Annotated in this window: 54 protein-coding genes (1 of these 54 running past the window's edge); 37 read left to right on the plus strand and 17 right to left on the minus strand. The window is 45.8% G+C overall.

Annotation, left to right across the window (positions count from 1 at the left end; genetic code table 11):
• Positions 1-168: 168 nt before the first annotated feature.
• Positions 169-942, minus strand: coding sequence for a triose-phosphate isomerase (gene tpiA, locus AACV32_RS00860; RefSeq protein ID WP_026027419.1), 774 nt, complete (start codon positions 940-942; stop codon positions 169-171).
• A gap of 292 nt (positions 943-1234) precedes the next feature.
• Here tpiA and AACV32_RS00865 point away from each other — a divergent pair, with 292 nt between their 5' ends.
• Complete coding sequence (locus AACV32_RS00865) at positions 1235-1582, plus strand: 5-carboxymethyl-2-hydroxymuconate Delta-isomerase (RefSeq protein ID WP_013855856.1); 348 nt, start codon at positions 1235-1237, stop codon at positions 1580-1582.
• A 17-nt stretch (positions 1583-1599) separates the two neighbouring features.
• Positions 1600-2025 (plus strand): DUF805 domain-containing protein, encoded by a 426-nt coding sequence (locus tag AACV32_RS00870; protein WP_026027889.1) that lies wholly within the window; start codon positions 1600-1602, stop codon positions 2023-2025.
• Positions 2026-2101: 76 nt separating this feature from the next.
• Here the strand turns inward: AACV32_RS00870 and AACV32_RS00875 are convergent, their stop codons facing one another.
• Positions 2102-2440: a DUF3135 domain-containing protein gene (locus AACV32_RS00875; RefSeq protein WP_013855858.1), complete on the minus strand. Its 339-nt coding sequence runs from the start codon at positions 2438-2440 to the stop codon at positions 2102-2104.
• Between the two features lie 116 nt (positions 2441-2556).
• Positions 2557-3174 carry a helix-turn-helix transcriptional regulator gene (locus tag AACV32_RS00880; RefSeq protein WP_013855859.1) on the minus strand — a complete coding sequence of 206 codons (618 nt, stop codon included), beginning with the start codon at positions 3172-3174 and terminating at the stop codon, positions 2557-2559.
• 252 nt (positions 3175-3426) lie between these two features.
• Between AACV32_RS00880 and AACV32_RS00885 the strand changes: the two genes are divergently transcribed.
• From AACV32_RS00885 to AACV32_RS00895, 3 genes are all read left to right on the plus strand, one after another.
• The gene (locus tag AACV32_RS00885; protein ID WP_010317634.1) at positions 3427-3717 is read left to right on the plus strand and encodes a co-chaperone GroES; all 291 of its coding nucleotides are present in this window, start codon (positions 3427-3429) and stop codon (positions 3715-3717) included.
• Between the two features lie 69 nt (positions 3718-3786).
• Positions 3787-5421, plus strand: coding sequence for a chaperonin GroEL (groL, locus tag AACV32_RS00890; protein WP_170895573.1), 1635 nt, complete (start codon positions 3787-3789; stop codon positions 5419-5421).
• A gap of 190 nt (positions 5422-5611) precedes the next feature.
• Positions 5612-6169, plus strand: coding sequence for a VC2662 family protein (locus AACV32_RS00895; RefSeq protein WP_026027420.1), 558 nt, complete (start codon positions 5612-5614; stop codon positions 6167-6169).
• Positions 6170-6219: 50 nt separating this feature from the next.
• On the opposite strand, the gene AACV32_RS00900 is transcribed toward AACV32_RS00895, so the two are convergent.
• The gene (locus tag AACV32_RS00900) at positions 6220-6693 is read right to left on the minus strand and encodes an MgtC/SapB family protein (RefSeq protein ID WP_017046772.1); all 474 of its coding nucleotides are present in this window, start codon (positions 6691-6693) and stop codon (positions 6220-6222) included.
• Positions 6694-6765: 72 nt separating this feature from the next.
• Positions 6766-7788, minus strand: a complete 1023-nt coding sequence (epmB, locus tag AACV32_RS00905) for an EF-P beta-lysylation protein EpmB (protein ID WP_017047264.1) — start codon at positions 7786-7788, stop codon at positions 6766-6768.
• 33 nt (positions 7789-7821) lie between these two features.
• On the opposite strand from epmB, the gene efp reads away from it, so the two are divergent.
• A complete protein-coding gene (gene efp / locus AACV32_RS00910; protein ID WP_017043203.1) occupies positions 7822-8388 on the plus strand; it encodes an elongation factor P in 567 nt (188 codons plus the stop codon).
• Positions 8389-8512: 124 nt separating this feature from the next.
• Here the strand turns inward: efp and frdD are convergent, their stop codons facing one another.
• The 4 genes from frdD to frdA are packed head-to-tail and all read right to left on the minus strand — an operon-like array spanning position 8513 to position 11861.
• The gene (gene frdD, locus AACV32_RS00915; protein ID WP_010317640.1) at positions 8513-8890 is read right to left on the minus strand and encodes a fumarate reductase subunit FrdD; all 378 of its coding nucleotides are present in this window, start codon (positions 8888-8890) and stop codon (positions 8513-8515) included.
• A gap of 12 nt (positions 8891-8902) precedes the next feature.
• Positions 8903-9286, minus strand: coding sequence for a fumarate reductase subunit FrdC (frdC, locus tag AACV32_RS00920; protein ID WP_017043204.1), 384 nt, complete (start codon positions 9284-9286; stop codon positions 8903-8905).
• Between the two features lie 2 nt (positions 9287-9288).
• Positions 9289-10047: a succinate dehydrogenase/fumarate reductase iron-sulfur subunit gene (locus tag AACV32_RS00925; RefSeq protein ID WP_017046770.1), complete on the minus strand. Its 759-nt coding sequence runs from the start codon at positions 10045-10047 to the stop codon at positions 9289-9291.
• Positions 10047-11861 carry a fumarate reductase (quinol) flavoprotein subunit gene (gene frdA / locus AACV32_RS00930; protein ID WP_013855868.1) on the minus strand — a complete coding sequence of 605 codons (1815 nt, stop codon included), beginning with the start codon at positions 11859-11861 and terminating at the stop codon, positions 10047-10049. The genes AACV32_RS00925 and frdA overlap by 1 nt, the downstream gene beginning before the upstream one ends.
• A 244-nt stretch (positions 11862-12105) precedes the next feature.
• On the opposite strand from frdA, the gene epmA reads away from it, so the two are divergent.
• From epmA to cysE, 5 genes are all read left to right on the plus strand, one after another.
• A complete protein-coding gene (gene epmA / locus AACV32_RS00935; RefSeq protein ID WP_029190042.1) occupies positions 12106-13080 on the plus strand; it encodes an elongation factor P--(R)-beta-lysine ligase in 975 nt (324 codons plus the stop codon).
• Positions 13081-13236: 156 nt separating this feature from the next.
• Positions 13237-13671: a rhodanese-like domain-containing protein gene (locus AACV32_RS00940; RefSeq protein ID WP_010317649.1), complete on the plus strand. Its 435-nt coding sequence runs from the start codon at positions 13237-13239 to the stop codon at positions 13669-13671.
• Positions 13672-13838: 167 nt separating this feature from the next.
• The gene (gene secB / locus AACV32_RS00945; RefSeq protein WP_013855870.1) at positions 13839-14306 is read left to right on the plus strand and encodes a protein-export chaperone SecB; all 468 of its coding nucleotides are present in this window, start codon (positions 13839-13841) and stop codon (positions 14304-14306) included.
• 181 nt (positions 14307-14487) lie between these two features.
• Positions 14488-15546 carry an NAD(P)H-dependent glycerol-3-phosphate dehydrogenase gene (gene gpsA, locus AACV32_RS00950; protein WP_017043209.1) on the plus strand — a complete coding sequence of 353 codons (1059 nt, stop codon included), beginning with the start codon at positions 14488-14490 and terminating at the stop codon, positions 15544-15546.
• Positions 15547-15632: 86 nt separating this feature from the next.
• Positions 15633-16454, plus strand: coding sequence for a serine O-acetyltransferase (gene cysE / locus AACV32_RS00955; protein WP_010317654.1), 822 nt, complete (start codon positions 15633-15635; stop codon positions 16452-16454).
• A gap of 62 nt (positions 16455-16516) precedes the next feature.
• Here the strand turns inward: cysE and AACV32_RS00960 are convergent, their stop codons facing one another.
• From AACV32_RS00960 to argE, 3 genes are all read right to left on the minus strand, one after another.
• Complete coding sequence (locus AACV32_RS00960) at positions 16517-17056, minus strand: PadR family transcriptional regulator (RefSeq protein WP_038149150.1); 540 nt, start codon at positions 17054-17056, stop codon at positions 16517-16519.
• A 366-nt stretch (positions 17057-17422) separates the two neighbouring features.
• Complete coding sequence (gene ppc, locus AACV32_RS00965; protein ID WP_026027423.1) at positions 17423-20056, minus strand: phosphoenolpyruvate carboxylase; 2634 nt, start codon at positions 20054-20056, stop codon at positions 17423-17425.
• Positions 20057-20288: 232 nt separating this feature from the next.
• Positions 20289-21425 (minus strand): acetylornithine deacetylase, encoded by a 1137-nt coding sequence (gene argE / locus AACV32_RS00970; protein WP_017049214.1) that lies wholly within the window; start codon positions 21423-21425, stop codon positions 20289-20291.
• A 155-nt stretch (positions 21426-21580) separates the two neighbouring features.
• On the opposite strand from argE, the gene argC reads away from it, so the two are divergent.
• The 4 genes from argC (at position 21581) to argH (ending at position 26718) form a co-directional block, all read left to right on the plus strand.
• Positions 21581-22582: an N-acetyl-gamma-glutamyl-phosphate reductase gene (gene argC / locus AACV32_RS00975; protein WP_017049213.1), complete on the plus strand. Its 1002-nt coding sequence runs from the start codon at positions 21581-21583 to the stop codon at positions 22580-22582.
• 23 nt (positions 22583-22605) lie between these two features.
• Positions 22606-23397: an acetylglutamate kinase gene (gene argB / locus AACV32_RS00980; protein WP_017049212.1), complete on the plus strand. Its 792-nt coding sequence runs from the start codon at positions 22606-22608 to the stop codon at positions 23395-23397.
• Between the two features lie 93 nt (positions 23398-23490).
• A complete protein-coding gene (locus AACV32_RS00985; RefSeq protein ID WP_017043213.1) occupies positions 23491-24714 on the plus strand; it encodes an argininosuccinate synthase in 1224 nt (407 codons plus the stop codon).
• 129 nt (positions 24715-24843) lie between these two features.
• Positions 24844-26718 carry an argininosuccinate lyase gene (gene argH / locus AACV32_RS00990; RefSeq protein ID WP_013855879.1) on the plus strand — a complete coding sequence of 625 codons (1875 nt, stop codon included), beginning with the start codon at positions 24844-24846 and terminating at the stop codon, positions 26716-26718.
• 193 nt (positions 26719-26911) lie between these two features.
• Here argH and AACV32_RS00995 read toward each other — a convergent pair whose 3' ends face one another.
• From AACV32_RS00995 to AACV32_RS01005, 3 genes are all read right to left on the minus strand, one after another.
• The gene (locus tag AACV32_RS00995) at positions 26912-27166 is read right to left on the minus strand and encodes a DUF3624 domain-containing protein (protein WP_013855880.1); all 255 of its coding nucleotides are present in this window, start codon (positions 27164-27166) and stop codon (positions 26912-26914) included.
• Positions 27167-27295: 129 nt separating this feature from the next.
• On the minus strand, positions 27296-28765 hold the full coding sequence (locus tag AACV32_RS01000) for a dihydrolipoyl dehydrogenase (RefSeq protein WP_170895602.1): 1470 nt from the start codon (positions 28763-28765) through the stop codon (positions 27296-27298).
• Positions 28766-28878: 113 nt separating this feature from the next.
• Positions 28879-29607, minus strand: a complete 729-nt coding sequence (locus tag AACV32_RS01005) for a redoxin family protein (RefSeq protein ID WP_013855882.1) — start codon at positions 29605-29607, stop codon at positions 28879-28881.
• A gap of 146 nt (positions 29608-29753) precedes the next feature.
• Between AACV32_RS01005 and oxyR the strand changes: the two genes are divergently transcribed.
• A complete protein-coding gene (gene oxyR / locus AACV32_RS01010) occupies positions 29754-30644 on the plus strand; it encodes a DNA-binding transcriptional regulator OxyR (RefSeq protein ID WP_026027425.1) in 891 nt (296 codons plus the stop codon).
• A 36-nt stretch (positions 30645-30680) separates the two neighbouring features.
• Here the strand turns inward: oxyR and AACV32_RS01015 are convergent, their stop codons facing one another.
• Complete coding sequence (locus AACV32_RS01015; protein ID WP_017049209.1) at positions 30681-33179, minus strand: penicillin-binding protein 1A; 2499 nt, start codon at positions 33177-33179, stop codon at positions 30681-30683.
• A gap of 149 nt (positions 33180-33328) precedes the next feature.
• On the opposite strand from AACV32_RS01015, the gene pilM reads away from it, so the two are divergent.
• The 14 genes from pilM (at position 33329) to AACV32_RS01085 (ending at position 48615) form a co-directional block, all read left to right on the plus strand.
• Positions 33329-34339: a type IV pilus assembly protein PilM gene (gene pilM, locus AACV32_RS01020; protein WP_170895574.1), complete on the plus strand. Its 1011-nt coding sequence runs from the start codon at positions 33329-33331 to the stop codon at positions 34337-34339.
• On the plus strand, positions 34329-34931 hold the full coding sequence (locus tag AACV32_RS01025) for a PilN domain-containing protein (RefSeq protein ID WP_017047271.1): 603 nt from the start codon (positions 34329-34331) through the stop codon (positions 34929-34931). The genes pilM and AACV32_RS01025 overlap by 11 nt, the downstream gene beginning before the upstream one ends.
• Entirely contained in the window at positions 34924-35517 is a 594-nt protein-coding gene (locus AACV32_RS01030) for a type 4a pilus biogenesis protein PilO (RefSeq protein ID WP_013855887.1), read from the plus strand. Before AACV32_RS01025 ends, AACV32_RS01030 begins: the two co-directional genes overlap by 8 nt.
• On the plus strand, positions 35504-36025 hold the full coding sequence (locus AACV32_RS01035; protein ID WP_017047272.1) for a pilus assembly protein PilP: 522 nt from the start codon (positions 35504-35506) through the stop codon (positions 36023-36025). Before AACV32_RS01030 ends, AACV32_RS01035 begins: the two co-directional genes overlap by 14 nt.
• A gap of 23 nt (positions 36026-36048) precedes the next feature.
• Positions 36049-37764 (plus strand): type IV pilus secretin PilQ, encoded by a 1716-nt coding sequence (locus AACV32_RS01040; RefSeq protein ID WP_013855889.1) that lies wholly within the window; start codon positions 36049-36051, stop codon positions 37762-37764.
• Positions 37765-37950: 186 nt separating this feature from the next.
• Positions 37951-38472 (plus strand): shikimate kinase AroK, encoded by a 522-nt coding sequence (gene aroK / locus AACV32_RS01045; protein ID WP_010317691.1) that lies wholly within the window; start codon positions 37951-37953, stop codon positions 38470-38472.
• A 24-nt stretch (positions 38473-38496) separates the two neighbouring features.
• A complete protein-coding gene (aroB, locus tag AACV32_RS01050; protein WP_026027426.1) occupies positions 38497-39585 on the plus strand; it encodes a 3-dehydroquinate synthase in 1089 nt (362 codons plus the stop codon).
• Between the two features lie 48 nt (positions 39586-39633).
• A complete protein-coding gene (locus tag AACV32_RS01055) occupies positions 39634-41133 on the plus strand; it encodes an SPOR domain-containing protein (protein WP_017049208.1) in 1500 nt (499 codons plus the stop codon).
• A 69-nt stretch (positions 41134-41202) separates the two neighbouring features.
• Entirely contained in the window at positions 41203-42033 is an 831-nt protein-coding gene (locus tag AACV32_RS01060) for a Dam family site-specific DNA-(adenine-N6)-methyltransferase (RefSeq protein ID WP_013855892.1), read from the plus strand.
• Between the two features lie 112 nt (positions 42034-42145).
• Positions 42146-42820 (plus strand): ribulose-phosphate 3-epimerase, encoded by a 675-nt coding sequence (gene rpe / locus AACV32_RS01065; RefSeq protein ID WP_013855893.1) that lies wholly within the window; start codon positions 42146-42148, stop codon positions 42818-42820.
• Positions 42821-42915: 95 nt separating this feature from the next.
• On the plus strand, positions 42916-43602 hold the full coding sequence (locus tag AACV32_RS01070; RefSeq protein ID WP_026027427.1) for a phosphoglycolate phosphatase: 687 nt from the start codon (positions 42916-42918) through the stop codon (positions 43600-43602).
• A gap of 154 nt (positions 43603-43756) precedes the next feature.
• Positions 43757-44773, plus strand: coding sequence for a tryptophan--tRNA ligase (gene trpS, locus AACV32_RS01075; protein WP_170895575.1), 1017 nt, complete (start codon positions 43757-43759; stop codon positions 44771-44773).
• 155 nt (positions 44774-44928) lie between these two features.
• Entirely contained in the window at positions 44929-45693 is a 765-nt protein-coding gene (locus tag AACV32_RS01080; protein WP_088718007.1) for a substrate-binding periplasmic protein, read from the plus strand.
• Positions 45694-45999: 306 nt separating this feature from the next.
• Entirely contained in the window at positions 46000-48615 is a 2616-nt protein-coding gene (locus tag AACV32_RS01085) for an ExeM/NucH family extracellular endonuclease (RefSeq protein ID WP_170895576.1), read from the plus strand.
• Positions 48616-48660: 45 nt separating this feature from the next.
• Here the strand turns inward: AACV32_RS01085 and AACV32_RS01090 are convergent, their stop codons facing one another.
• Positions 48661-49551, minus strand: coding sequence for a LysR family transcriptional regulator (locus AACV32_RS01090; protein WP_017046755.1), 891 nt, complete (start codon positions 49549-49551; stop codon positions 48661-48663).
• A gap of 335 nt (positions 49552-49886) precedes the next feature.
• On the opposite strand from AACV32_RS01090, the gene AACV32_RS01095 reads away from it, so the two are divergent.
• The 7 genes from AACV32_RS01095 to astD all read left to right on the plus strand — a co-directional run.
• Positions 49887-50723 (plus strand): TauD/TfdA dioxygenase family protein, encoded by an 837-nt coding sequence (locus tag AACV32_RS01095; RefSeq protein WP_170895577.1) that lies wholly within the window; start codon positions 49887-49889, stop codon positions 50721-50723.
• Positions 50720-52156 carry an FAD-binding protein gene (locus tag AACV32_RS01100; protein ID WP_170895578.1) on the plus strand — a complete coding sequence of 479 codons (1437 nt, stop codon included), beginning with the start codon at positions 50720-50722 and terminating at the stop codon, positions 52154-52156. The genes AACV32_RS01095 and AACV32_RS01100 overlap by 4 nt, the downstream gene beginning before the upstream one ends.
• A 76-nt stretch (positions 52157-52232) precedes the next feature.
• Positions 52233-53975: an L-tyrosine/L-tryptophan isonitrile synthase family protein gene (locus AACV32_RS01105; RefSeq protein ID WP_170895579.1), complete on the plus strand. Its 1743-nt coding sequence runs from the start codon at positions 52233-52235 to the stop codon at positions 53973-53975.
• 310 nt (positions 53976-54285) lie between these two features.
• Positions 54286-54864 carry an aminodeoxychorismate/anthranilate synthase component II gene (locus tag AACV32_RS01110; RefSeq protein WP_010318736.1) on the plus strand — a complete coding sequence of 193 codons (579 nt, stop codon included), beginning with the start codon at positions 54286-54288 and terminating at the stop codon, positions 54862-54864.
• Between the two features lie 378 nt (positions 54865-55242).
• Positions 55243-56454 (plus strand): aspartate aminotransferase family protein, encoded by a 1212-nt coding sequence (locus AACV32_RS01115; RefSeq protein WP_026027324.1) that lies wholly within the window; start codon positions 55243-55245, stop codon positions 56452-56454.
• A gap of 66 nt (positions 56455-56520) precedes the next feature.
• Positions 56521-57540, plus strand: a complete 1020-nt coding sequence (astA, locus tag AACV32_RS01120) for an arginine N-succinyltransferase (protein WP_026028416.1) — start codon at positions 56521-56523, stop codon at positions 57538-57540.
• Positions 57541-57571: 31 nt separating this feature from the next.
• Positions 57572-57671 carry the 5' end (the start) of a succinylglutamate-semialdehyde dehydrogenase gene (astD, locus tag AACV32_RS01125; RefSeq protein ID WP_170895580.1) on the plus strand. It continues 1358 nt past the right edge of the window, so the window shows 100 of its 1458 coding nt (coding positions 1-100); its start codon is at positions 57572-57574; the stop codon falls past the right edge of the window.

Raw genomic sequence — 57671 nt, forward strand, 5'->3', positions numbered from 1 at the left:
ATCATTAATTATGTTTAGAGCTTGAGAAACATCCATAAAAAAATCCAAGTGCATTAAATACACTTGGATTTTGACAGCTCTGAAGGATCGTTCAACCGATCACTTTGGCCTTAACTGATCGGCATTACAGCAAATGCTGACCTTCTTAACGATAATTAGTGTGAATAATTACGCTTTTTTCGCTTCAGCTGCTGCTTTTGCGATAGCTGCAAAGCTTTTCGCATCAAGTGCTGCGCCGCCAACTAGAGCACCATCAATGTCTGGTTGTGCGAAGTAAGCTGCTGCGTTTTCAGGTTTTACAGAACCGCCGTATTGGATAACGACATTCTTCGCGACTGCTTCTGATTTTGCAGCAATGTGTGCGCGAATGGCGGCGTGAATACGTTGAGCATCATCTGCTGTTGCTGCTTTACCTGTGCCGATCGCCCAGATTGGTTCGTAAGCGATGATCGCACCTTCTAGCGCTTCAACACCTTGAGTGTTGATCACAGCGTCAAGTTGACGTGCACATACGGCTACTGTTTCGCCAGCTTCGTTTTGTGCTTCAGATTCACCGATACAAAGTACTGGTGTTAGGCCATTTTCTTTTAGGAATGCAAATTTTTGCGCCACAAATTCATCGGATTCGTTGTGGTATTCACGACGCTCAGAGTGACCAATGATGATGTGTGTTGCACCGAATTCTTTCAGCATTGCTGGAGACATATCGCCAGTGAATGCGCCACTGTTGTGTACGTCGCTGTTTTGGGCACCCAGAATGATCGCGCTACCCGCATCGGTCAGAGTGCGCTCTGCTAGGTCAATAAAAAGTGCTGGTGGAGCAACGGCTACGTCAACACCCGTTACGCCTTCAAGCTCTGCATTCAGACCATTTAGCAGCTCAACAACCATCTCTTTGCTGCCGTTTAGTTTCCAGTTACCCATAACTACAGGATGACGCATAGGAATATCTCCATTATCTATCAAAGTTAAAATGAATGAATGTCAAAAATAAACGTGATTGCGAAAGAATATAACAGATAAAATCGGTCAGATCATGATTCGAGTCATGACTTTATGGGATCTTAAGCAATGCGTGACACCCCTTATCAGTGATCAGATAGACAGAATAGCCGATAATGGCTCGGATTTTACGAGATTAATTGCTATTAGTGGCTGTTAAAAGAAAAGCTAGTGATACCAATAAGGCTCACCAGTGTTGAAATTTGATCATGAATGAAGAAAAGGAATTCGTATGCCCAACCTTGTTATGGAATACTCGAACTCTGTGGATGAACGTGTGAATGTTCAAGGGTTATTGGAAGATCTTCACCAAGTCGCACTTCGCTGCGGATTATTTGACGCTGACTCAGTGAAATCACGGGCGCTACGCTGCCACCATTGGTGCATTGGTGAAGAGGGCGACAGTGTTGATTTTATTCACCTCAGCTTTGATTTGCTGTCAGGGCGGACACCTGAACAAAAAAGAGAGTTGTCACGTCAATTAATGACGGTATTGCAACAGCAAGCTAGTCAAGTCAGGAGTCTGACCGTGAATGTGCGTGATATGGATAAAGATTGCTTCCAAAAGGTTGTAAATTAACCATTTTAGGTAACAAGATGTCGATTAAAGAACTGCTATTTTCATTTCAAGGACGCATCGGGCGCAAAGTATTTTGGATGTGGAATCTCTGTTATTACGCGTCCATTATGGGCTTCGCACTCGCTGCAAACCAAATATTTCCTGCCTATACGCACCTGATCTTGCCGCTGTTTTTGCTAGTGGTGTTACTGCCTGATTTGGCCATCACGGTAAAACGTTGGCATGACAGAGATAAGTCTGCTTGGTGGTTATTGCTTAATGTCCCCTTGGTGATAGGCCGTATGAGTATGCCTTTTGCCAGTGCTGAGATTGCCACTCAAGCCAGTATGACAGAGTCATTGGTATCGCTGGTCGCACTGGTTTGTGGCTCATGGATTTTAGTCGAATGTGGTTTTATGAAGGGAACGCAAAGCCGCAACCGCTACGGACCTGAACCTGAGTAAACTTGATAGAAAAAAATTGATGAAACAACAGGAGGCCAATGCCTCCTGTTGTTTTAAAAAGCTTCAAATAGCGAGGTTAACGCCAGTCGCTGTGGCGCGGCACAAATGGAATGATGGTCGCGCTCGGTTGAGTGCGTGCCGATTCGCCATCTAAGGCATTTCTAAATTTCATCATCTGTTCGCCGAGCTCACGCATCAGCATAACATTAGCATGGACAGGGTTTTTGCATTGGCTCACCACCAAGTCAATGTGACTTTGCTGAGCCCATAACCTGTCTTGCATGTTGTTGGAAGAGGAGAGGATCATCTCTTCACAGATATCTTTTTTCAGTTGCGTAAAGGCATCTGGATTATGTTTGGCAAGTTCAACCAACTCATCAAAAGAAGGTAAGGCCTGTTTTTGAGGGGGCTCCATATCTTTCTCCTTTACACTATTTCTCTGTTGATTATTTTATCAACACAATGAAAGCATAACCGATCAATAAGGTAGGAGTTGGAACGAAATCGCCATTTCTTACTAATGAGACGATCTTAGCGTGGTGTGATTTGATAACGGCAGCGACGCTCACCCATAATGATGTGTTCGCTCCGTTCAACTACATATTGCTCACCGATCAACGTTTGGAAAATATTAAGTTCAGATTGGCACAGATTAGGGCAGCGTGCCGCAGCTTTACAGATAGGGCAATGGTTCTCAATTAAAGTGTAACCGTTCGTTGATGGTATGAGCTCTGCCATATAGCCTTCTTGCTCACGAAGCGTCACTAGCTTGGCTAGTTTTTCTTCTAAACTGTGGCAATCAATTAATGCGTGTTGATACTGTGCTAATGTGTGAGCTTCACGCTCTGCCGCCACTTTGGCTAGTCCTTCTTTACCAAAAAGGTGCTCAACAGCATCAATCACTTGGATGATCAACTCGCCATGCCGATCAGCAAATTGGTCGTGGCCTTGTTGTGTCAAAGACCAGTGTCGAGTAGGGCGTCCGACTTTTACTTTGACATCATGAAACGCCACAATGCCATCATCTTCCAAACTTTGTAGGTGCTGGCGAGCCCCCATGGTGGTAATACCTAGGTCGTCGGCCAGTCGTTTAGCGGTTACCGCTCCATCGCGTTTGATGGTTTGAAGTATTCGGTCAATGGTTTTCATCGCATTCCTCTGTTTGCCTTATCTATTATGAAGAAGCAGCTTAATAAAGCAAATTATTGACTATACAGGATGAGCCGCTAGTAACTTTTGTCAGCACAGAACCAAGATTCGCTATCAATTCGTTAAATAGATCACAAAATTTTCGCTTTCCCCCCTTGGGATCCCTTGCTTGCTCCCCCACATATCACTCACGAGCTGAGTAATCAGCCTTTTCATAAACCTAACGGAAAATCTAATCAGGAGAGACGACCGATGAACATTCGTCCATTACACGACCGAGTTATCGTTGAACGCCAAGAAGTTGAATCTAAATCTGCTGGTGGCATTGTTCTAACAGGTTCCGCTGCAGAGAAGTCGACTCGTGGCGTCATCTTAGCAGTAGGCAAAGGCCGAATCCTTGAAAATGGTTCGGTACAACCGCTGGATGTCAAAGTAGGTGATACGGTTATTTTTGCAGAAAGCTACGGTACTAAAACGGAAAAGATCGACGGTAAAGAAGTGCTCATTATGTCTGAAAACGACATCATGGCGATTGTCGAGTAAGCATTGAGTAATTTTTGCTCTGATTCAAAAACGATTGATTAAAACAGAATTTAGAAAAGGAAATTAAAGATGGCTGCTAAAGACGTTAAATTTGGTAACGATGCACGTATTAAAATGCTAGAAGGCGTTAATATTCTAGCCGATGCAGTAAAAGTCACCCTTGGCCCTAAAGGCCGTAACGTTGTGATAGATAAATCGTTTGGTTCACCTATTATCACCAAAGATGGTGTCACTGTTGCGCGTGAAATTGAACTGGAAGACAAATTCCAGAACATGGGTGCACAAATGGTGAAAGAAGTTGCTTCTCAAGCTAACGATGCAGCGGGTGACGGAACGACAACCGCAACGGTATTAGCGCAAGCGATCATCACTGAAGGCTTGAAAGCTGTAGCAGCGGGTATGAACCCAATGGATCTTAAGCGTGGCATCGACAAAGCTGTCGTGGCGGCGGTTGAAGCGTTGAAAGAGCTTTCAGTACCTTGTTCAGACACTAAAGCGATTGCGCAAGTGGGTACTATTTCTGCGAACTCGGATTCAAGCGTGGGTAACATCATTGCTGAAGCGATGGAAAAAGTGGGCCGAGATGGCGTTATCACTGTTGAAGAAGGTCAAGCACTGCAAGATGAACTCGATGTAGTGGAAGGTATGCAGTTTGATCGTGGTTACCTATCTCCTTACTTCATTAATAACCAAGAAGCGGGCAGTGTTGATCTAGATAGCCCATTCATCCTATTGGTTGATAAGAAAATTTCTAACATTCGCGAACTGCTTCCTGCACTTGAAGCGGTAGCAAAAGCTTCTCGTCCACTACTGATTGTGGCGGAAGATGTTGAAGGTGAAGCATTGGCGACGCTGGTTGTGAACAACATGCGTGGCATTGTAAAAGTTGCTGCCGTGAAAGCACCTGGTTTTGGTGATCGCCGTAAAGCGATGCTACAAGACATTGCTACCCTAACGGGCGGTACTGTGATTTCTGAAGAGATCGGTCTTGAGCTTGAAAAAGTGACACTAGAATATTTGGGTCAAGCGAAGCGCATCTCTATCACTAAAGAAAACACCACCATCATTGATGGTGCAGGTGAAGAGCAAGCCATTAAAGGTCGCGTTGCACGAATTCGTCAACAAATTGAAGACGCAACTTCAGATTACGACAAAGAAAAACTACAAGAGCGCGTGGCCAAACTGGCAGGTGGCGTTGCAGTGATCAAAGTCGGTGCAACCACTGAAGTTGAAATGAAAGAGAAGAAAGATCGCGTAGAAGATGCACTGCATGCAACTCGCGCAGCCGTTGAAGAAGGCGTGGTTGCGGGTGGTGGTGTTGCACTGATCCGTGCGGCTGCTAAAGTTGCGGGCCTTGAAGGTGACAACGAAGAGCAAAACGTAGGTATTCGTGTTGCACTACGTGCGATGGAAGCACCAATTCGTCAAATCGTGAAAAACGCGGGCGAAGAGGATTCTGTTGTGGCTAACAATGTTCGCGCTGGTGAAGGTAACTATGGTTACAACGCTGCGACGGGTGAATATGGCGATATGATCGACATGGGTATTTTGGATCCAACCAAAGTGACTCGTAGTGCGCTACAGTTCGCAGCTTCAGTCGCGGGCCTTATGATCACCACAGAAGCTATGGTGACTGAGCTACCGAAGAAAGAAGCGGCAATGCCTGATATGGGCGGCATGGGCGGTATGGGAGGGATGATGTAATCATCCTCTCTCAATAAGAAACCGGAGCTTGCCTCCGGTTTTTTTTCGCATAATTAGCTCAATCCTGACGTTTGAGTGATCCGACTCTTCTAGACTTCGTCTCTTCACTGATCACAATTTGGTGATGATGTGAGTGAAATAGCGTGAACAAACCAAATATTAACGGTTTCATTGGTCAATGGAGATCTTTATGAAAAAAGTACTTTCAGCACTAGCCGTAGTGGCTGCGTTATCTTCTTCTGTTGCGATGGCTGGCACTCCAGTTATGTTTTCTTCCATTAATAACTTCAATGCGCCGGATGAAAATGCGGTATCAGGTGTTCGTGTTGCGGCTCTTTACGGTAAAGTGAATGAAGTTAAAGGCTTAGATCTCGCCGTTGTTGGATTATCTGAAACTGACTCTACGACGGGTGTAAATTTAGGTCTTTTAGGGGCATCGAAAGTCAATCAAGAGATGACTGGTGCTTCACTCGGTTTGTTAAACTGGAATACAGGGCAAACCGTGGGTGCTAACGTGGGTGTAGTGAATCTGACCAACAATGTACAAGGTGCTAACGTCAGTCTAGTGAACTACTCTGAAGGTAATACCATGGTTGATGTTGGTGCAGCAAACTTCTCTGATACATCGAAAGTGCAAGTGGGTTTGTTCAACAAAACCACAAAAATTGAAGGTGTTCAGGTTGGTCTAATTAACTGTGCGGATAACGGTTTCTTTAAGTGTTTTCCTATCATCAACTTTGCTAAATAGCCGATGAATTGAAATCGAAAGAGCAGCCTCAAGCTGCTCTTTTTTTCACCTTATGTACGACGACGAAAGCGTTGATGAACACCACGGCGCAAACTTTGAAAGCTATTTTCTACCTTATCCACGCCATACAACACACACAATGCTAATACCGTGACAATGATGGATTGCTGTAAGTAACCAAGACCGATCATCAATCCCAGTGATGCCAGTACCCAAATAACAGCGGCTGAGGTGACGCCATGGATTTTCCCATCTTGAGTCATCATCACGCCTGCGCCTAAAAAACCAACCCCAGTAATAATTTGTCCAAGCACGCGAGCTTGATCTAAGGTGTTAGGGGACAGTGATACTGCCATCGCTAGAAAGAGATAAGTCCCTGAGATGATTAATATTGATGTGCGAATGCCCACAGGTTTACCGCGGGTTTGGCGTTCAACGCCAATCAGTAACCCATTGATAGCACAGCACAATAATGCAGACCAACTGAATGGACTAAGATCAAGAAATTGTCCGAGAGATTGCATGATGGTTTTCCCAAAAGTATGAAGGTAAGAGTTCGTTGATTGACACCGAACCGCTCTTTTGAAGTTCTGTAATTACTCAAGATGCAGATCGAGTGGCGTTTTACTGGCTCTGCCACCGATTTCTCGAGTTAGCTTAGCAACAAGATAGCCCGAGACTCGCTCAATGACACCTGCCATTATTTCTTTTGCTTTTTGATCACTAACAAAAAAGTGCGCTGCGCCTTGCACTTTATCCAGCACATGCAAGTAATAAGGCAAAATTCCTGCATCAAATAACGTTTCGCTGAGCGCGACTTGCGCGTCAACGCTATCATTAACACCTTTTAACAATACACCTTGGTTGAGTAAGGTAACATTGATGGCGCGCAGACGACTCATCTGCTGTTTGAATTCTAGATTGATTTCATTGGCATGGTTAATGTGCGTCACCAAAATGACTTGTAAGCGAGTTTCACGCAGCAGATCACACAATGCATTGGTGATTCGAGCGGGGATCACCACGGGCAAGCGCGAGTGAATACGCAACCGTTTAATATGAGGCACGCTGCTGATTGCATCGATGAGCCAACGCAGTTCTTCATCTTTCGCCATTAACGGATCACCGCCCGATAAAATGACCTCATTGAGTTCGGGATGCGCGGCAATATAGTCGACGCTTTGCTGCCACACCTGCTTTGAGCCTTTATTCTCTTGGTAGGGGAAATGACGACGAAAGCAGTAACGGCAGTTAATTGCACAACCACCTTTGACTATCATTAGCACTCGGTTGCGGTATTTATGCAGCAATCCCGGAATGGCATTGTTTTGCTCATCAAGCGGATCATTTGAGTACCCATCATGCCATTCAAACTCTTCATTGAGTGGTAAAACTTGACGCAACAGGGGATCGTAAGGGTTTCCTTTTTCCATGCGATCAACAAAACTTTGTGGCACTCGTAGTGCGAAGAGTTTGCGTGCGGCAAACCCGTTTTGCCAAAGGGCAGGATCAATCTCTAACTGCTGGAGAAGCTCGGCAGGGTTTGAGATCGCATTCGTTAATTGTTGAAGCCAGTTTTGCTCAACAGAATCAAGTTTTCGGGTTATTATATGCGGCATTGAATTTAACTCGAAGAATGGTAAGAGGAAAAAATGGCTACTGTTAGCACGAATGAATTTAAAGGCGGTCTCAAAATTATGCTTGATAATGAGCCTTGTGTCATTCTCGAAAATGAATATGTGAAACCAGGTAAAGGCCAAGCCTTCAACCGTGTCAAAATCCGTAAACTTCTTTCTGGCAAAGTGTTGGAAAAAACATTTAAGTCAGGTGATTCAGTAGAAACGGCTGACGTAATGGATATCGATCTTGATTATCTCTATAACGACGGCGAATTCTACCACTTTATGAATAATGAAACATTCGAGCAAATTGCGGCGGATAATAAAGCGGTGGGTGAAAGCGCAAAATGGCTAGTGGAAAACAACACTTGCATGTTGACGCTTTGGAACGGCAACCCAATTGCGGTAACGCCACCAAACTTTGTTGAACTTGAAGTGGCTGAAACTGATCCAGGCTTGAAAGGCGATACGCAAGGTACGGGTGGTAAACCCGCTACGTTGGTCACAGGTGCTGTGGTACGTGTGCCACTGTTCATCTCTATCGGTGAAGTGATCAAAGTGGATACCCGCTCTGGCGAATACGTAGGTCGAGTCAAATAATCACCTCAAAGTAAGTAAGAAGGTCGCTCGGTAAGCGGCCTTTTTTATTGCTCCAAAGCTGAGTGAGTGCCGTAATAAAAAAGAGCTGCCGAGGCAGCTCTTTGATGTCATCACTTTTCCATCTTTAAATCATAAAGATAAAAACGACAGCGAGCGCGGAAATCAGCCCAGCAAACGCATAACAAGCGATTTTACCCACTAAACCGGTGTGGAATTTTAGGTCATGCATACCGTGGTGGACACGGTGCATGGCATGCCACATCGGTAAAGCTAATGTGCCGATGATGAACAGCGCGCCGATGATGCTAGTTGCAAAACTCGAAACGCGTTCATAACTCATTGCTTCAGCATCGATAATGCCTAATGGTGCTAAAATACCCAACACGAGAATGGTGATCGGGGTAATCATCGCAAACCATGTTCCACCGGCACCAAACAGCCCCCACCAGATAGGTTCATCAGAACGTTTTGGCGTGCGATTTACCTTATAATTGTTGTTCATGACTATAAGCTCCTACACCACGATGAGAACAATCAGTGAGATAAACGCAACCGCTGCCCACTGAGTTAAGACGATGATTTTCTTGTCGATTAGCTTACCTTTCAAGCGGATTGGCATCACTTGTGGCATCATGCTAAAGAAGGTTTGTGCATGCAGCAAACTCCCCGCTAACGCGACAATATTGATTGCGACCACAATTGGGTTTGCCATAAAGCTTAGCCAGCCTTCCCATGCTTCAGGGCCTTTAACCAAGCAGCCCAAGCCAAAGGTAAGGAATAAGGTAAAGAATATCAGTGGCAGTACCGTGGCTTCACGCAACATGTAGAAGCGGTAGAATGGGTGATCTTTCCACCAAGTACGTGTCATTTCACGAACGTAAGGTTTACGGTTACTCATCCTTATCCCTCCACTTTCTTTGGTGAACCGTCAGGTTTTAGCATGGCAATCACGAAGTCCATTGAAGATTCAACTTTGCCTTGGTTGACGGCTGCTGCTGGATCAACGTGTTTTGGACACACTTCAGAGCAGTAACCAACAAAGGTACAACCCCAAGCACCGTTATCACCATTGATGAGCTTCATACGCTCGGCTTTACCATGGTCACGGCTATCTAAGTTGTAGCGGTGAGCAAGGGTTAATGCTGCGGGGCCAATAAACTCAGGGTTCAAACCGAACTGAGGGCAGGCCGCGTAGCAAAGACCGCAGTTAATACAACCAGCAAATTGTTTGTATTTGGCCATTTGCTCTGGCGTTTGTAAGTTGGTGCCATCTTCAGGTTTGCGATCGTTGCCAATGATGTAGGGTTTAATGGCTTCAAGACGCTCGATAAACGAAGTCATATCCACGATCAAATCTTTTTCAATTGGGAAGTTGGCTAAAGGTTCAATCTTCACGCCATTGGGGTAATCGCGCAGGAAGCTTTTACAAGCCAATTTAGGTACGCCATTGACCATCACACCACACGAACCGCAGATCGCCATACGGCAAGACCAGCGATAAGAGAGATCCTTATCGAGGTTATCTTTGATGTAGCCAATCGCGTCGAGCACTGACATGGTGTCATCAAAGGGAACTTCAAACGCTTGCAGGCGTGGTTTAGCGTCTTTTTCTGGGTCGTAGCGCAAAATGTCTACTTTTTGAATGCGATTTGCTGACATTATTTTTGCTCCTCTGCGCTTTTCTCTTCTGCCGCTTTTTCCGCAGCGGCAGCCTGTTCTGCCGCTTCACCATAGAGACGAGCTTTCGGCTGAGATTTCGTGATCTTAACTGCGCTGTAGTCGATACTTGGAGCAGCATCAGGTTGATAGAAAGCTAAAGAGTGCTTGAGGTAGTTCACATCATCACGCTCAGTACAACCTTCGTCTAAACGCTGATGCGCACCGCGAGATTCTTTACGCAAGATAGCTGAGTGAACCATAGCTTCAGCCACTTCAAGGCCATAACCGACTTCGATAGCGTACAGAAGGTCGGTGTTGAACACTTTGCCTTTATCTTTAATGCTAATGTTCTTGTAGCGTGCTTTTAGCTCGGTGATTTTATCAATCGTCGCTTGCATTAAATCTTCTTGGCGGTAGATACCACAACCCGCTTCCATGGTGTGACCCATCTCAGTGCGAATGGTGGCCCAGTTTTCATCACCTTCTTGGTTCATTAACGCTGCAATACGCTCTTCTACGGCTTTGACTTGTTTGGCGATAGATTCATCGTTCCAACCTTTGAATTCCGCTGCGCGTTTCACTGCACTTTCACCCGCAACGCGGCCAAAAACCACAAATTCAGCTAACGAGTTAGAACCCAAACGGTTTGCACCATGCAAGCCAACCGAGGCACATTCGCCGACAGCAAACAGACCTTTGATGCGCGTTTCACATTGTCCATCCGTTTCGATACCACCCATGGTGTAGTGTACGGTTGGACGAATTGGGATCGGCTCTTTTGCTGGATCAACGTTGACGTAAGCTTTCGCCAATTCGCAGATAAACGGCAAACGCTCTTGTAAGTACTCTTCACCGAGGTGGCGAAGATCAAGCAGCACCACATCACCAAGCGGATGTTTGATGGTGTTGCCTTTCTGTTGTTCATGCCAGAAAGCTTGAGAAACTTTGTCGCGAGGACCGAGTTCCATGTATTTGTTTTTAGGCTGACCCACCGGAGTTTCTGGGCCCATACCGTAATCTTGCAGATAACGATAGCCATTTTTATTGACGATGATGCCACCTTCACCGCGGCAGCCTTCCGTCATCAAAATACCCGTGCCAGGTAGGCCAGTTGGGTGGTATTGCACGAACTCCATATCGCGTAGAGGGACGCCATGACGATAAGCCATCGCCATACCATCGCCGGTTACAATGCCGCCGTTGGTGTTGCAGTGGTACACACGGCCCGCGCCACCAGTGGCTAATACTACAGATTTTGCTTTGATGGTTACTAGCTCACCTTCGGACATATGAATCGCGATAAGCCCTTGAACTTCGCCATCTTCAACAAGTAGATCCACCACGAAATACTCATCAAATCGATTGATTTGTGGGTACTTCATTGAAGTTTGGAAGAGGGTGTGAAGCATGTGGAAGCCTGTTTTGTCAGCCGCAAACCAAGTACGTTCGACTTTCATGCCACCAAAACGGCGTACGTTTACTTCGCCATTTTCTTTACGGCTCCATGGGCAACCCCACTGTTCCATTTGCACCATCTCGCGGGTCGAGTTGGCCACAAAATATTCAACAACATCCTGTTCACATAGCCAATCTCCACCACCAACGGTATCGTTGAAGTGGTTGTCAAGGCTATCTTCTTCCTTGATAACTGCTGCTGAGCCTCCTTCCGCTGCAACCGTATGAGATCGCATAGGATAAACTTTAGAAATCAGAGCAACTTCTAAATCAGGGTTTGCTTCAGCGGCTGCAATTGCAGTGCGAAGACCAGCGCCGCCTGCGCCGATGACTGCGATATCTGTGGTGATAATTTGCACAGTTATCCTCCGGTGTGTGATGCGGAAAATCCGCTTGTTATAGTTAAAGGTTCGTAAGCCTTAAGTGGTACGGGTAGTGTAGAAGAGCTGTGTAAGGAAAAAATTGATTCTGTTAGGTTTTTGCTTCGGAAGTGCAAGCGCGAGCATACTTATTTTTCTTTGTGTGATAATAATCACGTTAGAATTTGGAATTGCGCTTTAAGTCAGTAAAATTCATATCATCCAAACTTATGTGTGCCAGAACATGAATAGAAAAAACTGGATGCCAACCGCATCAATATCACAACTCAAACAGCGTGCTCAGTTACTCAAGCAGATCCGCCATTTCTTTGAACTACGAGATGTATTGGAAGTCGATACACCAGCCATGAGTCATGCCACGGTAACCGACATTCATTTGCAAACCTTCCAAACCCAATTTGTTGGCCCAGGGTATGCTGATGGCCGTCAACTTTATTTAATGACAAGCCCAGAGTTTCATATGAAACGACTTTTGGCGGCGGGGAGTGGTTCGATTTATCAGATCAATAAAGCGTTTCGCAACGAGGAAAATGGCCGCTATCACAACCCAGAATTTACGATGTTAGAGTGGTATCGGGTTGGTTTTACTCACCATGATTTAATGGATGAGATGGATCAATTGCTGCAACTTATTTTGCAGTGTGGAGCGGCGCAGAAGATGAGCTACCAACAAGCATTTTTACAGGTACTTGGGGTTTGTCCGTTAGAAGGCTCAATGAACGAGTTAAAAGCGGCTGCGAGCCGATTAGGTCTAAGTGACATTGCTGAGCCAGAAGAGGATAGAGATACCTTACTGCAACTGCTATTTAGTGTCGGTGTTGAGGCGGAAATTGGTCAACAGGTACCCGTTTTTGTTTACGATTTTCCTGCATCACAAGCGGCACTAGCTAAGATTAACCCGCAAGATCATCGTGTTGCGGATCGCTTTGAGGTCTATTTCAAAGGGATTGAACTTGCGAATGGTTTTCATGAGCTGGACAACCCACAAGAGCAACTGGCTCGTTTTGAAGCGGATAACCAAAAGCGTAAAACGATGGGGCTGGTCGAACAGCCGATTGATTACCACTTGATAGCAGCGTTAGAGGCTGGCTTACCTGAATGTTCAGGAGTAGCGCTTGGTATTGATCGCTTGATTATGCTGGCGTTAGGCCAAGATCATATTGATAACGTGACGGCTTTTCCTTTTCCGATAGCTTAAGCTTTTAAGCTGATGTGGATTGCGCGCTTGTAGTGCGATGAGCGCGCTGAAAAACGGCAACAGTTTCTTATTATGCAATGTAAGCCCTCGCGTCTGGCTGACAACCTCGTTATACTCCTTGTCTGATTTTAAGCCCACATTGCAAGAGCACAGAATATGCAAGAGTACATCGAATTTTTCCAACACAATATGATTCTATCTTTGGCATGGGTAGGTATTCTCGTCGCCTTAATCATGAGCATCGTGAAATCAACCACGGCAGCCTATAAAGAGATCACCGCTTCACAAACGACGCTTTTAATGAATCGTGAAAACGGTGTTGTTGTCGATATCCGCACGAAAGATGAATTTAAAAAAGGCCATATTACCGATGCGGTTCACATTTTACCGTCAGATATTAAATCCGGTAACTTGGCTAGCCTTGAAAAGCACAAGTCTGACCCAATCATTGTGGTATGTAAAACGGGTCAAACCGCGCAAGAGAGTGCCAACCTGCTTGCCAAAGCTGGGTTTGAGAATGTGAATTTACTGAAAAATGGTCTTGTAGCTTGGAATGAAGCGAACTTGCCATTGGTTCGTGGCAATAAATAATTCACTGATCGCGGTTATCTTGAACTGAGTGTGCTGGCTGAAAAGCCAGCATTTGATGCTAAGAGTTGTGATGTTTTCCACGTAATCGTGAGCTCATCTAGTCATTCGAAATCAGCTCGGTTAGTCTAAAAGCAACACTGAATTTGTAAGTATTTAAGGATTTAATCATGGCTGAAGCCGCACAACAAACAGCACAACAAAATTTCGCAATTCAACGTATCTTTCTAAAAGATGTCTCTTTTGAAGCGCCAAACTCACCTGTTATGTTCCAAAAAGAGTGGAATCCAGATGTGAAGTTGGATCTTGACACTCAAAGTCGTGATCTGGGTGAAGGTGTGTATGAAGTCGTATTACGCCTAACAGTGACAGTGAAAAACGCGGAAGAAATCGCGTTCTTATGCGAAGTGCAACAAGGTGGTATTTTTACTGCTGAAAAAATGGAAGCGGGTCAACTTGCCCATTGTTTAGGTGCATTCTGCCCGAACATTCTGTTCCCATATGCACGTGAAACGATTTCTAGCTTAGTTGTTAAAGGGACATTCCCACAACTTAACCTTGCACCAGTGAACTTTGATGCATTGTTCATGAACTACCTACAACAACAAGCGACTCAAGGCGAGCAAGCAGAAGCTTAATCGTTAATGACGTGAGATCATTAACGTTGGCGTTCCACGTCAGACTTTGATGATAAAAAATGCACAAAGCATCCCAGATAATGATGGTGCGTTGTGCATTTTTTGTTTATTTCGAATGCCAATACCTCCGTTCCTTGTTACTCCGTATTGAAAGCTGTATCGGAAGGAATTTAGGTATAACATGACAACACGAATAGCAATGGACGAAACAATGACAGATCCTAACAGTATTTACGGTAAAGCGATCACCATGACAGTAGTTGGTGCGGGTTCTTACGGCACATCTCTGGCGATTTCTTTAGCACGTAACGGTGCTAATGTTGTCCTTTGGGGACACGATGCTAAGCATATGGCTCGTCTTGACGCTGATCGTGCTAACCAAGAATTTTTACCCGGTATTGATTTTCCCGATTCGCTGATTGTGGAAACCGATTTGAAAAAAGCGGTACAAGCGAGCCGCGATTTGTTGGTTGTAGTTCCGAGCCACGTATTTGGCCTTGTTATGAATAGTTTAAAGCCTCACTTACGTGATGATTCCCGTATTTGTTGGGCAACCAAAGGGCTTGAACCTGAAACGGGCCGGTTACTGATGGATGTGGCCTATGACACCATTGGCGAGCGCTATTCATTGGCAGTGTTATCTGGGCCGACTTTTGCTAAAGAGTTGGCGATGGGAATGCCTACCGCAATTTCTGTTGCTTCGCCTGACGCGCAGTTTGTCGAAGATCTGCAAGGCAAAATTCACTGCAGCAAAACTTTCCGCGTTTACGCCAATAGTGATTTTATTGGCATGCAGCTAGGTGGTGCGGTTAAAAACGTGATTGCGATTGGCGCTGGCATGTCCGATGGGATTGGCTTTGGTGCGAATGCGCGTACTGCATTGATTACGCGCGGTCTGGCCGAAATGTGCCGTTTGGGTGCAGCGTTAGGTGCTCAGCCTGAAACCTTTATGGGGATGGCCGGATTGGGTGACTTAGTACTCACTTGCACCGATAACCAATCACGTAACCGCCGCTTTGGTTTGGCGCTGGGACAAGGAAAAGATGTGGATACGGCGCAGCAAGAAATTGGCCAAGTGGTTGAAGGTTATCGCAACACCAAAGAGGTGTGGTTATTAGCGGCGCGCATGGAGGTTGAAATGCCAATAGTTGATCAAATCTATCAAGTGCTGTATCAAGGAAAAGATGCGCGTGTTGCAGCACAAGATTTGCTGGCTCGTGATAAAAAAGCAGAACGCTAATTCATTGCTCATGATTAGGCACAAAGCCTATTAGCAATCTACATTGACGCTCTAGAGATTGGATGAGGAAGGGTGATCAACCAACGATGAAACATTGCGAAAAACTCAAAGTGTGGCAAGCCATAGTCAAAGAGGCGCGCGAGCAGTCAGAACAAGAACCGATGCTGGCTAGTTTTTATCATGCCACTATTATTAAGCATGATAGTTTAAGCTCGGCCTTGAGCTACATTCTTGCCAATAAGCTGAATACGGCCTCAATGCCAGCGATGGCGGTGCGTGAAGTGGTCGAAGAGGCATTTGCCGCAGACCCCAGCATTATGGAAGCGGCGGCGTGTGACATCTGCGCGACTGTCAATCGTGACCCCGCGGTATCTATGTTTTCAATGCCTCTACTTTATCTCAAGGGCTACCATGCCTTACAAGGCTATCGCGTCGCGAACTGGTTATGGAAGCAAGGTCGAGTGGCGTTGGCTACCTATTTTCAAAACCAAATCTCGGTAGCTTGCCAAGTGGACATCCATCCTGCTGCACGTATTGGTCGCGGCATCATGCTTGACCATGCTACGGGCATTGTGATCGGTGAAACCGCGGTGGTGGAGAATGATGTCTCTATTTTACAAGATGTAACGCTAGGCGGAACGGGTAAAGAGTGCGGCGATCGCCACCCGAAAATTCGTGAAGGCGTGATGATTGGCGCGGGTGCCAAAATTCTCGGTAATATTGAAGTGGGCGAAGGGGCGAAAATTGGTTCTTGTTCGGTGGTATTGCAAGCGGTGCCTCCGCACACTACCGTCGCTGGAGTGCCAGCCAAAATTGTCGGTCGTCCGCAAACCGATAAGCCTTCGTTAGATATGGACCAACAATTTAATGGCCGTTCTCAAAGTTTCATTGCCGGTGATGGTATTTGATTTGGTCGCGGAAAACAAAAAGGGTGATGCTCACAGAGCATCACCCTTTTTTATGGTTGGCATTAAGCCATTGCATCGAGTTCAGCAAGCACTTCTTCAGCCCAATCAACCCACGCTTGGCGAACCAGTAGGTTGCGGCGTAGTGTTAGACGCTCAAGGCGCTGTAACTTATCGAGAGTAGCTGGTGTTGCATAGTACGCAGACTCAATCTCTTTGTAGTGAGCAACCAGTTTTTTCGATTCTTCAACTAATTCACCCAGTTGAATTCGGTAAGGTGTTGCTGGTTGTACCGAGCAAGCGATCAATTTAGCGCTAAATTCATCACGTACGGTTGGGTGAGCTGTAGGTTGGTCAAACCATTCACCTAAAGCGCTGCGACCTGCATCGGTGATGGAGTAAACTTTACGATCTGGCTTGCCATCTTGCGGTTCTAATACACAAGTGACTAGGCCTTGTTGACCCATTTTATTCAGTTCGCGGTAAACTTGTTGGTGGCTGGCTTTCCAAAAATAGCCAATGCTCGAAGAGAACTCTTTTGTGATGTCGTACCCTGTGGCATCGCGAGTGCTCAAAACAGTGAGGATAACGTGTGGTAATGACATGTCTTTAATCCAAATGGTTAATAAACTCAAAAACAACTTGCTCAAACTCGTGTTGTGCTTCTGATGGCATCAATCATGAATGAGTTTAAGCAACACCCACCGTTCTATTGACGGAGTGGGTTGTGTCACCTTAAAAAGCCGTTTATCACCTAGGATTATATGCGTGACGCATATCGACCTGCGATTTGTTATGTTTGTATGCTACCGCAGAGGAGCAGTAGTATATCTAAATAATAAGCATAAAGTAGAATACTTTGTTAGTTTAGCTTAAAAAACTGATAATATGCTCAATAATTTTTGTGATTTAAAATAAAAAGCCGCACAGAGGCGGCCTTTTAGCTAGTTTGTGAAACAAAATGCTGTTACTTAGCCTGTGTTACGCATTCCTGCTGCAATACCCGCGATAGTCACCATTAAGGCTTCTTCTAACTCTGCTGGTGCGGTTTCGGTTTTGCGAGTGCGGTACAACAGCTCTGCTTGCAGCATATTTAATGGCTCAACATAGATATTGCGCAAACGGATTGACTCTTGACCCCAAGGATCGCTTTGCATCAAGTTCTCATTGTTTTCTACATTTAACACCGCTTTGATGTCTTTCTGTAATTGAGAACGCAAACGCTCACCGAGCGGGCGTAACGATTCATCGACTAAGCGTTCATCGTAATAGCGTGAGATTTCAATGTTGCACTTGGAGTAAACCATCTCTAGCATGCCCAAACGCGTTGAGAAAAATGGCCATTCACGGCACATCTCTTCCAGCAGTGCTTGGTGTCCTTTATCGATAGAAAACTGAATTGCTTCTCCCGCACCTAGCCAGGCTGGTAGCACGAGGCGGTTTTGGCTCCAAGAGAAGATCCACGGGATTGCACGTAAGCTTTCGACTCCACCATTAGGGTTGCGTTTAGCCGGACGTGAACCGAGCGGCAATTTACCCAGCTCTAGCTCTGGCGTTGCTTGGCGGAAGTACGGGACAAAGTCCGGCTCGCCGCGAACAATATGGCGATACGCTTCGCAAGAGACCTCAGACAATACCTCCATTAAGTCGCGCCAATCTTGTTTTGGCTCTGGTGGTGGCAGCAGGTTTGCTTCTAAAATGGCGCTGGCGTACATCGTAAAACTATTGACCGCTACTTCTGGTAGACCAAGTTTAAAGCGGATCATTTCGCCTTGCTCCGTCACACGCAAGCCACCTTTTAAGCTTTTGGGTGGTTGTGAAAGCAGTGCCGCATGTGCTGGAGCGCCCCCGCGACCAATGGTGCCGCCACGTCCATGGAATAGTGTCAGTTCAATTCCGGCCTCTTCACTGACATTAACCAAAGCTTCCATTGCGCTGTATTGCGCCCAACCGGCGGACATTACACCTGCATCTTTAGCGGAATCAGAGTAACCAATCATCACCATCTGGTGGTTTTGAATAAAGCCACGATAGAGATCAATGCCCATTAGTTGGCGGATCACCGTTTCTGCGTTGTTTAAATCATCCAAAGTTTCGAACAGTGGACAAACGTCCATGCGGTAAGGGCAACCACATTCTTGCAACAATAGATGTACGGCAAGTACATCTGATGCGGTACGAGCCATCGAAATCACATAAGCACCAAAGGCTTCGCGAGGCTGAGAAGCAACGATTTTACAGGTGTCGATCACCTCTTGTACCGCTTCTGAAGGCTGCCAGTCACGAGGTAACAAAGGACGTTTTGAGCTCAACTCATTGGTGAGAAACGCAATTTTGTCTTGCTCGCTCCACTGGTCATAATCACCAATGCCTAAATAACGGGTGAGCTCGGAGATCACATCAGAGTGACGAGTGCTCTCTTGGCGAATGTCCAAACGTACAAGATGCACACCAAACGCTTTAATCCGGCGCAGAGTATCAAGCAGCGAGCCATCGGCAATGACGCCCATGCCGCATTGATGTAAAGATTGGTAGCAGGCATAAAGCGGTTCCCACAACTGTGCGATATTTTGCAGTGGTGCTTTGCGTGCCAGTTGTTGGCCATTGATCTTGGCATCCAACACTTCTAGTGTTTCGCTGAGTAGTTCACGCAGGCGTTTGAGAATAGCGCGATAAGGTTCGTGTTCATCTATGCCAGCCAAATCGCGTAGCGCGTCACTGCATTTGGTCATCGACAATTCGCTGACCAGCTCATTGATATCACCTAGGTAGAGATCGGCCGCTTTCCAGCGAGAAAGCAGCATTACTTCACGAGTGATTTTATGAGTCACAAAGGGGTTACCATCACGGTCGCCGCCCATCCACGAAGAGAAATGCACAGGGCGTGCATCAATTGGTAGTCCTTCACCTAAGTAGTTGGTGAGGTGCTCATCAAATTCACGAAGAAAATCAGGCACGGCTTGCCATAGAGAATTTTCCACCACCGCAAAGCCCCATTTTGCTTCATCCAGTGGCGTAGGGCGCTGCTTACGAATCACATCTGAATGCCAGCTTTGCGCGATCAACTGTTCTAAACGGCGTTCGGTTTTTTGGCGCTCTTTAAATGAAAGATCACTGAGTTCAAGCTTGGAGAGACACTCGTTAATTTTCACCAGCTTGTTGATCATCGTGCGGCGTGTAATTTCGGTTGGGTGAGCCGTTAGCACTAACTCGATATTGAGATCGCGTACCGCTTGAGCAGCATCCAATTTACTGATTTTATTTTGATTCAGTTTAGTAAACAGTAAATTAATCGCATCAGGCTCACACACATGTTCTTCACAGTGACGTGAAATGGTGTGGTACTGCTCGGCCATGTTGGTTAAGTTAAGAAATTGGTTGAATGCCCGCGCTACTGGGGTGAGCTGTTCGTTGGGAAGGTTTTTGATCTCTTCAACCAAGCTGTCTCGGTCGGCTTGATTGCCATTACGGGCTGATTTTGAAAGTTTTCGGATGGTTTCCACTTTCTCTAAGATAACGTCACCATGGGCGTCCTGAATGGTGTTGCCCAGCAAACGGCCAAGCATGCTCACGTTACTTTTGAGCGCAGCGTATTTTTCGTTCATTGTCATCCTGCCTTGTAAAAAAATTACATCCATTGTTCCTTGCTAAGTACACAATCTAGCGAAAAGATCCCTGTAGAGTCAAATAAAGCCGACTATTTTTACGATTATTGCTGAATGTTATTGAACGTGATCATTTGGTGAATAATTGGCGTAAATTACTGAAATTTTATTACAAAAATGCCCGACCGTAGAAACGCTGTCAGGCATTTATCGCTTGAGTAAGCTTGGTAGGCTAGAAGCAGTATTTATACATTGCTTTGGACAAAGTCGAGATGGTTGGATCAATAAATTCAAACGCTAGGAATTCATCCGGTTGATGCGCTTGATCGATCGAACCTGGGCCGAGTACCAGTGTTGGGCATAATTGTTGTAAGAACGGTGCTTCAGTACAGTAATTCACGGTTTGTGAAGCGGTATTGCAAATCTCTTCAATGTTGCCAATAAAGGGGTGATCATGCTGACATTCATAACCCGGAATCGCATCATGCAGCGCGGTAATCTCAATGCGGCCGGGCCATTTTGCACTGACTTCATTCAGTGCACTGCGCAGCAAGTTATCGAGCCCATCTAGACTCATGCCGGGCAGCGGGCGCACATCGTAATGCAATTCGCAGCAGCCACAAATGCGGTTTGGACTATCGCCACCGTGGATATGACCGAGGTTCAAAGTCGGGTGAGGAATGGCAAAGCCTGGGTGATGGTACTCTTTGATCAATTTGTCGCGCAGTTGCATTAACGCGAACAGCACTTCATGCATGATTTCGATGGCATTTACGCCCAGAGCAGGATCAGAAGAGTGGCCCGATTTTCCTGTCACTCGAATAGCGTTGGCTACGTGGCCTTTATGGCCGCGGATGGGCACAAGGCTAGTCGGCTCACCAATAATGCAGTAATCCGGTTGAAATGGTGCATGTTCAGTGAAATGACGTGCGCCGAGCATGGTGGTTTCTTCATCACAGGTCGCCAACACATACAGCGGTTTACTCTGTTTACTCCAATCGACTTTTTTCACCGCTTCGTAGATAAAAGCAAAAAAGCCTTTCATGTCTGCCGTGCCTAAGCCATAGAAACGATCATTGGCTTGCGTTAACGCGTGTGGTTCAAAATTCCAACGTCCTTCGTCAAATGGAACGGTATCACTGTGCCCCGCGAGCAGTAGGCCACCTTCGCCGCAACCTTTCTTCGCCACTAAATTGTATTTTCCCGGCGCGACTTCAATGGTGTCGACTACAAACCCTAAGCTGGAAAACCAGCTTGCCAATTTATCAATCACATTCTGGTTACCTTCGTCCCAACGAGCATCTGTGGAGCTGATGGAAGAGGTTGAAATCAGACCTTGGTAAACCTCAAGAAAACTGGGTAATTGCATATTATCTTTGCTCCTAGTATTGACAGAGTAATTGCGAGAAGGTAAAACACATATTAAATCACTTTGTGTGAATAAAAAACCGAGTTAAGTGTCTTTTTTGAAATTTATAGTCATTTTTAGATTGTCTTTTTTACCTTGAAATTGGATGTCACGAGATGTTGAAAACCACAATTATCGGAGCTAGCGGTTATACCGGCGCTGAGTTGGCGTATATGGTGCAAAAACACCCACAACTCACGCTATCAGGTTTATACGTTTCCGCCAATAGCCTAGATGCTGGAAAACCAATGGCTGAGCTGCATGGCAAACTCTCCGGTATTGTCGACATGCAGGTACAACCATTAATGGATCCGGTGAGCGTTGCAAGCCAATGTGATGTGGTGTTTTTAGCTACGGCTCATGAGGTGAGCCATGATCTCGCGCCTATTTTTCTTGCGCAAAATTGTCAAGTTTTCGACCTTTCTGGTGCTTTTCGCGTCAAAGGTGATGATTTTTACCAAAATTACTATGGTTTTAAACATCAACACCCTAAATGGTTAGAAAACGCGGTTTATGGACTGGCGGAATGGAATTGTGAGGCAATTAAGCAGAGCCAATTGATCGCTGTTGCGGGTTGCTATCCAACCGCATCGCAACTTGCGATAAAGCCTTTGGTTGAAGCGGGTTTGTTAGATACAACTCAATGGCCGGTGATTAATGCCACCAGCGGTGTCACCGGCGCGGGCAGAAAAGCGACATTAACCAACAGTTTTTGTGAAGTGAGCTTACAGCCATACGGCGTGTTTACTCATCGCCACCAACCTGAAATCGTCGCCCATTTAGGATGTGATGTGATTTTTACGCCTCACTTAGGGAATTTCAAACGCGGTATTTTGGCCACCGTGACAATGAAGCTTGCATCAGGTATTTCAGAGCAACAAGTCAGCCATGCTTTTGAGAAGGCGTACGCTAACAAACCAGCGGTTCGGCTCAAATCAACCTTGCCGAGCATCAAAGATGTTGAATTTACACCATTTTGCGACCTCGGTTGGCGAGTGCAAGGTGAGCATATTATCGTCGTGTCCGCGATCGATAATTTATTAAAGGGGGCATCGAGCCAAGCGATGCAGTGTTTAAATATTCATTACGGTTTTTCTGAGCTAACGGCTTTGGTGTAACGCACCAAGCGTAAGGGTTAAATATGATAGATACAAAGCAAAATCCATTAGTGATTAAGTTAGGCGGCGCGGCGCTGTCTTGTTCTGAAACGCTAAGCAAACTGTTTGGCGCAATCGCACTGTATCAAGCCCAAGCTCAGCGACGAATTGTCATCGTGCACGGGGGCGGTTATCTCGTCGATGACCTGATGGCGAAATTACAACTAAAAACCGTGAAGAAAGAAGGTTTGCGTGTCACGCCTTATGACCAAATTCCGCTGATTGCAGGCGCGCTGGCTGGGACAGCCAACAAAATGCTGCAAGGGCAAGCGATTAAAGATGGCTTAAATGCGGTTGGTTTATCGCTCGCTGATGGCGGGCTATGCAAAGTCGAAGAGTTGGATCCAGAACTCGGCGCAGTGGGCAAGGCTTCTCCTGGTGATTCACAAATCGTGCAAGCGATTTTAGCCGCTGGTGGTTTGCCTATTATCAGCTCGATTGGCCTGACTGCTGATGGCCAAATGATGAATGTCAACGCCGATCAAGCAGCCGTTGCAGTGGCTGGCGCATTGGACGCAGAGCTCGTTCTGCTTTCCGATGTGAGCGGTGTGCTGGATGGCAAAGGCCATTTGTTGTCGAGCCTCAATGAGCAGCAGGCCAATGCGCTGATTAAAGGCAAAGTGATCACGGATGGCATGATTGTCAAAGTGAAAGCGGCGCTGGAAGCGGCAAATGATTTAGGTCGCCCGATTGAAGTTGCGACATGGCGTTACCCAGATAAGCTCAGCAAATTGTTTGCGGGCGAAAGTATCGGGACCCAATTTTTACCTCAATAAACGCATTTAATCAGTTGTTGATAACAGCTGTAAGTAATTAATCACCCAGAGCACTGACCGCCAAGCGCAGCGCCGGGAAATGGAGAAAGTAAGATGAGCAAGGTTCAAGTCAATAAAGTCGTTGTCGCATATTCTGGCGGTCTAGATACATCGGTGATCATTCCGTGGTTAAAAGAAAACTACGATTGTGAAGTGGTTGCCTTTGTTGCCGATGTCGGCCAAGGTGAAGAAGAATTGGTCGGCATCGAAGAGAAAGCGAAAGCGTCTGGCGCGTCAGAGTGTTATGTGGTCGATCTTAAAGAAGAGATGGTCGCTGAATACATCTACCCAACACTAAAAACAGGTGCTTATTACGAAGGTAAATACCTGCTTGGGACGTCAATGGCTCGCCCAATCATTGCCAAAGCGCAAGTTGAAGTAGCGCGTAAAGTGGGTGCCGATGCGCTGTGTCACGGCTGTACGGGAAAAGGTAATGACCAAGTGCGTTTTGAAGGTGCGTTTGCAGCCCTAGCGCCTGATTTACATGTGATTGCCCCTTGGCGTGAGTGGGACATCGTGAGTCGTGAAGAGTGTCTTGATTTCCTTGCTGAGCGTAACATTCCTTGCGCCGCTTCATTGACGAAAATTTACTCGCGTGATGCGAACGCGTGGCACATTTCGACCGAAGGTGGCGTGCTTGAGAGTACTTGGAACGCCCCTAATGAGGATTGTTGGGTATGGACAGTAGATCCAGAACAAGCGCCAAATGAGCCAGAGTTTGTCACACTGCAGGTCGCGAAAGGCGAAGTCGTTGGCGTCGATGGTGAACTGATGACGCCTTACAACGCACTCGTTTACCTTAATGAGAAAGGCTCTAAACACGGAGTTGGTCGTATCGACATCGTTGAAAACCGTTTGGTTGGTATGAAGTCTCGTGGTTGTTATGAAACCCCAGGAGGCACCATCATGATGGAAGCGTTGCGTGCTGTTGAGCAGTTAGTGCTCGATAAAGCCTCATTCGAATTTCGTGAAGAACTGGGTGTCAAAGCGTCGCATCTTGTATACGATGGGCGTTGGTTCACTCCGCTGCGTAAATCCATCATGGCCGCAGCCGATGAGCTGGCACAGGATGTTAATGGTGAAGTGGTTGTGAAGCTTTACAAAGGGCAAGCGACAGTGACGCAAAAACGTTCTGAAAACAGCTTGTACTCGGAAGAGTTTGCGACCTTTGGTGAAGATGTTGTGTATGACCAAAGCCACGCGGGCGGCTTCATTCGTCTCTATTCGTTGGCAAGCCGGATCAGAGCGTTGAACGAAGCGAAGAAGAATAAAGCCTAGGTTAACACCCAAGGTAGAGACACAAAAATAACAATAAAAGATCGCTCTAGTAGCGATCTTTATTATAAAAATGATTGAGCAATTTGATGTGGTCACGCTCAGTCGCGACCTAAGAGCAGGAGATACGCAATGGCATTATGGGGCGGTAGATTTACCCAAGCAGCAGACACGAGGTTCAAAGAGTTCAACGATTCACTTCGCTTTGATTACCGATTGGCTGAACAAGACATTGTGGGCTCTATAGCATGGTCAAAGGCGTTGGTGTCAGTGAATGTTTTGGGCGAAGAGGAGCAGCAAAAACTAGAACTTGCGCTCAACGAACTCAAACTGGAAGTGATGGAAGATCCTGAGCAGATCTTACGCTCTGATGCAGAAGATATTCACTCTTGGGTTGAGCAGCAGTTGATCAGCAAAGTGGGTGATTTAGGCAAAAAGCTGCACACTGGGCGCTCTCGTAATGACCAAGTCGCGACCGATTTAAAATTGTGGTGCCGCCAGCAAGGTCAGCAATTACTGTTGGGGTTAGATCGCCTGCAAACGAAACTAGTGTCGGTTGCTCAGCAGCACCAAGCGACGGTTTTGCCCGGTTATACCCACCTGCAACGTGCGCAACCAGTGACCTTTGCGCATTGGTGTTTGGCCTATGTTGAAATGTTTGAGCGTGATTACTCTCGTTTAAATGATGCGATTAAGCGCCTGGATACTTGTCCACTTGGCTCCGGCGCGCTGGCAGGTACGGCCTATCCGATTGATCGTGAACAGCTTGCTCATCATTTAGGGTTTCGCCGTGCCACGCGTAACTCGCTCGATTCAGTATCCGACCGAGATCACGTGATGGAATTGATGTCGGTGGCGTCGATCTCGATGCTGCATTTATCGCGCTTGGCGGAAGATATGATCTTCTACAACTCGGGTGAGTCTGGTTTTATCGAACTGGCTGACACCGTGACTTCGGGTTCATCCTTGATGCCGCAAAAGAAAAACCCTGATGCATTAGAGCTGATCCGTGGCAAAACTGGCCGTGTTTATGGCTCGCTTGCGGGCATGATGATGACGGTCAAAGCCTTACCATTGGCTTATAACAAAGATATGCAAGAAGACAAAGAAGGGCTGTTTGACGCGCTGGATACTTGGAACGACTGCATGGAAATGGCTGCGCTTTGCTTTGATGGCATCAAAATTAAAACCGAACGGACTTTAGAAGCGGCTAAACAAGGCTATGCCAATGCTACCGAATTAGCTGATTATTTAGTCGCCAAAGGGATCCCTTTCCGTGAAGCGCACCATATTGTGGGCGTCGCGGTGGTTGGCGCGATTGCGAAAGGGTGTGCGCTTGAAGAACTGACCCTTGCCGAGCTTAAAGAGTTTTCGTCGGTCATTGAAGATGATGTTTATGCGATCCTCACCATCGAATCTTGCTTAGAAAAACGCAGCGCTTTAGGTGGCGTTTCGCCAAAACAAGTGGCCTATGCGGTTGATCAAGCTAAAGCGCGTTTAGACAAACGTGACACCACGGCGGTGAAAGTTCGTCCTGCCCGTTTGACGGATATTGAAACGCTAGAAAGTATGGTCACTTATTGGGCGAATATGGGAGAAAACTTGCCCCGTTCACGCAATGAGTTGGTGCGCGATATTGGTTCATTTGCCGTGGCGGAACACCATGGTGAAGTGACGGGATGCGCCTCGTTATATGTCTATGACTCTGGGTTGGCTGAAATTCGTTCGCTTGGTGTAGAAGCAGGTTGGCAAGGTCAAGGACAAGGAAAAGCGATCGTCTCGTATTTGGTGAATAAAGCGCGGCAAATGGCGATTAAGAAAGTGTTTGTTCTGACTCGAACGCCAGAGTTTTTCATGAAGCATGATTTTATTCCAACCTCAAAAAGCTTACTGCCAGAGAAAGTGCTCAAAGATTGTGAACAATGCCCACGACAGCACGCTTGTGATGAAGTGGCGCTTGAGATCAATTTGGTTGAACAGATCATCAAGCGAGTCAACGTCGCTTAATACGTTGATTACCAACGCGATCATTGCCGTTAATGAGGCCTTGGAAAAAGATCTCAAAAAGATCGAATGATCACGGAACAGTTTAAGAAAAGCGTGGTCTATAACTGTACCACTGCTTTTTCTTAGAAGAATCTAAGAAGGCCCCAAACCTACTATTGGTTCTGGGGCTTTTTCTTTTGTGCTCTTTAGCTTTTTATTTGTCGCGCCCTTGCCGCTTACGCCAAGGGAGTACCACAAACTTCATCCACAGATGTAAAAACAGCAAACCGTTAAAGGCAAAGCCCGCTATTAGCAAGCTGATCGATTCAATGGTTTTAGGGTTCTCCCTGCATAACCACCACCACACAAGCCAGCACCCAACTGACAAAACAGTGAGCTGATCCATACAACGTTGGCAGCGGCCGATTTTTTTCCAAAACCACGAAGATTGGCAGTTATTGCAAGGCATAAGCGCGTTCATTAAAGAGAAAATAACGGCAGTATAACGTGCGTGAAGGTGTGAGTCTAAGGCGCGGCTGAAACTAAAGCGTATAAAAAACGGCCGCACAAGGGCGACCGCATGAATGGATGTTGAAAATTAACAGCCCGGACCGCAGTCCATGCAATGTTTGATCATCTCAGGGCCCAAATGCAGTTTAGCGTTTAGGTCACGCAGCGCGGTGCGCACGCCTTCTTCAATTACGGGGTGATAAAAAGGCATATCCAACATCTGTGAAATCGTCATCTGATTTTGATGTGCCCACGCCAGCAAATGAGCCAAGTGCTCCGCATTCGGTCCCATCATTTCAGCGCCTAAAAATCGCCCTGTTCCTTGTTCGCCATACACATGCAATAACCCTTTATTGCGCAGCATGACGCGTGAACGGCCTTGATTTTCAAACGACACAGTACCGATAGCAAAACAGCCACAATTTCCCAAACGAGTGGTTAGCTGTTTGTAGGATTCACCGACCATCGCAATTTGTGGGTCTGAAAAAACCGCTGAGATAGAGGAACGACGAAGCCCGGCGCGAATATCTGGGTAGCGGCCAGCGTTATCCCCTGCAATACGACCTTGATCGGCTGCTTCATGAAGCAGTGGCAGTTGATTACTGGCATCACCAGCAATGAAAATACTGTCTACAGAGGTTTGCAGCGTATAGTGATCGGCCGTTGGTACGCCGCGCGCATCAAGGGCTACATCGGTATTTTCAATTGCCAATTTGTCTACGTTCGGGCGACGACCGGTTGCCGCCAACACATAGTCAACGACAAATGTTTCGAGCTGCCCTTCACGGTTGATGAATTGGATTTCAACTTTGTCGTTTTGGTCTGTTGGAGAAGCAATGCGTTTCATGCTTTCCACTTTAACGTCAGCGTCTAAATAGAATTCTTCCTTAAACGTTTTATCAGCGTAAGCCATTACATCAGGGTCGGTTAATGGGCCAACTTGTCCACCAATGCCGAACAGCTTCACTTTTACCCCTAAGCGATGTAAGGCTTGACCTAGTTCTAGGCCAATAACTCCCGGGCCAAATACGGCAACAGATTCGGGTAAGTCGTCCCACTCAAATAGGTCATCATTAATGATTAAGCGATCGCCAAGTTCATTCCATACGGCCGGGTAGGCTGGGCGAGAACCGGTAGCAATCACGATCCGCTTGGCGCTGATTTGGGTATGGTTGTCAACTTGCAGGGTGTGGTTGTCGATAAATTGGGCGTAGCCTGAAACTTTATCTTCAGCGGGGATCTCCTCAACGCCTTCAAGCACAAATCCGACAAAGCGGTCACGTTCACGTTTTACCCGCGCCATCACTTCACGTCCATTAATGACAATTTCACCTTGAGGATGAACACCAAAAGCAGGAGCTTTGTGGATGTGATGGACGCTTTCAGCGGCCGCAATCAGTAACTTAGATGGCATGCAGCCGACGCGAGCGCATGTGGTTCCGTATGGGCCACCTTCGATCATGACGACACTAGTCGTATGTGCTTTTGCTGCACGATAAGCGCCGAGTCCTGCGGTCCCACCACCAATAATGGCTACATCAACGTTTAACTGTTTCATCATCGCTTTCTCTAAATTTGGAATGTGAATAGTCGATGGCAACATTTAATAATGCTGTCATTGAGTCTAAATGAGGAGGATGCCCTAGGAAGATTTTCCTAGGGCAGGCGTGATTAGCCCAGGTAAGCTTCTAGCTCTTCGCTGCCGCCGATGTGTTTACCACCAACGAAAACTTGCGGAACGGTGGTACGGCCTGTGATAGCTCGTAAGCTCACTGTGGTTGCATCTTTACCCAATACCACTTCTTCATATTGAAGACCGTGGTCAATCAAGAGTTGTTTTGCTTTAGTGCAGAATGGGCAACCTGGTTTAGTAAATACGGTAACCGATTCTTGTGTTTTATAGTTAGGTGCAATGTATTTCAGCATGGTGTCAGCATCTGATACTTTGAACGGGTCACCCGGTTCATCAGCTTCGATAAACATTTTTTCGATGATGCCATCTTTGACTAACATGCTGTAACGCCATGAACGTTTGCCAAAACCGATTTGGCTTTTATCAACTAACATACCCATGCCGTCAGTAAATTCGCCATTGCCATCAGGAATGAAAGTAATATTCTCTGCTTCTTGGTCTGCTTTCCAAGCATTCATCACAAAGGTATCGTTCACCGAAACACATAGGATGTCATCAACGCCATGCTCTTTAAACACCGGGTACAGTTCGTTGTAACGCGGCAAGTGGCTTGATGAACAGGTTGGGGTGAAGGCACCTGGCAAGCTAAATACGATAACGGTTTTACCTTTGAATAATTGATCTGTTGTGAGATTAACCCAAGCATCACCTTGACGAGTAGGGAAAGTGACTTGTGGTACCGCTTGGCCTTCTTTAGATACTAACATTCTATTTTCCTTGTGATTTTCTAAGTTAGGTTATGATTTTAAGAGCCGCTGCTCTCATTTGTTGAAGCCATTATGGAAGAAAACCTTTGATAGCTCCAATCGTTTGATGCTATGGTTTTGATAGGTGGATTCTATTGAGATTGAAGATGAACATTCGTGATTTTGAGTACTTAGTATCATTAGCTGAACATAAACATTTTCGTAAAGCAGCAGAAGCTTGTTTTGTGAGCCAGCCAACACTCAGTGGCCAGATCCGCAAACTGGAGGATGAGCTGGGAACAGTATTATTAGAGCGCAGCAGTCGCCGAGTATTGTTCACCGATTCGGGCCTGCAATTGGTCGATCAGGCCAAGCGTATTTTAAGTGAAATCAAAACCTTCAGAGATATGGCTAGCGGCCAGGGTGGCTCGATGAGTGGTCCTATCCATATTGGATTCATTCCCACTTTAGGCCCCTACCTTTTGCCGCGTATTGTGCCTTTTTTAAAAGAGCAATTTCCTGAACTGGAGCTCTATTTACACGAAGCGCAAACCCAACAGCTTGTGCGCCAGTTAGAAGATGGCAAACTCGATTGTTTAGTGTTGGCCTCCGTTGCGGAAACGGCTCACTTTAAAGAGATTGATCTGTATGACGAAGCATTGAGTATTGCCGTGCCTAGTGGGCATGAATGGGCTGCAAAAAGTGAAGTAAGTATGTTGGATTTGAAAGGGCGAACGGTATTGGCTTTAGGTGACGGTCATTGCTTACGCGATCAAGCCTTAGGTTTCTGTTTTGCGGCAGGCGCAAAAGATGACGAACGTTTTAAAGCGACCAGCTTAGAGACGCTGCGTAATATGGTCGCAGCGGGTGGGGGAATTACCCTGTTACCAGAGCTCTCTTTACCAGATGTCAAAGAGAAGGATGGCGTTTGTTACCTTAAAGCGGTCAACCCGCAGCCTTCACGTCGCTTAGTATTAGCTTATCGGCCGGGATCGCCGTTGAGGCAGCGTTTTGAGCAGTTGGCTCACGCAATCAAAACAAAGCTAAATGAGAAATAAAAAAAGAGGCTAAATTTAGCCTCTTTTTACTGAGCTTTAGAACAGCTCTTCACCTGTAGGTGAAGAGTAGATGTTGTCAGAGACACTCTCTGCGACATACTCGGTTGGCTCTGTGCCTTGAATGAAGTATTCAAACATCGAGCTTGAATCAAACTTATTGGTTAACAGGCCGGTATCGATATCGATTCTTACCCGCACAATATTGGCGGGAATGGGTTTGTCTTGCGCTGGCACATCGACCAGTACTTGACGCATAAAATCAATCCAAGCGGGTTGTGCCGTTTTTGCTCCCGCTTCCGCACCGGATACACCATCGTCATCTACATTGCTGTTTTCGGTTGTCCTACCTAAGTTGCGGTTATGATCATCAAATCCGACCCAAGCAATAGCGACCATGCCCGGTGCATAGCCGTTGTACCACGCATCTTTGGAGTCATTGGTCGTTCCTGTTTTACCACCAATATCACGACGCCCCAGCTTTTGTGCACGCCAGCCTGTACCATTCCAACCCGTTCCTTCACGCCAATTTCCGCCACCCCAAATATTGCTGTACATCATCTCTCGGACAAGAAATGCGTTTTGTTCGGAAATTACTTGTGGAGCATAGTGCGATGCAACATCTTGCTCATCGAACTCATTTGTGTCTGGGGTGCATTGCTGTTGGCAAACGACTTTTGGTGTGGCTTGATACTCAAGTTTGCCAAAGGGATCTTCAACTTTGCTGATGTAATAGGGTTCAACATAATAGCCACCATTGGCAAACACGGAATAGCCTTGCGCCATCTTAACCGGCGTTAAGCTTCCCGCACCTAAGGCAATGGTTTCTGAGCGTGGTACTTGGTCAATATCAAAACCAAAGCGAGTGAGATACTCACGTGTTTCATCCAGCCCAACAGCGCGTAGCACTCTCACCGCCATCACGTTTTTGGATTGAGCCAAGCCAACGCGAAGACGAGTTGGGCCAATATAAGTCGGTGGTGAGTTTTTAGGACGCCATGCTGTACCTTGGCTTTGGTCCCACTGGTTAATCGGCGCATCATTAATGAGCGTCGCTAAGGTCATGCCTTTATCGATGGCGGCAGAGTAGATAAAGGGTTTAATACTTGAGCCGACCTGGCGCACCGATTGAGTCGCACGGTTAAATTTATTGTGCACAAAGTTAAAGCCGCCAACCAGCGCCAGTACCGCACCATTTTCTGGGTTCATGGCAACAAAGGCAGTGTTGGCATTGGGTACTTGGCTTAAGTACCACTGTGGTGCTTCATCGGTGGTATGGTCATCACTGTATTCAGCACGATTACGTACCCAAATTTGTTCACCAGCGGCGATGATTTCCGTCGCTGTACTCGGAACCGGTCCTTGTCGAGAATCAGTTAAGAAACGGCGAGCCCAGTTCATGCCTTGCCATTCAATGGTCTGCAATCCTTGGTTCTTAACCCAAACCGTAGCCGATTGGCTGCTTACGTGGGTAACGACGGCTGGTAATAAATCTCCATAAGTCGGTTCATTATTTAAGTGCTCGGCCAGTTGCTGTTCATTCAATGGCGTTTGGCCTTCTTTCCAAACTACTTTTTCAGCACCGCGATAGCCATGACGCTCATCATAGGCGAGTAGGTTATTGATTGCAGCTTTACTCGCGGCTTGCTGCTGTTTGGAATCTACCGTTGTGGTGACAATCATGCCAGAGGTATAGGCCGACTCTTCACCATAGCGCTCCACCATCCATGAACGGGCGATTTCTGCCACATAAGGTGCATTAAGTTCAATTTCAGCACCGTGGTATTTCGACATTAAGGGCTCAGAGCGGGCTTGCGTATATTGCGCTGGGGTTATGTATTTCTCATCAAGCATTCTCTGTAGCACCACGTTACGGCGGTTAGTCGCGCGATCTAGAGAATAGATAGGGTTCATGGTTGAAGGTGCTTTGGGAAGTCCTGCAATCAGGGCAATTTCACTCAGCGTTAAATCTTTGACTTCTTTTCCAAAATAAACTTGGGCTGCCGCTCCAATTCCATACGATCGGTAACCGAGATAAATTTTATTGAGATAAAGCTCTAGGATTTCTTTTTTCGTCAGCAATTGTTCGATATGAATAGCGATAAAAATCTCTTTGATTTTTCGCATGATCTTCTTCTCATTAGAGAGATAGAAGTTACGAGCAAGCTGCTGAGTAATGGTACTTGCACCTTGTTTAGCGCTACCTGAGGCGATCACAGCGACCGCAGCACGCGTGATACCAATTGGGTCAAAACCATAGTGCTCGTAGAAGCGGCTATCTTCGGTGGCGATAATCGCTTCGATAAGTTCAGGTGGGATCTCTTCAATACGCAGCGGAACTCGGCGCTTTTCTCCAAATTGGGCGATGAGCTTGCCATCTTGACTATAGACCTGCATCGGTGTCTGCAATTGTACATCACGTAAAGTCGCTACATCGGGGAGGTCTGGCTTCACGTAAAAATAGAAGCCAAATATCGTAGTGACTCCAAGAATAATGCAAATCAATGAAAGTAATAACAATCGCTTTATGAACTTCACCGGATAATCCCTGTTTAGTTAAGGCTGCCCTTATGCAAACCCTTGTACTCTAGGCTAAAAATTTAGCTCTAAAAATAAATTGTGGCTTATTTAACCTCAAAATAAGCAAATCGAGCTAAGCCTAAGCAGCGTTACTGGAGCTAAGCCGTATGGGTAAATCAATGGTTACGGGTATAGATATTGGCCACCATAGTATTAAAGCGGTGGTGTTAAAGCTAGCGGGTGATTCATATGCACTCGTCGGTTATAAAGAATTATTTATTACTGAGGACATATTCTCCGATAACCACACGCTGGATTATCAGAAAATTGTAAAGAAACTCAAAGAACTAAGAAAGGGTTTACCACTATTTAGTCACAAAGTCGCCATATCGGTACCGGACAATGCGGTAATAAGTAAGGTATTACAGATAGATAGTGACCTGCAGGCGCGTGAAAAAGAGTTTGCTATTTATCAGGCATTTTCTCATCAGTCACCGTTCCCGATAGAAGAACTGAGTCTCGATTTCGTCAAAGTGATGGAAAAAAGCGTAAGTCGCAGTAACACCGTAAGTTATCAAGTTTACGCCACTCGTAAAGACGTCGTGGAAAGCCGTGCGTTAGCGGCTCAAAAAGCGGGCTTTTTACCGATCGCGGTTGATGTGCAAATACACAGTTTGTTAAACATTTGGCAGTTGGCGAGCAGGGCACAACATCGCAGCGATTGGATGCTCATGGATGTGGGCCATACCCAAACGGCGCTCTGTATTGATTTTACTGATAAAGCCCCTTTTCATAAAGAGATCCCTCTCGGTTGTCAGTGGTTGTCCCAAGACAGCGCGATGTCGGGCACCAATGCGGAATTAGCCGATAAAAACGAGCGCTTTGTGCATGAGTTGATCGAGCGACTTCAACGTCAGTTGCAGCTTTTCACCTCCGTCAATGGCGCGGGCAGTTTAGCAGGCATTTGGCTCTCAGGTGGTGGCGCAGATACTCCGATGTTGGCGCAAGAGATTTCGCGGCGTCTCAAGCTTGAGTGCGAGATTCTCGATCCCTTCCTTCTGTTTAACAATAAGTTAGCGAAACGCCAGCGAGATAAGCAGTCTGGGCAGAGTTTTAGCACCGCGGCTGGCCTTGCACTGCGTGGTATCGAGTGGTTGGAGTCTTCTCATGTTGCATAGTATTAACTTACTGCCTTGGCGAGAGGAACAAAGAGCGGCGCATAAGCGTCGTTTTATGGGCTTGGTCGTCTTAGGTGTGATGAGCGCTGTTGGTATTCAATGGGGTATCGGTTTGTATTTCTCTGGGCAAGCGCAGCAGCAAGAGTCTCGTCTGGCTTATTTGAATCAATACATTCAGCAGCTTGATAAACAGATCAATGCATTAAAAATGACGGAACAAGAACACAAGGCACTATTAACTCGCTTATCGGTTGTTGAGTCATTGCAAAGCCAACGCAATAAAACCACCGAGTTGATGAACCTGATGCCACAGCTTATGCCTGAAGGAGTCTACGTCGATAAGATCAAAATGAATGGTGAAGAAATTGAAATTACGGGCATCAGTGACAGCACTGCGCGTCTTGCGACCATGCTCGATAATTTTGAAAAATCAGCCTTACTTTCCGATGTCAACATGCACTCTATCGTGCACGGTAATAAGCGATTTGGTAAGGAGTTTCAGACGTTTAAAGTGTCATTTATGTTTCATTCCCCGACACCACAGGGCTCTGTGCTAACCAAGATTCGGCCTACAGGAGCTGTCCATGACTAGTTTTCAAGATCTTGATATGGATGAAATGGCTGAATGGCCGTTGCTGCCTCAACTGCTGGTTATTTTGGTGTTGATGCTGATTATTCAAGGCGTTGGCGCGTGGTTCTATCTTATGCCTCAAAATGAGCAATTGCAGAACTTAAAACAGCAAGAAGAGGTGCTGAAATCGACCTTACGGATTAAGGCCAGCAAAGCCGCCACCTTACCCCAGTTGCAAGCTCAACTGGATGAATTAACTGAACGTTATGATTTTTTATTACGCCAATTACCCGTGCAAAAAGAGCTCGCAAGCATGCTCGCATCGGTCAATGAACTAGGGCTAGATAACGCGTTAACCTTTACACGTATTGATTGGGGAGAAAAACAGAATAAAGAGTTTCTGTATCGTTTGCCGCTTAATATCGAATTAACTGGTAATTACCACGACATTGGTGATTTCTCAGAGGCGATCGCGAAATTGCCCCGCATTATTAATTTCGATGATGTTGATTGGCAACGGGTTAGTCAGGAAAGCAGCACGTTGCATTTTAGGGTGCGCGCTTATACCTATCAATTCAAGCAAGAGGTGGACGATGAAAAACAATAATCTGCTGCTGATGGTGCTGTTTAGTACCAGTGTATTGGTTGGTTGTAAGGCGAATCAAGATTCATTGAAGGTTTATGTGGAGCAGGTCGAGGGGCAAGCACGTAAAGAAGTCTCCAAATTAAAACCCATTATTCAATTTGAAGTTGCTCATTATGCGCAACATGAATCCCGCGAACCTTTTGTGCTGCCTAAAGAAGCGATTGTACAAAATCAGCCTGTAGTGAAGGCAGACTGCTGGCAACCTCCGGCTCGCAGTAAAAATGGCCAGCTAGAGCGCTATCCGCTTAATCAACTGCGATTAAAAGGCGTGATGAGTAGCGGGGGCGCGGTATCGGCATTAGTGCAAACGCCCCAAGGCAAGGTCGTCAACGTGAAAGCGGGACAATATTTAGGTTTGAATCACGGCAAAGTTACTCGAGTTGATTCCAATTACCTGCTGATCAATGAAACCTTGCCAGACGGCTTAGGTTGTTGGAATCAACGTAACGTCAAATTGGCTCTGAAATAGAATTTGAATTTAGAGAAATCACTATGATTAAAGGACTACAGACACAAATGACTATGGTATTTCGGAGCCTCTTATTTGGCTTATTATTGAGTGTGGCAGGGCTAAGTGTGGCGGCAGAAACGACGCAGACCAACGAGCTTAAAGGCATTGATTTTCGAGTCAATAAAAACAAAGACGCTGTATTGATTGTTGAACTCGCATCACCTTCGACAGTAGTTAATGTGCAGAAAGTGGCTGACGGTTTACAAATTGAACTGCTTAAGACGGATGTCTCCAATGAGAAACTGTATGTCTTGGACGTCAAAGATTTTGCAACCGTTGTTGAGAGTATCGAGGTATTGCGCAAAGAGCCAAGTACACAGTTACTGGCGACCATTCATGGCGAGTTTAAGTATGATTACAGCTTGAAAGGGAAATACCTTGAGGTGGTGATTGGCAAACTGAAAGAACAAGAAAAACCTAAGCCGAAGAGCATTCTTGAGAAAGAGGGCAAGCTTATCTCGATTAACTTTCAAGATATTCCTGTGCGAAATGTTTTGCAGCTTATCGCAGATTATAACGCGTTTAACCTAGTCGTCTCAGATTCGGTCACTGGTAACCTGACGCTACGGCTTGATGGCGTGCCTTGGCAGCAAGTGCTCGATATCATTTTGCAAGTCAAGGGATTAGATAAGCGTGTTGACGGCAATGTGATTTTAGTTGCACCTAAAGAAGAGTTGGATTTACGTGAAAAGCAGCAGCTTGAAAAGGCACGTTTGGCTGAAGAGTTGGGCGATCTACGTTCTGAAATCATCAAAATTAATTTTGCTAAGGCGTCTGATATTGCGCAGATGATTGGCGGTGAAGGGGCGGTCAGCATGTTGTCTGAGCGAGGTTCCATCAGTATCGACGAGCGAACCAACTCACTGCTGATCCGTGAATTGGCTGAGAATATTGTGGTGATACGCCAAATTGTTGAATCGCTCGATATCCCGGTCAAACAGGTACAGATTGAAGCGCGCATTGTTACGGTCAACGAAGGTAATTTGGATGAACTTGGCGTACGCTGGGGTTTCACCTCGACCAATGGCAACAACACCGCAGGCGGAAGTATTGAAAGTAATTTATTCCAAGTGGGCAAGTTGGGGGAAAGCACATTGCCCGTTGATGACTTCCTTAACGTAAACTTAGCGGCGACCTCCGCTAATGCCTCAAGTATTGCCTTCCAAGTGGCTAAGTTGGGGTCGGATATGTTGTTGGATTTAGAGCTTTCAGCGCTACAACGTGAGTCGAAAGCGGAGATCATTTCCAGCCCTCGTTTGATTACGACCAACAAGAAACCCGCTTATATCGAGCAGGGTACGGAGATCCCTTATTTGGAGTCTTCTTCCAGCGGGGCAACGACAGTCGCCTTCAAAAAAGCGGTGCTGAGTTTAAAAGTGACGCCACAGATAACGCCGGATAATCGTTTAGTGTTAGATCTCAGTGTCACTCAAGACCGGCCTGGGGATATTGTAAAAACAGGGACGGGAGAAGCGGTTGCAATTAATACTCAGCGTATTGGCACTCAAGTATTGGTCAATAATGGAGAAACCGTGGTCCTTGGTGGAATATTCCAACATAGCGTCAACAATACGGTGGATAAGGTTCCATTGCTTGGTGATTTGCCATTACTTGGTGCATTGTTCCGCCGTTCCTATGAGCAAGTGGGCAAAAGTGAGCTGCTGATTTTCGTGACACCGAAAGTCGTCATTCAATAACTTACGGCTGATATTGCGATTGGTTAAAAAATAAAGTTGCATTAGTGGCACCATATCTAGATAATTTCGGGTCTTATCACGAATCATCTGTGAGGAATAGGTGCCACGAGCGTCTTAACGGTCAGTATTATACTGGCTAATCTTGTGGCGATGTCATTGAATTAACGTTGTAAATTACTGCTAAACATGGCTGAGAAACGCAATATTTTCCTTGTTGGCCCAATGGGCGCCGGCAAAAGTACAATTGGTAGACATCTTGCTCAACAACTGCATATGGAGTTTTTAGACTCAGATACAGTCATTGAAGAGCGTACAGGCGCAGATATCGCATGGGTATTTGACGTCGAAGGTGAAGAGGGCTTCCGTAAACGTGAGGAAGCTGTAATTAATGACCTAACCGAGAAACAAGGTATTGTACTCGCAACAGGCGGTGGTTCTGTTAAGAGTAAAGAAAACCGTAATCGTTTATCTGCTCGTGGTATTGTGGTCTACCTTGAAACGACGATTGAAAAACAACTTGCACGCACGAACCGTGACAAAAAACGGCCATTGCTTCAAACAGACAATCCACGTGAAGTCTTAGAATGCTTGGCTGATGAACGTAACGATCTTTACGCTGAGATCGCTGATTTTACGGTTCGTACTGACGATCAAGGTGCAAAAGTGGTAGCCAACGAGATCGTAAAAATGCTAGAAGAACATTCCTAAGTTCTTTATTTTGGAGTGCAAACCATGGAACGGATTACGGTCAGTTTAGATGAGCGTAGCTACCCAATCTCAATTGGCGCCGGATTATTTAATGATCCGGCCCTCCTTTCTTTCTTATCGGCCAAACAAAAAGTCGTCGTCATCAGTAATGTGACGGTCGCGCCTTTGTACGCGGATAAAATCTTCGCCCTTCTTGCACCGCATGCTTGTAACGTCTCCTTGCTTGAACTGCCAGATGGCGAGCAGTACAAAACTTTAGATACATTTAACACGGTGATGAGTTACCTGCTGGAAGGTAATTACAGCCGTGATGTGGTGATCATCGCTTTAGGTGGTGGCGTGATTGGTGATTTAGTTGGATTCGCCGCAGCCTGTTATCAGCGCGGAGTCGATTTTATCCAAATACCGACCACGCTGCTTTCGCAAGTGGACTCCTCCGTTGGCGGTAAAACCGCAGTCAATCATGCTTTAGGTAAAAACATGATTGGTGCATTTTATCAGCCGAAAGCCGTCATCATTGATACTGAATGTTTGGCGACTTTACCTGCGCGAGAATTTGCCGCTGGTATGGCGGAAGTGATCAAATATGGCATCATTTACGATCATGATTTCTTTGTCTGGCTGGAAGAGAATCTCGATAAACTCTATGCCTTAGATGAGCAAGCGCTAAGTTATGCCATCGCTCGCTGCTGTCAAATTAAAGCCGATGTTGTCGCTCAAGATGAAAAAGAGTCGGGAATTCGCGCGTTGTTGAACCTAGGTCATACATTTGGTCATGCGATTGAAGCGCAGCTCGGGTATGGTAATTGGCTACACGGTGAAGCGGTTTCTGCCGGAACTGTGATGGCCGCTAAAACGGCGCAGTTACAAGGTTTAATTAACGATCAGCAAGTTGAGCGGATTGTTTCTATACTCAAAAGAGCAAATTTACCGATTCATACGCCCGAAAGCATGTCGTTTTCTGACTTTATGCAACACATGATGCGTGATAAAAAAGTGCTTTCAGGCGAACTACGTTTGGTGCTACCAACCAGTATTGGTACATCACAAGTAGTGAAAGGTGTACCCGAAGCGGTCATTGAACAAGCGATTGACTTCTGCCGCACCCTGTAAATCTTCATTGATACTAATTTGACAGTTGTCTGTCAGTAGGACGGCCTAATGAGTTTGGCGAATGAATTACGTATATTGGAATTAGATTCGCAAGTCGAGCTACTTGAGCGTTTGCAATTATTGACCAATTTTGGCTCAAATGTCATTACCGTTGGTGGTGGATTAGGTTTTGGTAAATCTTGGTTAGCGCAGCGTTATTTAGAAGCGTGGGCCGAAGATAAAAACCAATCGCTGTTGCTGTGTCATCCCAATCAAGATGACCAGCAGCGTCGAGCGACCATTCTTACCCAAATCGTTTCAGGCCCGTTATTTAATCCTCACGATACACTTTCTGACAGCTTAGCTCGCCTGCTTGATGGTGGCGGTTGTGATGTGGTGATTGTTGTCGATGACGCTCATCTACTCTCTGAAACCTTAGTGTCTGAGCTATGGATGCTGGTGTTAGAAGCGCAAGCCAATCCATTGTGGACCATCAATGTCGTATTATTTGCACAAGCCAATAGTCTTGATGCTTTGCTGACTCGTTTAAGCTACGGACAAGAGCATAAACCCGTAGAGCTTGAGATTGAAGCCCTAAGCAATGAAGAAGCGGATCGCTTTTTTGAAAATCTGGTCATGCGTTATGTACCCGATGAGATGGAGCGCCGCGTACGCAACGCTTACAAAAAGGTGAAACGCGTGCCTGGGGAAATCATGGCATTAGGAGAGCAGAAAATGGAAAAAAGGATCATCATCCGTTCGATTATCGGTTCTCCTGTGCAGATCGCTGCCTTGGTTTTACTGCTTCTGCTCATCATCGGTGGAGGTTACTGGTGGCTATTTACCCAGCCCTCACCCGATGAGCAAGCGTCGCAAATTACAGGCACACTCGAGCAGACGGTGATTCCGACGCTAGGGGATGCTGCTGCACCAACAGTCAATACGCTTAACGATGATTCAGCAACTGACGCCGCCAATAATGGGAAGGAGCTTGCGAAAAGTGACCCGAGTTATTTAGATGCTGAAGATGATTCCAGTTCGTTACCACCCGATGTGATGGAGAATTCAGAGAGCGTGGGCATAATTGACAGCGATCAGCAACGAGTGGTGATTGAGTCTGATGTTGTGGATGCGCTTTTGGAAGGCAATTCGACCAAAGCCGATACGTCAGTGATTAATAATGCACTTGCTGATGCACAAAACCGCACGGCGCAAACTGTGCCCGTAAGTGAGACTGCCACTGCTGCTGCGCCAACGAAAATCACTTTCTCCTTTGCGAGAGAAGAACTCAAAGCCTTTTCGCCACGCAGCTATACTTTGCAATTAGCTGCAGTCAGTTCGCTTGCTGAAGCACAAAACTTTATTAACACCTACGCGCTGCAAGAAAAGGTGCGTATTTATCCGACAGCACGCAATGATGTGGAGTGGTACATCATCACCTATGGTAATTATCCAACCATCCAGTTTGCGCGTGATGCCGTTGAAACCTTACCGAAAGCGTTGCAATTGCAAGGCCCTTGGGCCAAATCGCTCAGCCAAGTACAGCGAGAGATTGATCGTGCGAAATAACGCTGAGCTTGACGCAAAAATATGTTACATTCCGCAGCCTTATTTCGTGGTTGAAAGATAGAGCAGTAAATGAAGAAGCAGCGTGCCTTTCTTAAATGGGCTGGTGGTAAGTATGGCCTAGTCGAAGAGATTCAACGTCACCTGCCGCCAGCGCGTAAACTGGTTGAACCCTTTGTTGGTGCTGGCTCTGTGTTCCTCAATACTGATTTTGAACAGTATTTGTTGGCCGATATCAATCCTGATCTCATCAACTTGTACAACCTGATTAAAGATCAACCTGAACTGTACATCACCGAATCTAAGCGTTGGTTCACGGCCGATAACAACCGTAAAGAAGCGTATCTCGATATTCGCAAAGAGTTCAATAAAACCGATGATGTACTGTATCGTTCGTTGGCGTTTTTATACATGAACCGTTTTGGTTTTAATGGGTTATGTCGCTACAACAAAAAAGGCGGTTTCAATGTGCCTTTTGGTTCCTACAAAAAGCCTTATTTCCCGCAAGCAGAATTGGAGTTTTTTGCCGAGAAAGCCAAGAAAGCGACCTTTATTTGCGAAGGATACGAAGAGACGTTTCGTCGTGCTCGCAAGGGCTGTGTTGTCTATTGCGATCCGCCATACGCGCCACTCTCTACTACCGCCAATTTTACTTCTTATTCTGGTAATGGCTTTTCATTGGATGATCAAGCCTCATTGGCCGATGTCGCCGAAAAAGCCGCCAATGATCGTGGCATACCGGTACTGATTTCCAATCATGACACTAAGTTAACGCGCCGTTTATATCATGGTGCAGAACTTAACGTGGTCAAGGTTAAGCGCACCATTAGCCGTAATGGAGCAGGGCGCAACAAAGTAGATGAGTTGTTGGCACTGTTCAATACAGCGGAATGCGAAGGTTAACATTTCGCAGTTAAATCGGGTGTCGCGCTAGGATATCTTGGCCAGCTTAGGTAGAATTGCGGGCGAATTTTGCTCATCACGCATTTGCGCCCACTAGCCTAAGAGGTCAGGTATGAAAGATTTCCTAATTGCCCCATCTATACTCTCAGCAGATTTTGCTCGTCTTGGCGAAGATGTTGAGAAAGTGCTTGCCGCTGGGGCAGACGTTGTCCATTTTGATGTAATGGATAACCACTACGTTCCCAACTTGACCTTTGGTGCTCCGATTTGTAAGGCGCTGCGCGACTATGGTGTTACGGCACCGATTGATGTTCACCTGATGGTGAAACCAGTTGATCGCATCATTCCTGATTTTGCCAAAGCAGGGGCTTCGATGATCACTTTTCATGTGGAAGCTTCTGATCACGTTGATCGCACATTGCAATTGATCAAAGAGCACGGATGCCAAGCGGGTGTAGTGCTCAACCCAGCTACGCCACTTGCGCATCTCGAATTTATTATGGATAAAGTGGACCTCATTTTGCTGATGTCGGTTAACCCTGGTTTTGGTGGTCAATCTTTTATTCCGCATACGTTGGATAAACTGCGCGCGGTGCGTCAATTGATTGAGCAATCGGGTCGTCATATCCGCCTTGAGATTGATGGTGGGGTCAAAGTCGATAACATTCGTGAAATTGCGCAAGCGGGCGCAGATATGTTTGTCGCAGGCTCGGCTATTTTTGGTCAACCTAATTACCAAACGGTGATTGATGAGATGCGCGCAGAATTAGCCAAAGTGGCGCGCTAAGTCATAATACTGACTACACCTCAATAATCACTACGCAACATACTTATAACGCAACAAGGGGCTTTGTGCCCCTTGTCTATTATTCGGAAGTTAAGATGTCTTTAAGCTCAATTAAATTAATCGCCTTTGATCTCGATGGTACCTTGCTCGACAGCGTGCCAGATTTAGCCGTAGCCGCCGACCAAGCGGTACAATCGTTAGGCTATTCATCAGTATCAGAAATGCAAGTGCGTGATTACGTCGGCAATGGTGCAGATGTGCTGATCGCTCGCTCACTTAGCCAAAGTTTAACCATCAACCCTGATCTTAGCGATGAGATCAAAGCCACCGCTCGTGAGCGTTTTGATGAATTTTATGCCCAAACGGGCCATAAACTGAGCCATTTATATCCCCAAGTGAAAGAAACCTTAGCGCAGCTACACAGCGCTGGGTTTACATTAGCTTTGGTGACCAATAAACCGTCTAAGTTTGTACCTGACGTATTGGTACAACATGGTATTGAGCACTTTTTTAGTGATGTGATTGGTGGTGATACCTTCCCGATCAAAAAACCTGATCCAATGGCGCTTAACTGGCTATTGGATAAACATCAACTAACGGCCAAGGAAATGTTGATGGTTGGGGATTCGAAAAACGATATTTTAGCGGCTAAAAATGCGGGTTGTTATTCGTTTGGTTTGACTTATGGCTACAATCACGGTGAGCCCATTTCAGCTTCCAACCCTGATTACGTGGCGGACTGTATCGACCAATTGCTTGATGTGTTGCGAGTTTCAGCATAAAAGTTCACACAATGCGCTAGTAAAATACTCGTCAATGAGTACACTGCATAAACCGCGTTATCGCTAAATCAAGTATCACTTAGCGAATAAGCGCGGTTTTTTTCACAGACATTTTCAGTCTTATCTCATTTTAAGTAGCAAGGAAATCATCCCTATGAGCAAACCCATTGTATTGAGTGGTGTTCAACCGTCAGGTGAACTAAGTATCGGTAACTATTTGGGTGCTCTACGTCAATGGCAACAGATGCAAGATGACTATGATTGTCAATACTGCGTGGTTGACCTGCATGCGATCACGGTTCGTCAAGATCCGAAAGCACTGCATGAAGCCACGTTAGATGCATTGTCAATCTGTCTTGCAGTTGGTGTTGACCCTAAAAAGAGCACGCTATTTGTTCAGTCACACGTACCAGAGCATGCTCAATTGGGTTGGCTTCTCAACTGCTACACGCAGATGGGTGAATTGAGCCGCATGACTCAGTTCAAAGACAAATCAGCACGTTATGCGAACGATGTGAATGCAGGCTTATTCGGTTATCCTGTGTTGATGGCGGCCGATATTCTACTTTATGGCGCGCACCAAGTACCCGTGGGCAGTGACCAAAAGCAGCACTTAGAACTTGCGCGAGATATCGCGACTCGTTTTAACAACATCTATAGTCCTGAAAAGCCGATCTTCACCATTCCAGAGCCTTACATTCCTCAAGTGAACGCGCGAGTAATGAGCCTGCAAGATGCGACGAAAAAGATGTCTAAGTCAGATGATAACCGTAAGAATATCATCACTTTGCTGGAAGATCCAAAGTCGATTATCAAGAAGGTTAATAAGGCTCAGACAGATACTGAAACACCACCACGCATCGCTTTTGATACCGAAAACAAAGCGGGCATCTCCAACTTGATGAGTTTGTACTCTGCGGCGACAGGCAAAAGCTTTGCTGAGATTGAAGCGCAATATCAAGGTGTTGAGATGTACGGCCCTTTCAAGAAAGATGTTGGCGAAGCGCTGGTTGCCATGCTGGAGCCTGTACAAGCTGAATACGCGCGCATTCGAGAAGATCGCGCGTATCTTGATTCAGTAATGAAAGCGGGTGCAGAAAAAGCCTCGGCCCGCGCTGCGATCACCTTGAAAAAAGCATTTAAAGCGGTAGGGTTTGTCGAGCGTCCTTAGTTTTTCCTGCGACAATCTAACTCTTTTCGCATTAAATAAAGCTAGGTTTTCCTAGCTTTATTTTTTACTTCTGCTTAATAAAATTTGATCTTTCTCTTTGTATTGTAGGCTTAGGTCTACACTTTAAATCATAGCCATGATGATGAGTTTTGAACATGAGACGACTGCTGTTATTAGGATTGATGTTCATCTGTAGTGCCGCCGCCGCAGAGCCAGTTCGTATTTGTGTTGGTGATGTGAATGTTTGGCCCCCGTTCACCTATTGGCAGGGAAGCTCGTATCAAGAAAAAGCCGATTCCTTGACTGGCTCAGCCACAACTCTGGTGTTGGACGCATTAAAATCTCACAACATCGATTACCAGTTTTATTTTATGCCTTGGGCGCGAGTCCAGCATGAACTGACGCAAGAGCGCGGTCGCTGCGATCTGACATGGGATGCAAGTTATCGTGCAGAAAGGGCTGAGTACAGCTATTTTTCGGTCCCGCTTTATACAATTCAACTCGGTTATTTTACGCTGCCAGACAACCATGAAGATTTAAAAGACCCATCCGTTGATGGCGTATTATGCGGAGTTAATGGCTTTAATTATGAGAATTTTGCACTGTCTAGAGAACCCTCTCTCTATTTAAATTCCGTACAGCAAGCGTTGAATATGCTGCAAAAAGAGCGGTGTGATTGGTTTGTGAGTGAAATTGAACCCATTTATGGTGGAATTCAGTTGGGTCTATATAAAATTGATCGGCCAATCGTTCATCATTTTCTCGCTAGAAACAAGCCGTACCACGTGCAAGTTCGCCGTAGCTTAGAAAATTCGATGCCGCTGTTAAATCAGCTTAATGACTATTTTCTCGATGCGCAGCAAACTGGTCGCGCGCAGGCGGTCTTTGATCGCTACCTCTCTTTTAGCCAGCCACAATAATCAAACTAAGGTGTTTGTCGTGTACGGAGCACCTTGTTTGCTTTTCTTTTTAGAAAAATAAGACTTTTCACCTCACTGCAATATCACTGTCGAAAACCCCCTTTACCTTCTTTGTTGAAAGTTTGCGCTTAGTTCAAGTATTTGCTCTAGCTATGCGATGTTGATCTCGATATGAATGGTGAATGTTTTTATCTTTCATTTAAAAACACAACACTGTACGCGCAAATGGAATCAATCCCCTTTATAAACGTGATTTACAACACCTTGCTTACCACTTCGGTTACAGAGCAGGGAAAGAGGTGAACAATGGAATCGACACGAATTAAACCCTTTGGCCGAACATTACTCGCTGCGGCGATAAGCTCCACATTGGCTGTATCAGCTCAAGCTGAGATTATTATTTCTCAGTATGTAGAAGGCAGCAGCTTCAATAAGGCCATCGAAATTGCTAACACTAGCAATGCATCCGTCAGTTTAGACAATTTCATTTTAGCGAAATCAAGCAATGGCGGTGGGAACTGGGATACACAGTTGCCCCTGACTGGGCGAGTAATTGCCGCGAACGATGTGTTAGTGATTTCTCATGCCAGCGCCAATAGTGCTATCCAAGCGGTGAGTGATGAAAATGATGGCTCGGTGATTAATTTTAACGGTGATGATCCGGTGGCGCTGCTAAACAGTGATGGTAGCGTACATGATGTGTTGGGAGTGATGGGCGGCATTAACTGGGGCAAGGACACCACTTTAGTGCGTAATAGCGATAGCCTCACGCCCTCAGCGGCTTATCAAGCTGCGCAGTGGAGCGCGCTAACCAAGGATAATATTGAAGGGTTAGGCGCACTCGATGCCGTTGAGCCACCGGCTGAATTTACCTGTACTCAAGAGGGATCTGAACCCACCTTTACCTCTATTCAAGCGATCCAAGGTGAAGGGCAAACCTCTCCTTTTATTAGTGGCTACCCTTACATCACCGACCAAGAATATTTTGTCAAAGGTGTCGTGAGTGCCATTACCACAGGATTGACTAAAGGTTTTTATCTGCAAGCGTTGGAAGATGATTACAACTTAAACACCTCTGAAGGTTTGTTTGTTTTTACCGATCAATCAAGTTCAAGTTTAAAACCGGGAGATGTGGTTTGTGTGAAAGGTAAAGTACAGGAATATTACAACCTCACACAGCTTAAAGTCGAAAACAACCAATGGCTAAAGCAAGGTGAGCAAGAGGCTCCACAAGCGACCGCGATAGAGATTTTGCCCACCGATGAGAACTTTGAGCACACATTAGAGCGTTATGAAGGCATGTTGGTAAAAACCACACCAGAGCTGGATATGCGTGTGACGCGCACCTTTGGTTATGACTATGCTTCTCGTCGCAATAACATGGTGTTAGCGCAAGGTCGTATTAACATGCAACCGAACCAGCTATTCGCTGCGGGCTCTGAGCAAGCCAAACAGCAGAGCATCGAAAACGCGCAGCGCCGCTTGTTTATTGAATCAGATGCGAAAGCCGCCGATGGCCAAATTCCGTACTACCCAGAGTTTGGTCGCAGTGATATTGATCAAAATGGTTCGACGGAAGATTACATCCGCATTGATGACAGCATCATAGGTTTAGAAGGTGTGCTCTCATACGGTTACAACGAATATCGTCTGATTGTGACCAATTCGCTCAACCAAGAGAATTTCGTGCGCAATGATCCTCGCAGCGAGAAACCGGATATCGATGAAGGCGATCTGCGCATTGCCACATTCAACGTGCTTAACTATTTCAACTCGCCGTTTGGCGGTGATGCAAATCAGCATGGTGATAATCGTGGTGCTAATAACCTTGCAGAATTTGAATTGCAGCAAGCGAAGATCGTTAATGCGATTGTACGTTTGGATGCCGATATTGTCGGTTTGATGGAAATTGAGAATAACGGTTTCGGTGCAGGTTCGGCGATTGCGCAATTGGTCAATCAGATCAACAGCCAGATCTCGGATAAGAAAAAGCATTACCGTTTTGTCGCGATTGACTCAAATAATGATGGTGTGACCGATGAACTTGATTCTATTGGCACGGATGTGATCACCACAGGAGTGATTTATCGTGAAAAAGTAGTGAAGTTGACAGAGAATCGTGTAATTCCAATGCCAAGCCAACAAGCACCAGAAGTGTTGGATGACAAAGGTAAAGTGATTGAAGATGGTAAAAATTACCAGCGTGACACGCTTGCACCGACCTTCAAAGTTAAAGGTGGCAATGAGAAAATTACCGTCGTGGTTAACCATCTAAAATCCAAAGGCTCGGCATGTTGGGAAGATGCCGCACCAGTTGAACAAGGTGGGCAAGGCGGCAAAGATCTTGATTTTCAAGGTGCATGTGAACAATTCCGTGTCGCAGCTGCAGTTGCTTTAGGTGAAGCGTTACAAAAAATAAAAGGGCATAAAGTCATTTTGGGTGATATGAACTCTTACGGTATGGAAGACCCGATGCTCGTATTGACGGACTACAGCCCAGAGAAGTATGGCAAAACCATTCGTGCGGCACGTAATACTTACATTGCAGGTACTCCTCAATTTGGTGATGATGGCGCGTTGATTACTCACAATTATGGGTACCTTAACGCCGTGGCCATAAAACACCCAGAGAGCTGGAGTTACTCATTTAATGATGAAGTTGGCGCACTGGATCATTTGCTGGTCAGCAAAAGTTTGAAAGGCAAAGTGGTGGATGCGACCGATTGGCATATCAACGGCGGTGAATCGACACTGTTTGATTACAACAGTGAATTCAAAGGTGATTTACCTAAATATCAAGATCATTTCCGCGCATCTGATCATGATCCTGCCGTGTTAGAACTGAACATCTACGGCGGTTCATTCGGCCTAGGAGCACTCTTCTCATTACTCGGCTTTGGTATGTGGCGACGTCGTCGTTAAGGCTTAAAGTGCGCCCCGTTAACTGACGGGGCGTTTTTGTTTTGCTCACGCTCGGATTTTTTCAATTAAATAATCAATAAATAGCCTTACTCGTGGCGCAAGGTGGTGACGGCTCGGGTAAAGAATGTTCATGGTGTTATCTGATAGATAATAATCTGGAAAAAGCCTGACGAGGTTAGGATCATTGATTTCGTCAGCGAGAAAATTGGCAATCAAGCCGATCCCCATGCCTTGTTGTACCATTGACATCGCACCAAGCGGCGCATTGCAGATATGTTTAGGGCGGGTTTTGATGTCGCATCTCACTCCCTTTGGATTGATTAGCGTGACTTTATCTTGAGGAAGATTCAATAAAGTTAACGCAACCCATGGGTGCTGCTCTAAATCTCGTAGTTTCCTTAATAAAGGTGCACTAGCTAAGTATTTTTTACTGGCGTATATCCCCATTTTAAAAGGCATTAATTCGCGGCCAACCATTGAGCAAGATGTCAGTTCACCCATTCTGATCAGCACATCTAATTGTGTGGCTACTGGATCTTGTAAACCATCTTCGAGTTGAATATCAAACAGCACATTGGGGTAACTCTCAGAAAATGTTGAAATCAGCGGACTTAAAATATAGCTGCCGACATCAATGGTTGTACCGATCCTAATCACGCCTGCCACATCGGTAGACAAATGCTGGACGGCCCGTAGCGCGTCTTCTGCCAGCGGTAAGAGGCCATTGGTATGTTGATAAAATGCGTGCCCTTCAGTCGTTAGGCTAACTTTACGGGTAGAGCGATGCAGTAAACGTACGTTAAGATGTGATTCTAGCAAGCTAACTTGCTCGCTCACTTTCGATTTTGCTATGCCTAACGATTCACCAGCCGAGGTAAACGAACCGTATTCAACCACTTTATTAAAAATGGCAATACGTTTTAACTCACTCAACATAATTGTTCCCTTATTGGTAACCTTTCGTTCTTGTTTTGTTATCTAGTCAACCTTTGTCATTCATCAAATAATGACAGCTCTAATTAGAGAGATATAAACCATTTTGGTTTCCTTTAAATACGGGCAAATAATAAATTTCTTCTGAATGATGGCACTATTGAGATATCTATTCCTAAATAAACTGGGATTAATAATTAAATTAGCAATGTCAATCTTATAAATATCAATATTGTGTGAATATTTTTAATATTATCCAACCGAATTTTCGAAAATGATGGATGCAATGTTGTTTTATTTCTAACGTTTTATTAAAAATTAATTTAAAGGAACGGGTGATGAATTATCAGGTCACGAAGCTCCACCCTTTTGGAGTAAAAATAGAAGCAAATGGATTAAAAATTCCCATTAGCGAAGTACCAATAGCACTACTGCGTAAACTATTTATTGAGCATCAGTTGGTATTGATACGTGGATTTAAAGCCTTTGAACAGGCCGAGCAATTTGCGGAATATTGCGAGCAATGGGGAGAGATCAGTATTTGGCCATTTGGCAAAGTGTTAGATCTAATTCAAAAAGATCAGCCAAAGGACCATATTTTTGATAGTAGCTATATGCCGCTGCATTGGGATGGCATGTTCCGTCCTCAAGTGCCTGAATATCAGATATTTCAATGTGTTCAGGCGCCATTGCCAGCACAAGGCGGCCGGACGACCTTCACTCATACAAGCAAGGCGCTACAGAACGCAACCGAACAGCAGCGCTCATTGTGGCGAAAAGTCACGGGGCACTACCAGCGAGAGATGGAGTTCTATTGCAGTCACACCATTTCTCCCATTATTGCTCAACATCCCTATCTCTCACACGAGGTCATTCGTTACGCCGAACCGCATTTCGCTGAACGTGGCGATCTGCTAAACCCACCAAATGTGACCTTTAGTGGCATTGATAGTGAGCAAATAGCTGAGTTCCACCGTAGCTTACGTGACGCACTGTATGACCCTCGTCATTTTTATGCTCACGAGTGGCAAAATGATGATGTGGTCATTACGGATAACTTTAACTTACTGCATGGTCGAGAAAGCTTTTTATCGCATACCCCACGTCATATCCGTCGAGTTCAGGTGCTAAGCGATCCACCGTTTGATAACCCAAGTTTGGAGTCTTACCGATGAGTGATTGCCACACTGATATTATGATCGTTGGAGCAGGCCCTGTTGGGCTTATGTGCCACTATTTAGCGCAGCGCTGCGGTCTGAACTCACAAATTATTGATAAATCTAATGGGCCACTGGTGGTCGGACGGGCCGATGCGCTTAATGCTCGAACTCTGCAGTTACTTGATATCGTTGACTTATTTGAGCCACTTTACGTGCAAGGCAAACCCTGTAATACAAGTTCGGTATGGGCTAATGGTCAATTTTTGTCACGCCAGTCTCATTGGTGGACAGCGCTGCAAGGCTGCTTCTATCCTCACTTTCTGATGTTGGGGCAAGCACATATTGAAAAAGCGTTAGATAGCGCAGTCAAAGCGCAGAACGCGGCCGTGCGCCGTGGTTTATCTGTGGTCGATATCACTGTTGATGAGCAAGGCTGCGTGACGGAACTGAGCAGTGGCGAGCGAGTTCGTTCACGTTACGTGATTGGTGCAGACGGTGGGCGCTCTTTTGTACGTCAGCATTTTTCGATTCCATTTGAAATCGAGAGACCAGAAATTATCTGGGCGGTGATTGATGGTGTTATTGAGTCAGATTTTCCGAAAGTGCCAGAAATCATCGTATTTCAGGCTGAGACGTCAGATGTCGCCTGGATTCCACGTGAAGGTGATTTGGATCGTTTTTATATCCGTATGGACACCGAAGAGTTTACTCAGCAAGAGGTTATTGCGCGCATTAACCGAGCAATGTCGCCGCATTCACTGACGTTTAAGCAGGTTGAGTGGTTTTCTTATTTCTCGGTTAAGGAGTCTGTTGCAGAACGGTATGACCACCAGCAACGGGTCTTTCTAGCAGGAGATGCCTGCCATATACATTCGGTCAATGGCGGCCAAGGGCTCAATACCGGAGTTGCTGACGCGTTCAATTTGATCTGGAAGCTCAACATGGTGTTGCGTGGTCAGGCATCACCTACGCTGCTGGACAGTTATCAGGCTGAGCGCCAACCAGTGGCTCGCAGTGTGATTGAAAGCTCTGGTGCATTGGTGCGTGCAACTAAATACTCAGAACGAGGAACCCATGCGGAGGACTATGTACAAATCGTTGAACAGCGAGCTGGTAACATCACAGGTATGGGCATTGGGTATGGCAATGGTGGCTTAAACGGTTCTCGAGTGTATGACTTTGAAATGCATAGCGATCAGCAGAGTTGCCGCTTTTATCAATGGCTAGATTACCGCTCCTTTACGCTTCTGTTGACTGGCGATGCGGAGTTACCATCCGAAATTCCTCCGTTTGTGCGTTGCCTTCATCTGTACGATCAAGCGAAGCCTGGGCAGTATTGGAGTGAGAGTTCATTCTACCAGGGGCAGGCTTTACTGATCCGCCCTGATGGTTATATTGCGGCTTTCGCGTCGCTTGCGCACGCGGCTGAACTGTTAGCTGGCCTATAAACTTTTTAACCGAGAGTGAAGGCCGAGGGTTCTGCATCATTCCGTCAATGGTCTTCGCTTTTAATAAGGAAACACTATGCTTGATCATCAACAGCAGCAATGTGTGGATAATATTGCTTTTATTTTATTAGACCAATTATTAGCACAAACAGACGCCACTTTTACTGGGTATCAGAAGTTAAAAACGCAGATAGCTCAGTGTGTCATTGAAAACAAAGTCATTACATTATTACTACCCGCCTTTCCATGTAAAACGAATAACCTAGATAAGGTATTAGGTTATAAGCCTGACTTGGGTGAATATCGAGTTTTACAAAAATTTGTTAATGCCATTCGTGATATTCAATCTGTATATTCTCCAGGAGTGATGTTTTACATTTTTTCTGATTATCATACATTTTCTGATTATATTAATGTCGATTTAGAACATCACTACACTTATTCTGATGAATTACGGAATATGGTGGAAAATATGAACGCCAGTGATTGTCTCAAAATTATAAACTTTGAGCACTTCTCTGCGTTTGATGACTTAAATGAATATCAATATTTCAATGGATTAAAGCAGCGCTTTGGTGATGCGGAATATGAGCGTGATTTTGCACGTCTTAAACAGCATGATAATGCAATGCACCATACCTATCTGGGTTTGAAAAAATTCATGCATCAAGATCAGAGATATGCGCTTGCTCCGCTGAGTTATAAGAAACGACGTGAGCGACTAGCCCTTATGGCTAAAGGAATGATGGTGCAAGGACGTGCACTCGATAATTTCCTCAATACTCATTTGAGCCACGCTATTCGTCTCAGCATTCATGAACACCCAATGCAAGGCAAAAAATATTCGCTGTTTCTTTTTGATGAGCGATCGTTTAAGACACCTTGGCATACTTGTGTCTTATTTGATGCTTGCCGCGGAGAATTTATTATTGATACGCAGGCCAACCACAAACAACGTGAAGGCGTGATTATTCCCGTAATGCATCAAGGAACGCTGTGGTGTTTACTGCGTTTCAATATCGAAGACGCTAACGAGGCACAGTTGATGCGTGAGGTAAAAGCCACTCTACAAACAGAGCAGTTTGGCCTGACGTTAGAGTCACACCATGGATGCTCACTGACCGCGCTACCGCAGGCTCAAGTGAGCCAATTGGTGAAGGCGTTCTCTGCTGTCTGTTTAAAAGGCTTTGGCCCGTTGCCTCAAGCTTCATTTTGGTCTTCGTGGTTTGCCGGAAATCATGCTCTGCTTCCGGAAGAATATGTTCGGAGTAGTGCATTAGCAGAGCCCAGTTGGTACGGGCTCAAAACACCGTCAACGAGCATAGCGCGTCGCTATTCTTATGCTGACATGACTCCTGATGAATGGGCGATTTACTGTTCATCTGCTCCGCTGAAGGTTAACTTACTCGATGCCTCACTGGCTGCATTGTGTCTTAATGGTCAAGCAAGTAGTTGGCTGAAAAATACCATTGTGCAGTACGATGATACGGCTACTTATCCTGTGATTATGTCGGGGGATTGGGGAATGAATTTACGCTGGAGCCCATCATTGGCGAAGCATATATCGTCGTCGACTGAAATTGACAATATCAATCAAGTAGCCAATGCTTTAACTCCTATTCTTGAACGTTCACAAGTACAGCATGTGTTTGATTTACAACTTGGCGATATATTACTGGTGAATAACCACACCGTACTTCGTTATGGCGTGTTATCCGAAACAGAATTAGCGGTGCGTCAGCCTTATTCGGTAAATTCTCCTTGGCAGCCTCATAACAAACAACCAAGTAGTGAGCATTTACAAGAAAGCCCTGCTTAAATAAACGACATTTTTAGGAAATAAGAATGAAGAACCAAGTAAGCGGATTACTTGGTTTTATTTTTATCGATCATTAACTATGGGATAGATTTATTTTATCGTTGTTTCCGTTCTCTTATTCGACCATGCGATGAGAAGTGTTACTTTCAAATGAGAGCAAGTAAAATAATGATCACAACCGAACTGGCTACATAATGAACGAATGTGAAAATCGTGTATTTAGCACAGAATCGATAACTTCTTGCCTTTCCAAACCAGTATTGCACAATAGCGCCTCTCGCTGACTTTTACCCAGAGCGTTTTAATTCACATGCTACTTATCATCGATAACTACGATTCGTTTACCTACAACTTGTACCAATACTTCTGTGAGCTGGGAGTTCAAGTGACGGTGGTGCGTAATGATGAAATCGATATCGCTGGCATTGAAGCGCTCAGCCCAACGCATCTGGTGATTTCCCCTGGGCCTTGCACGCCGAATGAGGCGGGAATTTCACTGGCAGCGATTGAACATTTTGCGGGTAAACTTCCTATCTTAGGAGTCTGCCTTGGGCATCAAGCCATTGCGCAAGTGTTTGGCGGGCAAGTGGTGCGAGCCAAAAAGGTGATGCATGGTAAAACCTCACCGATCCAACACACCAACCGTGGCCTCTTTCTAGGGCTCAATAACCCGTTAACCGTTACTCGCTACCATTCGTTGGTGGTCAAAGCCGATTCTCTTGCGGACTGTTTTGAGCTCACCGCTTGGACTCAACAGGCCGATGGTTCGATGGACGAAATCATGGGTTACCAACATAAAACACTGCCAATTGATGCCGTGCAGTTTCATCCTGAATCAATTAAAACAGAACAGGGCCATCAGCTGCTCGCAAATTTTTTGCGCCGTTGAACCATTCTCAACCGGACTGCGATCACCTTTCTTAACATTTTCCTCATCATTTCTGCTGTTTTTTATCTTTGCAATATTATGCACCATACATCCTGTTGGAATGAGGGATGGCTTGTCGCCTCAAGGCCTTGTTGTACTTATTTATATTATTTATAAAAAAGTGCTTCATAAAAGAGGTGACTTAATGCATAAATAATCATAAGTAGTGACGATTATCGGTACTTCTGCCGATCTAAAAGAATAAATCACTATTGAAATGGTTAATAATTTGTAAATACAATGCTGCATTAGCTAAAAAGCAAAACAATATCTTCCACTCAAGCGTTTAATAGGAAGATCGCAATCTGCTTGGCATGCGGTATCAAGAGGGAATGTGTAATGACAGTGGAAAATAGTGTAGATCGCAGTCTGTTTGATGAGGTGATGGTCCCTTGTTATAACCCGATGGAAATGATTCCAGTTAAAGGGCAGGGCTCTCGAGTGTGGGATCAACAGGGTCATGAATACATCGACTTTGCTGGCGGTATTGCAGTGAGTTGTTTGGGCCATTGCCATCCGGCGATGGTTGATGCGATCACCAAGCAAGCCAATAAGTTGTGGCATCTCAGTAACGTGATGACTAATGAGCCTGCTTTGCGCTTGGCGAAAAAATTAACGCAAGTCAGTTTTGCTGAAAAGGTGTTTTTTGCTAACTCCGGCGCGGAAGCTAATGAAGCGGCGCTCAAACTGGCGCGTCGCTGGGCCGCTGATGTCCATGGTGAACAAAAATCAGAAATCATCGCCTTTAACCAAGGCTTCCACGGCCGCACTTTCTTTACAGTGACGGTCGGGGGGCAAGCGACTTATTCCGATGGATTTGGTCCTAAACCTGCGGATGTTACCCACCTACCGTATAACGATATTGAAGCGTTGCAAGCACACATCTCTGATCGCACTTGTGCGGTAATGATGGAACCCTTGCAAGGCGAGGGTGGCATTGTGTCGCCTTCTGCTGAGTTTGTCCAAGCCGTGCGTGAATTGTGCAATAAGCACAACGCCCTGTTGATCTTTGATGAAGTGCAAACCGGTAATGGCCGCACTGGTGAGTTCTATGCTTATCAAGGATTGGGCGTCACGCCGGATATTTTAAGTACCGCGAAATCACTCGGTGGCGGCTTCCCTATTGGCGCTATGCTCACCACAAACGAATTAGCCGCGCATTTTAAAGTGGGCACTCACGGTTCGACTTATGGTGGCAACCCACTGGCTTGCGCGGTAGCAGAAGCGGTAGTTAATGTGGTTAGCCAGCCAGAAACCTTGGCTGGCGTGAAAGAGCGTGAAGCGCTCTTTCGTGAAGGATTGGCTAACATTAATGAGAAGTACCACATTTTTAGTGAAATCCGTGGTAAAGGTCTACTGCTTGGCGCGGCATTAAATGAGCAGTGGCAAGGTCGCGCTCGCGATATCCTACAAGCCGCGGGCAAGCAAGGTTTACTGGTGTTGGTTGCGGGTATGAACGTGGTTCGTATGACGCCTTCATTAGTGATCACCAAACAAGAAATAGAAGAAGGCTTAGCAAGATTAGATAAAGCTATTGCATCACTCATGTAGTGAAAAAGCCTAGCAGCCCAAGGTAGGATGCCTTGGGCCACTTCAAGCATCTGGAGGGAAGTATTGATGCTAGTTGTTCGCCCTATCGCAATGTCGGACTACGATGCGCTACACACATGCGCTATTGAATCCGGTCACGGGTTTACATCACTACCCGTGAATGAAAAGCTCTTAACCAACCGTATTACTCATTCTGAATACAGCTTCGCTAAACCCGACGTCTCAGAGCCAGGAGATGAAGGTTACCTGATGGTCGGTTTTGATTCTGAAACCGGTGAGGTAGCAGGGACGACTGGCGTTGAGGCATCGATTGGCCATGACGTACCATTTTATTCTTATCACATCAGCACGATAGTGCATTCGTCGCCTAAGCTGAAGGTCAACAATACCGTCAAGTTGCTTACTTTTGGCAATAACTACACTGGATGCAGTGAAATTTGTACGCTTTTTTTACGTCCAGATTTTCGTCAAGGGTTGAATGGGCGTTTGATGTCGAAATGCCGTTTTCTGATGATGGCGGAACACCCACATCGTTTTTCTAAAACCATCTTTGCTGAAATGCGTGGTGTGTCTGATGCCGAAGGCAACTCGCCCTTTTGGCAATGGCTGCAAGAGCATTTTTTCTCGATTGATTTTACTATGGCTGATTATTTAACCGGCATTGGTAAAAAAGGGTTTATTGCTGATCTGATGCCCAAACTGCCGATTTACGTCAACTTATTGAGTAAAGAGGCACAGGCGGTGATTGGTCAAGTGCATGACAATACCCGTCCAGCGTTAACGCTACTCGAGCGCGAAGGATTCACCTGCCGTAACTATGTAGACATTTTTGATGCAGGTCCAACGGTTGAGTGCGATTTGCGCAATATCGAATCCGTACGTCACTCGGTGCGAGCTAAAGTGGAAGTGGCCGAGCATTCAAGCTCGCAAGATTATCTTATCTGCAATAGCTCGTTTGAAAACTTTCGTGCTACTGCTGCAAAAGGTGCTTATAACCGCGAAACGGAAACGGTGATCATCTCACCTAAAGTGGCGCAAGCTCTATTGGTTGATAGTGGTGATTTTGTTCGAATTTTGGCGCAGTAAAATAGGCACATTGGAAGGTAAGGATTAACAGATGACTCAGTGGATTGCAGGTGAATGGTTAGCTGGACAAGGCGAGACAATGCTTTCGCTTAGTCCCTATAACAATGAGACGATTTGGCAGGGCGATAGCG

The sequence above is a fragment of the Vibrio sp. B7 genome, from assembly GCF_963888765.1.
In the GTDB taxonomy this organism is placed as follows: domain Bacteria; phylum Pseudomonadota; class Gammaproteobacteria; order Enterobacterales; family Vibrionaceae; genus Vibrio; species Vibrio anguillarum.

Coding starts and splice junctions, on each gene's coding strand:
- tpiA (WP_026027419.1), bottom strand. CDS start 942: ATGCGTCATCCTGTAGTTATGGGTAACTGGAAACTAAACGGCAGCAAA.
- AACV32_RS00865 (WP_013855856.1), top strand. CDS start 1,235: ATGCCCAACCTTGTTATGGAATACTCGAACTCTGTGGATGAACGTGTG.
- AACV32_RS00870 (WP_026027889.1), top strand. CDS start 1,600: ATGTCGATTAAAGAACTGCTATTTTCATTTCAAGGACGCATCGGGCGC.
- AACV32_RS00875 (WP_013855858.1), bottom strand. CDS start 2,440: ATGGAGCCCCCTCAAAAACAGGCCTTACCTTCTTTTGATGAGTTGGTT.
- AACV32_RS00880 (WP_013855859.1), bottom strand. CDS start 3,174: ATGAAAACCATTGACCGAATACTTCAAACCATCAAACGCGATGGAGCG.
- AACV32_RS00885 (WP_010317634.1), top strand. CDS start 3,427: ATGAACATTCGTCCATTACACGACCGAGTTATCGTTGAACGCCAAGAA.
- groL (WP_170895573.1), top strand. CDS start 3,787: ATGGCTGCTAAAGACGTTAAATTTGGTAACGATGCACGTATTAAAATG.
- AACV32_RS00895 (WP_026027420.1), top strand. CDS start 5,612: ATGAAAAAAGTACTTTCAGCACTAGCCGTAGTGGCTGCGTTATCTTCT.
- AACV32_RS00900 (WP_017046772.1), bottom strand. CDS start 6,693: ATGCAATCTCTCGGACAATTTCTTGATCTTAGTCCATTCAGTTGGTCT.
- epmB (WP_017047264.1), bottom strand. CDS start 7,788: ATGCCGCATATAATAACCCGAAAACTTGATTCTGTTGAGCAAAACTGG.
- efp (WP_017043203.1), top strand. CDS start 7,822: ATGGCTACTGTTAGCACGAATGAATTTAAAGGCGGTCTCAAAATTATG.
- frdD (WP_010317640.1), bottom strand. CDS start 8,890: ATGAACAACAATTATAAGGTAAATCGCACGCCAAAACGTTCTGATGAA.
- frdC (WP_017043204.1), bottom strand. CDS start 9,286: ATGAGTAACCGTAAACCTTACGTTCGTGAAATGACACGTACTTGGTGG.
- AACV32_RS00925 (WP_017046770.1), bottom strand. CDS start 10,047: ATGTCAGCAAATCGCATTCAAAAAGTAGACATTTTGCGCTACGACCCA.
- epmA (WP_029190042.1), top strand. CDS start 12,106: ATGAATAGAAAAAACTGGATGCCAACCGCATCAATATCACAACTCAAA.
- AACV32_RS00940 (WP_010317649.1), top strand. CDS start 13,237: ATGCAAGAGTACATCGAATTTTTCCAACACAATATGATTCTATCTTTG.
- secB (WP_013855870.1), top strand. CDS start 13,839: ATGGCTGAAGCCGCACAACAAACAGCACAACAAAATTTCGCAATTCAA.
- gpsA (WP_017043209.1), top strand. CDS start 14,488: ATGACAACACGAATAGCAATGGACGAAACAATGACAGATCCTAACAGT.
- cysE (WP_010317654.1), top strand. CDS start 15,633: ATGAAACATTGCGAAAAACTCAAAGTGTGGCAAGCCATAGTCAAAGAG.
- AACV32_RS00960 (WP_038149150.1), bottom strand. CDS start 17,056: ATGTCATTACCACACGTTATCCTCACTGTTTTGAGCACTCGCGATGCC.
- ppc (WP_026027423.1), bottom strand. CDS start 20,056: ATGAACGAAAAATACGCTGCGCTCAAAAGTAACGTGAGCATGCTTGGC.
- argE (WP_017049214.1), bottom strand. CDS start 21,425: ATGCAATTACCCAGTTTTCTTGAGGTTTACCAAGGTCTGATTTCAACC.
- argC (WP_017049213.1), top strand. CDS start 21,581: ATGTTGAAAACCACAATTATCGGAGCTAGCGGTTATACCGGCGCTGAG.
- argB (WP_017049212.1), top strand. CDS start 22,606: ATGATAGATACAAAGCAAAATCCATTAGTGATTAAGTTAGGCGGCGCG.
- AACV32_RS00985 (WP_017043213.1), top strand. CDS start 23,491: ATGAGCAAGGTTCAAGTCAATAAAGTCGTTGTCGCATATTCTGGCGGT.
- argH (WP_013855879.1), top strand. CDS start 24,844: ATGGCATTATGGGGCGGTAGATTTACCCAAGCAGCAGACACGAGGTTC.
- AACV32_RS00995 (WP_013855880.1), bottom strand. CDS start 27,166: ATGCCTTGCAATAACTGCCAATCTTCGTGGTTTTGGAAAAAAATCGGC.
- AACV32_RS01000 (WP_170895602.1), bottom strand. CDS start 28,765: ATGAAACAGTTAAACGTTGATGTAGCCATTATTGGTGGTGGGACCGCA.
- AACV32_RS01005 (WP_013855882.1), bottom strand. CDS start 29,607: ATGTTAGTATCTAAAGAAGGCCAAGCGGTACCACAAGTCACTTTCCCT.
- oxyR (WP_026027425.1), top strand. CDS start 29,754: ATGAACATTCGTGATTTTGAGTACTTAGTATCATTAGCTGAACATAAA.
- pilM (WP_170895574.1), top strand. CDS start 33,329: ATGGGTAAATCAATGGTTACGGGTATAGATATTGGCCACCATAGTATT.
- AACV32_RS01025 (WP_017047271.1), top strand. CDS start 34,329: ATGTTGCATAGTATTAACTTACTGCCTTGGCGAGAGGAACAAAGAGCG.
- AACV32_RS01030 (WP_013855887.1), top strand. CDS start 34,924: ATGACTAGTTTTCAAGATCTTGATATGGATGAAATGGCTGAATGGCCG.
- AACV32_RS01035 (WP_017047272.1), top strand. CDS start 35,504: ATGAAAAACAATAATCTGCTGCTGATGGTGCTGTTTAGTACCAGTGTA.
- AACV32_RS01040 (WP_013855889.1), top strand. CDS start 36,049: ATGATTAAAGGACTACAGACACAAATGACTATGGTATTTCGGAGCCTC.
- aroK (WP_010317691.1), top strand. CDS start 37,951: ATGGCTGAGAAACGCAATATTTTCCTTGTTGGCCCAATGGGCGCCGGC.
- aroB (WP_026027426.1), top strand. CDS start 38,497: ATGGAACGGATTACGGTCAGTTTAGATGAGCGTAGCTACCCAATCTCA.
- AACV32_RS01055 (WP_017049208.1), top strand. CDS start 39,634: ATGAGTTTGGCGAATGAATTACGTATATTGGAATTAGATTCGCAAGTC.
- AACV32_RS01060 (WP_013855892.1), top strand. CDS start 41,203: ATGAAGAAGCAGCGTGCCTTTCTTAAATGGGCTGGTGGTAAGTATGGC.
- rpe (WP_013855893.1), top strand. CDS start 42,146: ATGAAAGATTTCCTAATTGCCCCATCTATACTCTCAGCAGATTTTGCT.
- AACV32_RS01070 (WP_026027427.1), top strand. CDS start 42,916: ATGTCTTTAAGCTCAATTAAATTAATCGCCTTTGATCTCGATGGTACC.
- trpS (WP_170895575.1), top strand. CDS start 43,757: ATGAGCAAACCCATTGTATTGAGTGGTGTTCAACCGTCAGGTGAACTA.
- AACV32_RS01080 (WP_088718007.1), top strand. CDS start 44,929: ATGAGACGACTGCTGTTATTAGGATTGATGTTCATCTGTAGTGCCGCC.
- AACV32_RS01085 (WP_170895576.1), top strand. CDS start 46,000: ATGGAATCGACACGAATTAAACCCTTTGGCCGAACATTACTCGCTGCG.
- AACV32_RS01090 (WP_017046755.1), bottom strand. CDS start 49,551: ATGTTGAGTGAGTTAAAACGTATTGCCATTTTTAATAAAGTGGTTGAA.
- AACV32_RS01095 (WP_170895577.1), top strand. CDS start 49,887: ATGAATTATCAGGTCACGAAGCTCCACCCTTTTGGAGTAAAAATAGAA.
- AACV32_RS01100 (WP_170895578.1), top strand. CDS start 50,720: ATGAGTGATTGCCACACTGATATTATGATCGTTGGAGCAGGCCCTGTT.
- AACV32_RS01105 (WP_170895579.1), top strand. CDS start 52,233: ATGCTTGATCATCAACAGCAGCAATGTGTGGATAATATTGCTTTTATT.
- AACV32_RS01110 (WP_010318736.1), top strand. CDS start 54,286: ATGCTACTTATCATCGATAACTACGATTCGTTTACCTACAACTTGTAC.
- AACV32_RS01115 (WP_026027324.1), top strand. CDS start 55,243: ATGACAGTGGAAAATAGTGTAGATCGCAGTCTGTTTGATGAGGTGATG.
- astA (WP_026028416.1), top strand. CDS start 56,521: ATGCTAGTTGTTCGCCCTATCGCAATGTCGGACTACGATGCGCTACAC.